General features: G+C 64.2%; 54 protein-coding genes, 2 tRNA genes and 1 riboswitch (2 of these 57 cut by a window edge). Of the genes, 29 read left to right on the top strand and 27 right to left on the bottom strand.

Annotated elements, in window-relative coordinates; translation table 11 throughout:
• From BGP02_RS06325 to BGP02_RS06310, 4 genes are all read left to right on the top strand, one after another.
• Nucleotides 1-2135: the 3' portion of an FAD-binding and (Fe-S)-binding domain-containing protein gene (locus tag BGP02_RS06325; RefSeq protein ID WP_286798267.1), read on the top strand. It extends 862 nt beyond the left edge of the window; the window shows 2135 of its 2997 coding nt (coding positions 863-2997); its start codon lies beyond the left edge, outside the window; its stop codon occupies nt 2133-2135.
• A 154-nt stretch (nt 2136-2289) separates the two neighbouring features.
• The gene (locus tag BGP02_RS06320; RefSeq protein WP_502688467.1) at nt 2290-3375 is read left to right on the top strand and encodes a DSD1 family PLP-dependent enzyme; all 1086 of its coding nucleotides are present in this window, start codon (nt 2290-2292) and stop codon (nt 3373-3375) included.
• A 121-nt stretch (nt 3376-3496) separates the two neighbouring features.
• Nucleotides 3497-3572: transfer RNA gene (locus tag BGP02_RS06315), tRNA-Ala, on the top strand.
• A gap of 16 nt (nt 3573-3588) precedes the next feature.
• A tRNA-Glu gene (locus BGP02_RS06310) sits at nt 3589-3664 on the top strand.
• A 175-nt stretch (nt 3665-3839) separates the two neighbouring features.
• Here the strand turns inward: BGP02_RS06310 and BGP02_RS06305 are convergent.
• From BGP02_RS06305 to BGP02_RS06290, 4 genes are all read right to left on the bottom strand, one after another.
• Nucleotides 3840-4136 (bottom strand): YciI-like protein, encoded by a 297-nt coding sequence (locus BGP02_RS06305; protein WP_026132214.1) that lies wholly within the window; start codon nt 4134-4136, stop codon nt 3840-3842.
• A 72-nt stretch (nt 4137-4208) separates the two neighbouring features.
• Nucleotides 4209-4526 carry a VOC family protein gene (locus tag BGP02_RS06300; protein WP_017235239.1) on the bottom strand — a complete coding sequence of 106 codons (318 nt, stop codon included), beginning with the start codon at nt 4524-4526 and terminating at the stop codon, nt 4209-4211.
• 213 nt (nt 4527-4739) lie between these two features.
• The gene (locus BGP02_RS06295; RefSeq protein ID WP_017235240.1) at nt 4740-5252 is read right to left on the bottom strand and encodes a hypothetical protein; all 513 of its coding nucleotides are present in this window, start codon (nt 5250-5252) and stop codon (nt 4740-4742) included.
• 150 nt (nt 5253-5402) lie between these two features.
• Nucleotides 5403-6137 carry a YoaK family protein gene (locus BGP02_RS06290; protein WP_017235241.1) on the bottom strand — a complete coding sequence of 245 codons (735 nt, stop codon included), beginning with the start codon at nt 6135-6137 and terminating at the stop codon, nt 5403-5405.
• 275 nt (nt 6138-6412) lie between these two features.
• Between BGP02_RS06290 and BGP02_RS06285 the strand changes: the two genes are divergently transcribed.
• Nucleotides 6413-6934 (top strand): DUF1993 domain-containing protein, encoded by a 522-nt coding sequence (locus BGP02_RS06285; RefSeq protein ID WP_017235242.1) that lies wholly within the window; start codon nt 6413-6415, stop codon nt 6932-6934.
• A 107-nt stretch (nt 6935-7041) separates the two neighbouring features.
• On the opposite strand, the gene BGP02_RS06280 is transcribed toward BGP02_RS06285, so the two are convergent.
• The gene (locus BGP02_RS06280; protein WP_017235243.1) at nt 7042-7752 is read right to left on the bottom strand and encodes a type 1 glutamine amidotransferase domain-containing protein; all 711 of its coding nucleotides are present in this window, start codon (nt 7750-7752) and stop codon (nt 7042-7044) included.
• A gap of 239 nt (nt 7753-7991) precedes the next feature.
• Between BGP02_RS06280 and BGP02_RS06275 the strand changes: the two genes are divergently transcribed.
• On the top strand, nt 7992-8606 hold the full coding sequence (locus tag BGP02_RS06275; protein ID WP_017235244.1) for a glutathione S-transferase family protein: 615 nt from the start codon (nt 7992-7994) through the stop codon (nt 8604-8606).
• Between the two features lie 57 nt (nt 8607-8663).
• Here BGP02_RS06275 and BGP02_RS06270 read toward each other — a convergent pair whose 3' ends face one another.
• The 4 genes from BGP02_RS06270 to BGP02_RS06255 form a co-directional block, all read right to left on the bottom strand.
• Entirely contained in the window at nt 8664-9425 is a 762-nt protein-coding gene (locus BGP02_RS06270) for an ABC transporter permease (protein WP_026132215.1), read from the bottom strand.
• Between the two features lie 8 nt (nt 9426-9433).
• Nucleotides 9434-10363, bottom strand: a complete 930-nt coding sequence (locus BGP02_RS06265) for an ABC transporter ATP-binding protein (protein ID WP_039830619.1) — start codon at nt 10361-10363, stop codon at nt 9434-9436.
• A 147-nt stretch (nt 10364-10510) separates the two neighbouring features.
• Nucleotides 10511-10939 (bottom strand): VOC family protein, encoded by a 429-nt coding sequence (locus BGP02_RS06260; RefSeq protein ID WP_017235247.1) that lies wholly within the window; start codon nt 10937-10939, stop codon nt 10511-10513.
• Between the two features lie 60 nt (nt 10940-10999).
• Nucleotides 11000-11419, bottom strand: a complete 420-nt coding sequence (locus BGP02_RS06255) for a YybH family protein (RefSeq protein ID WP_017235248.1) — start codon at nt 11417-11419, stop codon at nt 11000-11002.
• Between the two features lie 165 nt (nt 11420-11584).
• On the opposite strand from BGP02_RS06255, the gene BGP02_RS06250 reads away from it, so the two are divergent.
• On the top strand, nt 11585-12256 hold the full coding sequence (locus BGP02_RS06250; protein ID WP_286798219.1) for a TetR/AcrR family transcriptional regulator: 672 nt from the start codon (nt 11585-11587) through the stop codon (nt 12254-12256).
• Between the two features lie 70 nt (nt 12257-12326).
• On the opposite strand, the gene BGP02_RS06245 is transcribed toward BGP02_RS06250, so the two are convergent.
• The gene (locus tag BGP02_RS06245; protein WP_017235250.1) at nt 12327-13232 is read right to left on the bottom strand and encodes a LysR family transcriptional regulator; all 906 of its coding nucleotides are present in this window, start codon (nt 13230-13232) and stop codon (nt 12327-12329) included.
• Nucleotides 13233-13450: 218 nt separating this feature from the next.
• Between BGP02_RS06245 and BGP02_RS06240 the strand changes: the two genes are divergently transcribed.
• The gene (locus BGP02_RS06240; RefSeq protein ID WP_268566725.1) at nt 13451-14209 is read left to right on the top strand and encodes an SDR family NAD(P)-dependent oxidoreductase; all 759 of its coding nucleotides are present in this window, start codon (nt 13451-13453) and stop codon (nt 14207-14209) included.
• Between the two features lie 45 nt (nt 14210-14254).
• Here the strand turns inward: BGP02_RS06240 and BGP02_RS06235 are convergent, their stop codons facing one another.
• Nucleotides 14255-15211, bottom strand: coding sequence for a DMT family transporter (locus BGP02_RS06235; RefSeq protein ID WP_261938170.1), 957 nt, complete (start codon nt 15209-15211; stop codon nt 14255-14257).
• On the bottom strand, nt 15204-15683 hold the full coding sequence (locus BGP02_RS06230; protein WP_017234283.1) for an Lrp/AsnC family transcriptional regulator: 480 nt from the start codon (nt 15681-15683) through the stop codon (nt 15204-15206). Before BGP02_RS06230 ends, BGP02_RS06235 begins: the two co-directional genes overlap by 8 nt.
• 341 nt (nt 15684-16024) lie before the next feature.
• On the opposite strand from BGP02_RS06230, the gene BGP02_RS06225 reads away from it, so the two are divergent.
• The 3 genes from BGP02_RS06225 (at nt 16025) to BGP02_RS06215 (ending at nt 19588) form a co-directional block, all read left to right on the top strand.
• A complete protein-coding gene (locus BGP02_RS06225; RefSeq protein WP_286798218.1) occupies nt 16025-18253 on the top strand; it encodes a TonB-dependent siderophore receptor in 2229 nt (742 codons plus the stop codon).
• 189 nt (nt 18254-18442) lie between these two features.
• Nucleotides 18443-19027 carry a TetR/AcrR family transcriptional regulator gene (locus BGP02_RS06220; protein WP_286798217.1) on the top strand — a complete coding sequence of 195 codons (585 nt, stop codon included), beginning with the start codon at nt 18443-18445 and terminating at the stop codon, nt 19025-19027.
• A gap of 135 nt (nt 19028-19162) precedes the next feature.
• Nucleotides 19163-19588: an organic hydroperoxide resistance protein gene (locus tag BGP02_RS06215; RefSeq protein ID WP_017234280.1), complete on the top strand. Its 426-nt coding sequence runs from the start codon at nt 19163-19165 to the stop codon at nt 19586-19588.
• Nucleotides 19589-19702: 114 nt separating this feature from the next.
• On the opposite strand, the gene BGP02_RS06210 is transcribed toward BGP02_RS06215, so the two are convergent.
• Both BGP02_RS06210 and BGP02_RS06205 read right to left on the bottom strand, forming a co-directional pair.
• A complete protein-coding gene (locus tag BGP02_RS06210) occupies nt 19703-20281 on the bottom strand; it encodes a DUF1439 domain-containing protein (protein WP_017234279.1) in 579 nt (192 codons plus the stop codon).
• 252 nt (nt 20282-20533) lie between these two features.
• Nucleotides 20534-20746 (bottom strand): SlyX family protein, encoded by a 213-nt coding sequence (locus tag BGP02_RS06205; protein WP_017234278.1) that lies wholly within the window; start codon nt 20744-20746, stop codon nt 20534-20536.
• Nucleotides 20747-20848: 102 nt separating this feature from the next.
• Between BGP02_RS06205 and BGP02_RS06200 the strand changes: the two genes are divergently transcribed.
• A complete protein-coding gene (locus BGP02_RS06200) occupies nt 20849-21166 on the top strand; it encodes a YnfA family protein (RefSeq protein ID WP_026132006.1) in 318 nt (105 codons plus the stop codon).
• 5 nt (nt 21167-21171) lie between these two features.
• Here the strand turns inward: BGP02_RS06200 and BGP02_RS06195 are convergent, their stop codons facing one another.
• A complete protein-coding gene (locus BGP02_RS06195; RefSeq protein ID WP_017234276.1) occupies nt 21172-22737 on the bottom strand; it encodes a sensor domain-containing diguanylate cyclase in 1566 nt (521 codons plus the stop codon).
• 77 nt (nt 22738-22814) lie between these two features.
• The gene (locus BGP02_RS06190; protein WP_017234275.1) at nt 22815-23279 is read right to left on the bottom strand and encodes an Lrp/AsnC family transcriptional regulator; all 465 of its coding nucleotides are present in this window, start codon (nt 23277-23279) and stop codon (nt 22815-22817) included.
• Nucleotides 23280-23546: 267 nt separating this feature from the next.
• Between BGP02_RS06190 and BGP02_RS06185 the strand changes: the two genes are divergently transcribed.
• The 5 genes from BGP02_RS06185 to BGP02_RS06165 all read left to right on the top strand — a co-directional run bounded on the left by BGP02_RS06185 (nt 23547) and on the right by BGP02_RS06165 (nt 28714).
• Nucleotides 23547-24176, top strand: a complete 630-nt coding sequence (locus BGP02_RS06185; protein WP_017234274.1) for a LysE family translocator — start codon at nt 23547-23549, stop codon at nt 24174-24176.
• Between the two features lie 510 nt (nt 24177-24686).
• The gene (gene cyoA, locus BGP02_RS06180) at nt 24687-25724 is read left to right on the top strand and encodes a ubiquinol oxidase subunit II (protein ID WP_083902321.1); all 1038 of its coding nucleotides are present in this window, start codon (nt 24687-24689) and stop codon (nt 25722-25724) included.
• 15 nt (nt 25725-25739) lie between these two features.
• Nucleotides 25740-27719, top strand: coding sequence for a cytochrome o ubiquinol oxidase subunit I (gene cyoB, locus BGP02_RS06175; RefSeq protein ID WP_026132005.1), 1980 nt, complete (start codon nt 25740-25742; stop codon nt 27717-27719).
• 2 nt (nt 27720-27721) lie between these two features.
• Nucleotides 27722-28348, top strand: coding sequence for a cytochrome o ubiquinol oxidase subunit III (locus BGP02_RS06170; protein WP_017234270.1), 627 nt, complete (start codon nt 27722-27724; stop codon nt 28346-28348).
• Nucleotides 28349-28714, top strand: a complete 366-nt coding sequence (locus tag BGP02_RS06165) for a cytochrome o ubiquinol oxidase subunit IV (RefSeq protein WP_017234269.1) — start codon at nt 28349-28351, stop codon at nt 28712-28714.
• A 739-nt stretch (nt 28715-29453) separates the two neighbouring features.
• Here BGP02_RS06165 and BGP02_RS06160 read toward each other — a convergent pair.
• Complete coding sequence (locus BGP02_RS06160; protein WP_017234268.1) at nt 29454-31241, bottom strand: peptidoglycan D,D-transpeptidase FtsI family protein; 1788 nt, start codon at nt 31239-31241, stop codon at nt 29454-29456.
• A 243-nt stretch (nt 31242-31484) separates the two neighbouring features.
• Nucleotides 31485-32192, bottom strand: a complete 708-nt coding sequence (locus tag BGP02_RS06155; RefSeq protein ID WP_261938173.1) for a DUF3047 domain-containing protein — start codon at nt 32190-32192, stop codon at nt 31485-31487.
• 295 nt (nt 32193-32487) lie between these two features.
• Between BGP02_RS06155 and BGP02_RS06150 the strand changes: the two genes are divergently transcribed.
• On the top strand, nt 32488-33828 hold the full coding sequence (locus BGP02_RS06150) for a hypothetical protein (protein WP_286798216.1): 1341 nt from the start codon (nt 32488-32490) through the stop codon (nt 33826-33828).
• 27 nt (nt 33829-33855) lie between these two features.
• Here the strand turns inward: BGP02_RS06150 and BGP02_RS06145 are convergent, their stop codons facing one another.
• Complete coding sequence (locus BGP02_RS06145; RefSeq protein ID WP_286798215.1) at nt 33856-34386, bottom strand: chromate transporter; 531 nt, start codon at nt 34384-34386, stop codon at nt 33856-33858.
• Complete coding sequence (locus BGP02_RS06140; protein WP_017234265.1) at nt 34383-34985, bottom strand: chromate transporter; 603 nt, start codon at nt 34983-34985, stop codon at nt 34383-34385. The genes BGP02_RS06145 and BGP02_RS06140 overlap by 4 nt, the downstream gene beginning before the upstream one ends.
• A 158-nt stretch (nt 34986-35143) precedes the next feature.
• Here BGP02_RS06140 and BGP02_RS06135 point away from each other — a divergent pair, with 158 nt between their 5' ends.
• Nucleotides 35144-36067: a LysR family transcriptional regulator gene (locus tag BGP02_RS06135; protein WP_017234264.1), complete on the top strand. Its 924-nt coding sequence runs from the start codon at nt 35144-35146 to the stop codon at nt 36065-36067.
• A 55-nt stretch (nt 36068-36122) separates the two neighbouring features.
• Here the strand turns inward: BGP02_RS06135 and BGP02_RS06130 are convergent, their stop codons facing one another.
• Both BGP02_RS06130 and BGP02_RS06125 read right to left on the bottom strand, forming a co-directional pair.
• A complete protein-coding gene (locus BGP02_RS06130) occupies nt 36123-36722 on the bottom strand; it encodes a TlpA family protein disulfide reductase (protein WP_017234263.1) in 600 nt (199 codons plus the stop codon).
• A 26-nt stretch (nt 36723-36748) separates the two neighbouring features.
• Nucleotides 36749-37906 (bottom strand): transglutaminase-like domain-containing protein, encoded by a 1158-nt coding sequence (locus tag BGP02_RS06125; RefSeq protein WP_017234262.1) that lies wholly within the window; start codon nt 37904-37906, stop codon nt 36749-36751.
• 294 nt (nt 37907-38200) lie between these two features.
• Here BGP02_RS06125 and selD point away from each other — a divergent pair, with 294 nt between their 5' ends.
• Nucleotides 38201-39280 carry a selenide, water dikinase SelD gene (selD, locus tag BGP02_RS06120; protein ID WP_017234261.1) on the top strand — a complete coding sequence of 360 codons (1080 nt, stop codon included), beginning with the start codon at nt 38201-38203 and terminating at the stop codon, nt 39278-39280.
• Nucleotides 39281-39334: 54 nt separating this feature from the next.
• Here the strand turns inward: selD and BGP02_RS06115 are convergent, their stop codons facing one another.
• The 4 genes from BGP02_RS06115 to BGP02_RS06100 all read right to left on the bottom strand — a co-directional run bounded on the left by BGP02_RS06115 (nt 39335) and on the right by BGP02_RS06100 (nt 43980).
• A complete protein-coding gene (locus tag BGP02_RS06115; RefSeq protein ID WP_268566720.1) occupies nt 39335-40165 on the bottom strand; it encodes an alpha/beta fold hydrolase in 831 nt (276 codons plus the stop codon).
• A gap of 14 nt (nt 40166-40179) precedes the next feature.
• The gene (locus BGP02_RS06110; RefSeq protein ID WP_017234259.1) at nt 40180-41751 is read right to left on the bottom strand and encodes a benzoate-CoA ligase family protein; all 1572 of its coding nucleotides are present in this window, start codon (nt 41749-41751) and stop codon (nt 40180-40182) included.
• Nucleotides 41752-41887: 136 nt separating this feature from the next.
• A complete protein-coding gene (locus BGP02_RS06105) occupies nt 41888-43474 on the bottom strand; it encodes a 3,4-dehydroadipyl-CoA semialdehyde dehydrogenase (protein WP_261938177.1) in 1587 nt (528 codons plus the stop codon).
• Between the two features lie 35 nt (nt 43475-43509).
• Nucleotides 43510-43980, bottom strand: a complete 471-nt coding sequence (locus BGP02_RS06100) for a DUF4863 family protein (protein WP_017234257.1) — start codon at nt 43978-43980, stop codon at nt 43510-43512.
• Nucleotides 43981-44140: 160 nt separating this feature from the next.
• Here BGP02_RS06100 and BGP02_RS06095 point away from each other — a divergent pair, with 160 nt between their 5' ends.
• The 8 genes from BGP02_RS06095 (at nt 44141) to nrdR (ending at nt 54041) form a co-directional block, all read left to right on the top strand.
• Complete coding sequence (locus tag BGP02_RS06095; protein ID WP_017234256.1) at nt 44141-45055, top strand: helix-turn-helix transcriptional regulator; 915 nt, start codon at nt 44141-44143, stop codon at nt 45053-45055.
• A gap of 112 nt (nt 45056-45167) precedes the next feature.
• Nucleotides 45168-46823, top strand: coding sequence for a 2,3-epoxybenzoyl-CoA dihydrolase (gene boxC, locus BGP02_RS06090; protein WP_261938178.1), 1656 nt, complete (start codon nt 45168-45170; stop codon nt 46821-46823).
• A gap of 99 nt (nt 46824-46922) precedes the next feature.
• Nucleotides 46923-48350: a benzoyl-CoA 2,3-epoxidase subunit BoxB gene (boxB, locus tag BGP02_RS06085; protein ID WP_017234254.1), complete on the top strand. Its 1428-nt coding sequence runs from the start codon at nt 46923-46925 to the stop codon at nt 48348-48350.
• Nucleotides 48351-48397: 47 nt separating this feature from the next.
• On the top strand, nt 48398-49654 hold the full coding sequence (boxA, locus tag BGP02_RS06080) for a benzoyl-CoA 2,3-epoxidase subunit BoxA (protein ID WP_017234253.1): 1257 nt from the start codon (nt 48398-48400) through the stop codon (nt 49652-49654).
• Between the two features lie 234 nt (nt 49655-49888).
• Entirely contained in the window at nt 49889-50470 is a 582-nt protein-coding gene (locus tag BGP02_RS06075) for a DJ-1/PfpI family protein (RefSeq protein ID WP_017234252.1), read from the top strand.
• A gap of 336 nt (nt 50471-50806) precedes the next feature.
• Entirely contained in the window at nt 50807-51952 is a 1146-nt protein-coding gene (locus tag BGP02_RS06070; RefSeq protein ID WP_261938179.1) for a hypothetical protein, read from the top strand.
• A 134-nt stretch (nt 51953-52086) separates the two neighbouring features.
• Nucleotides 52087-52194: riboswitch (ZMP/ZTP riboswitch) on the top strand.
• Between the two features lie 98 nt (nt 52195-52292).
• Nucleotides 52293-53540 (top strand): serine hydroxymethyltransferase, encoded by a 1248-nt coding sequence (glyA, locus tag BGP02_RS06065; RefSeq protein WP_017234250.1) that lies wholly within the window; start codon nt 52293-52295, stop codon nt 53538-53540.
• Between the two features lie 18 nt (nt 53541-53558).
• Nucleotides 53559-54041, top strand: a complete 483-nt coding sequence (nrdR, locus tag BGP02_RS06060; RefSeq protein ID WP_286798214.1) for a transcriptional regulator NrdR — start codon at nt 53559-53561, stop codon at nt 54039-54041.
• A 443-nt stretch (nt 54042-54484) separates the two neighbouring features.
• Here nrdR and BGP02_RS06055 read toward each other — a convergent pair whose 3' ends face one another.
• Entirely contained in the window at nt 54485-54937 is a 453-nt protein-coding gene (locus BGP02_RS06055) for a hypothetical protein (RefSeq protein ID WP_286798213.1), read from the bottom strand.
• Here BGP02_RS06055 and BGP02_RS06050 point away from each other — a divergent pair.
• Nucleotides 54911-55946, top strand: partial view of an autotransporter family protein gene (locus tag BGP02_RS06050; protein ID WP_286798212.1) — the start only. The gene runs 2402 nt beyond the window's last position; 1036 of the gene's 3438 nt are visible here — the first part of the coding sequence; its start codon is at nt 54911-54913; the stop codon falls past the right edge of the window. The genes BGP02_RS06055 and BGP02_RS06050 overlap by 27 nt on opposite strands.

The following is a 55946-nucleotide window of genomic DNA, read 5'->3' as shown; positions in this document are numbered from 1 at the left end:
AGGCGATGGATCTCACACAGCACATCGTCAAGCTGGGGCCGGTGGCGGTGGAACTGGTCGACCGCACGATGATCGACCTGGCGATGGACAACCCCGCGTTCCGTCCCGTGATCGAGACGGCGCTCGTCGGCGATCCGCAAGCGATTCTGCTGGTGGAATTCGCGGGAGACGACGCCGGCGCGCTTCGCGCCAGGCTCGACGATCTCGCCACGCTCATGGCGGATCTCGGGTTGCCGGGCGTCGTGGTGAAGATGCCCGACGCGGGGCCGCAGAAAGCGCTCTGGGAAGTGCGCAAAGCGGGCCTGAACATCATGATGAGCATGAAGGGCGATGGCAAGCCGGTGTCGTTCATCGAAGATTGCGCGGTGCCGCTGGAACACCTTGCCGAATACACGCGGCGTCTGACCGAAGTGTTCCATCGTAACGGCACCGAGGGCACATGGTATGCGCATGCGAGCGTGGGCACGCTGCACGTGCGGCCGATCCTGGACATGCGTCGCGACGGCGCCGTGAAGATGCGTGCTATCGCCGAGGAGGCGGCGGCGCTCGTGCGCGAATACAAGGGCGCCTATTCAGGCGAGCACGGCGACGGGCTGTGCCGCGGCGAGTGGGTGGCGTGGCAATATGGTCCGCGGCTGAACGCGGCGTTCGGCGAAATCAAGCAACTGTTCGATCCGGACAATCGCTTCAACCCGGACAAGATGGTTCGTCCACCGAAGATGGACGCGCGCGAGTTGTTTCGCTTCGCACCCGGCTACGCCGCCCAACCGATCGCGCCCGCGCTCGACTGGACGGCGTGGAACGTACAGCGCAACGCGCTGACCGGCGAGCAGACGGCGCCCGACACCGGCACCGATGCCACACACGGACTCGCGTCGGCCGTCGAGATGTGCAACAACAACGGGCACTGTCGCAAGTTCGACGCGGGCACGATGTGTCCGAGCTACCGCGTCACGCGCGATGAACAGCACGTCACGCGCGGACGTGCGAATACATTGCGTCTGGCCGTGTCGGGGCAATTGGGCGAGGCGGGGCTCGCCAGCGACGACGTCAAGGCGGCGCTCGATCTGTGCGTGTCGTGCAAGGGCTGCAAGCGCGATTGCCCGACAGGCATCGACATGGCGCGCTTCAAGATCGAGGCGCGTCACGCGCGGGCCAAGCGTCACGGCGTGTCGCTGCGCGACAAGTTGATCGCCTATCTTCCGCGCTACGCCCCATGGGCCAGCCGCGTGGGCGGTCTGCTTGATGCGGCGCAGCGGCTGCCGGGCAGCAACGTGGCGAAGCGCTGGCTCGGCCTGGCGCCGGAGCGCTCGCTGCCGGCGCTGAAGGCTTCGTTCCTGGACCATCAGGTGCCACTGGCGGACCCGAGCGCGGGAGATTCGGCGGGGCTGCGCCAGGTGCTGCTGTTCGTCGACACGTTCAACAATTACATGGAGCCGGAGAACGCGCGCGCCGCGAAGCGCGTGCTCGAAGCCGCCGGGTATACCGTTCACGTGAATCGGCGGGCGGGCGAGCGGCCGTTGTGCTGCGGTCGCACGTTCCTCGCGGCGGGGCTCGTGGATGAGGCGAAGGCGGAGGCGCGGCGCCTGCTCGACGCGCTGATGCCGTTCGTCGAGCGCGGCGTGCCGATCGTGGGCCTGGAGCCGTCGTGCCTGCTGTCGCTGCGCGACGAGGTGCTGAGCTACGGTTTTGGCGATGCGGCCCGCAAGTTGGCCGACAACGCGTTTCTCTTTGAGGAATTTCTGGTTCGTGAGAAGACGGCGGGGCGCTTCGACGTCGCCTGGCGCGCGCTGCCCGACGGTGTGGGCGAAGCCCTGGTGCACGGGCACTGCCATCAGAAGGCGTTCGACGCGTTCTCGCCCGTCACGGCGGTGCTTGGATGGGTGCCGGGGCTGAAGGTATCATCGATCGAATCGTCATGCTGCGGCATGGCGGGCAGTTTCGGATACGAGGCCGAGCACTATGACACGTCGCGAGCGATGTCCGAATTGACGCTATTGCCGGCGGTCAGACAGCGCGGCGAGAATGCCATTGTGGTTGCCGACGGCACCAGTTGCCGGCATCAGATCCACGATGGCGCGCAGACGCAAGCGCTTCATGTGGCATGTGTGCTGGACCGCGCGCTGCCCGCGTGAATGCCGTTTTTTTGCAAATGCCTTTCAAAGGATTGTGATGCCCGATTCGGACAATACGGCTTCGGCCTCTTCGGACTCTTCGGACTCTTCGAGCGCCTCCTCCGGGCGTCTTGCGGTGCCGCCGGTCGCCCGTGTGGGAGATTCGCTTGCCCAGGTGGCCACGCCGTCCTTGCTGCTCGATCTCGACGCCTTCGACGCGAACGTCGCGCGCATGGCGAGCGCGGCGGCCGCGCGCGGGGTAGCGGTGCGTCCGCATGCCAAGGCGCACAAGTGCGCCACGATTGCCCGGGCGCAGATGGCGGCGGGCGCGGTGGGCATCTGCTGTCAGAAGCTCACCGAGGCGATTCCGTTCGTCAACGCGGGCATCGGCAGCATCCACATCAGCAACGAGTTCGTTGGCGAAGCCCGTGTGGCGCTGGCCGTGGCGATGGCCGCGCGCGTGACGCTGTCCGTGTGCGTGGACGACGTGCGTCAGGTGGCGCCGCTCGGCAAGGCGGCACAGCGCGCCGGTGTGCGCATCGCGGTGTTGCCCGAGGTCGATGTGGGGCAGGGGCGTTGCGGTGTCGATTCGACGCAGGCCGTGGGCAAGCTGATCGACGCGATCGATCATTACGAAGGGCTGCGCTTCGGCGGGTTGCAGGCGTATCACGGCAGTGCGCAGCATGTCGATGGCTGGCTCGCGCGACGCGACACGGCACGGCTTGCCGCCGATCGTGCGGCGGACTATGTGCGCTTTCTGGAGGCGCGCGGCATCATCTGTCCTGTGGTGACCGGCGGCGGGACCGGCACGGCCGAGTTCGACATCGAGAGCGGCGTTTATACGGAGGTTCAGCCTGGCTCGTATGTGTTTATCGACGGTCATTATGGCTCGCTGGAATGGCGCGGCGACTGGCGCTTTCGTCATGGGCTCTTTCTCGCGTCGACGGTCATGAGCACGGCGCGCGCGGGCATCATCGTTTGCGACGCGGGACTCAAGAGTGTGGCGACCGATTCCGGGTTGCCTCGCTTCTGGTCGTCGCAACAGGCGGGCCAGCCGCAATATCGCACGGCGTCGGACGAGCATGGCGTGCTCGAACTGGCGTCGCCCGACGAGGACGGCGCTCCCTGGCTCGGCGAGCCGATCCTGCTTGTGCCGGGACATTGCGATCCGACGGTCAATCTCTACGACCGATACGTCGCGGTGCGACACGGACGAGTCGAAGGGCTATGGCCTATCGAGGCGCGCGGACTCAGTCAGTGAGCGCGAGCGCGGCATGGCCGATCGGGATGGACGCCGATACGTCGCGTCCGCGCCAAATATTTTGGGGTGGGGGCTTCCCAACCTTCGAAAACCGCGCTATAGTCTCACTTCTTCGCCGTACGGGGGTATAGCTCAGCTGGGAGAGCGCTTGCATGGCATGCAAGAGGTCAGCGGTTCGATCCCGCTTACCTCCACCAAAACGGAAGACTTTATGTCCCCTTCGTCTAGAGGCCTAGGACATCACCCTTTCACGGTGAGTACAGGGGTTCGAATCCCCTAGGGGACGCCAGATTTACCGGCGTGACTCTCGGAGCTTTCCGAAAGCACGACGCTCAATCGGTTGTCGACAAACGCGCTTGGCTTCATCGCCAAGCGCGTTTTGTTTTTCTGCGGTGGATTGCGCGTGCATCCACGGCATGCGATGCGGCAATCGCAGACGCGAACGCACGCAATGGCCGTCGCGCTTAACGCACCGGCGAACTCGCCCGCTTCCCCACCACCGTTTTCCACGGGCGCACGCGCCACGACTTCACCAGTCCATGGGCTACGTAGGGATCGGCGTTCGCAAACGCTTCCGCCGCAGCCGGCGAGTCGCCTTCGAAGAGTAGGGCGGCCGTGTCGACGGGGGATTCCAGGGCGCCGGCCAGGAGCAGTTCGCCGCGTTCGGCCGCTTGCCATGCGAGCGCCAGATGCGCGTCGCGGTACTGACCTCGCCGTTCGAGATAATCGTCGACGAGGTCGTAGGTGAGCAGGTAATGCATGGTCATGCCTCCGTTGAGTTCGCTGCCGTACCGCGTTCATTATCCGCAAAACGCCGACGGCAGGGCAGAGGGCTACGCGTGACGCACCGCTACCCCGTAAGTGCTCACTATGCGTTGGTCCTGCTCCCTCGCGGAAAACGCTTCCCACATCAAGCCGTTGCAATCGGTGCTGCTCGAGTATTCCGGGGCGGCGTCGTCCTCGAAGCCGACGTGTCGCAGTTCTCCGGCGCGTGACGGCGATTGATTGATCGAGAAGTTCAGCAGATCGGTGCGCCACATGGCGTACGCACCCGACACGACAGCCGTTGGCGGCTGACCGAGACGGACCGAATAGTCCTGGATGGACTCGTCGAGATCGCGCACGGCGAGTGCGATGTGGAAGCGCTTCATAGGGTCTCCTGACGGTGAGCATAGCGATGCATCGACGCGGGGCAGTGTGAGTGCCCGCTCGCGTGGCAAGCGGAGCGTCGATGAAGCCCATCATAGAGCGCGTTGGAAGGCCCAGCCAGACGAGCCGCTATCCCGGTATTCAACGTAATGGGGTATGTCGCCGCTCCCGATAGAGCGCCCGACGACAACGCCGGGCGTTACGTGAGCGGGCGCTTACTGGGGCCGCTGGAAATCGTTCTCGATCCACGCGCGGGCGCTGTGGCGCGAGAGCTTGAACGTAGGCGGCACCTTGACCGACGCGACGGTTTCGCCGAAACGGTCGACAGCGCTCAGCACAGCGTGGGGGTCGTAGTCGTCGGGCACGATGTCGAGCGTGACGTCGATGTCGCCGTCGGGGCCGTCGACGCTCACGCGCTTGTGCAACTGGGCGCGCAACTGCTGTTCGTGACGGCGCAGCACTTCGTCGGCCGTTTTCACCAGCGTGTGGAAAGCGCCAACATCGAGCGGCTTCGGATTCTTCTTGTCACGCCCCATGGTCCAGGGACCGACGAGCGCCGGCTCGGATTCGCCGTCCTTGTACATGGCGACCGCCCAGCCGTCGTCGTCCTCGTTCTTGACGACCTTGGCCGTCCATCCGTCGTCGCGCCAAAGGCGGGCGTCGTGGATGGCATCGCCGCTATCGGCGGAGTTCTCGGTCGGAAGAAGGTTGGCGGGGGTGGCAGTCACTGGCGAAGATCGGTGCGTGGGGATGGGCGGATGATGGTGCGAGGCGCGTCGAAGCGCACGGCTGAAGGATGCGATTTTACCGCGTCCGGCCAAAGCGCGGACGCATTCGCTGCGCTGCGTAGGCAAACGCGTGATGCCAGCGTCAACCGCTCACTCGTTGGCGATCGCCAGCGCCACGAGCAGCAGCACTGGCAGCACCACGCACCAGAACCCCGTGCCGTGATACGCGAAGCCGCCGAAAACGGCCCCGACAGCGAACGCCGCCAAGGCGGGAATCATCTTGCGCAGACGCGCTCGCACGGCGTTGTCGTCGCTGCAATGACCGCTCGCCAACTCGACGATATCGATCACGATTTGCGTAGTGTTGCCGGTCATGATCGTGGTGGGGGCCAGATCGGCGAGCACCAGGCGCCCGACGGCATTCTGGATCGCGAGGGCAGCCACGCCGAACATGCCCGACAGAATCGCCAGCGGCGCATCGGCCGAGATGATGGGTTGTGCCGCCATGCCAACGATCATGAAGCCGAGCAGCAGCAACGTTTGCACCACGAGCAGCCGCCGCAGCGGCCGTCGTTCCGTTCGCGAGAAGCGCTGCACCACGAGTTTCACCAGCGCGACGACGATGACGAACACGGGCAGTGCCAACAGTTTGGCCAGCACGCCGACATGGGTGCTCGCGACCAACTGCACGCCGATCATCACGAAGTTGCCGGTCACGTGCGCGGTGAACAGTCCGAACAACGCGATGAAGCCTACGACGTCGATATAGCCCGCCACGAAGGCGAGTGTCATGCCGATGGCCGTGGGTTTGGCAAAGTGGCTCACCCACGTGCGCGCAACGGTGGCGGCCTCGGTCGGCGTGGGGATGTGGCGGGGGGCACCCATGGCAGCTCCTCTGTCGACTTGCATGGCAGGTTTTGCGCATCCGGTTCGGCATGCGAGGCAAGCGCAGGCAGGCACGGTGTGCGAGTGAAGCATATCACCGCCGTATGCGGGACGATCGCGCGGTGACACCGCGCAGCGTCGATCCCGCAGGCGATCGCGTCACCGTTTCCGTGAGGCGTCGGCGTGCCCGGCGAGAATGTTTCGGGGCTGATAGCATGTCTTATCGCACGTTTCGAGTGCGCTCACCGTCATGCCAAACTTCGAGGAGCCTTCCGATGTCGATCTCTCTTTATCGCGCCACCGTCCCGGTCTATCTGCGTGGCCTGACCGTCATGGCCGACTACCTGCAGAAGGCGCGCGCGCATTGCGAAGCGAACGCGCTCGACCCGGCGACGATTCTCAAGGCGAAGCTCGCCCCCGATATGCTCGACTTCGTGGCGCAAGTGCAGCGCGTGAGCGACACGGCCAAGTTCGCGGTCGCGCGAATCACGGGCGTGGAGTCGCCGAAGTTCGACGACAACGAGACGACGTTCGACCAACTGCGCGATCGCGTCGCGAACACCGAGGCGTTTATCGCCGGTATTCTCGAAGATCGATTCGATGGGGCCGAGTCGCGACAGATCACCCTGAAGTTCAAGGACCATCAGACGACGATGGACGCGGTCGACTATCTGTTGAAGTTCGCATTGCCGAACTTCTATTTTCATGTCACGACCACGCACGACATTCTGCGCGCGCAAGGCGTGGCGGTCGGCAAGGCGGATTATCTCGGCCCGTACGAGACGCAGAAAATCTGACCGGCGCGTGCCGATTGGCAGCGCCGGCGGGAAACGCGCCGATGCGGGCTGACTAAAGCCGCCGCGTCAGCGCGTGGAGCCGGCACGATGCAAGCGCCTCTCGTGCATCAGGGAAGGGACGACGGCAGAGACGGCAGACGCGGTTCCATCATGGCGAGCACCGTGCGCGCGGCTTCGTCCGACGAGGCCGGATTCTGGCCCGTGACCAGCCGGCCGTCGCCGACCACATGCGATTGCCAGTTGTCGGCCTTCTCATACAACCCGCCCAGCCGTTTGAGTTCGTCTTCAACCAGGAACGGCACCACGTCGGTGAGACCGACGGCGGCCTCCTCCTCGTTGGTGAAGCCTGTGACGTGGCGCCCCCGTACGAGCGGCTCACCGTTCGCGCTGCGCACCTGACGCAGCACCCCCGGCGCATGGCAGACGAAGCCGATGGGCTTGCCGGCGCGCTCGAAAGCTTCGATCAGACGGATGGAGTTCGGGTCTTGCGCGAGATCCCATAGCGGGCCGTGGCCGCCGGGGTAAAAGACGGCGTCGTAGTCGGTGACCTTGACGTCGGCGAGCCGGAGGGTGTTCGCCAGCGCCTGCTGCGCGACCGAGTCTTCACGGAAGCGTCGCGTGGCATCGGTCTGGGCATCGGGCTCGTCGCTTTTCGGATCGAGCGGCGGCTGGCCGCCTGCGGGGGACGCCAGCGTGACCGCCAGTCCCTCGTCGATGAACACGTAGTACGGTGAGGCGAATTCTTCGAGCCAGAAACCGGTCTTCTTGCCCGTGTCGCCGAGGCGGTCGTGCGAGGTCAGCACCATCAGGATGTTCATGAATCGTCTCCTTGTCGAGTCGGCCATTCGGGCAATTCTACCCGTCATCGGGCACGCTCGCCCGCGACGGGCTCGCGCGCGTCTCTTGTGAGCAAAATTCGCAGAAAGCGGTGATCGAATTCGATTTGCGGAGCATCGGACGTCCGCTATGCTTGTGCGGATGCCGGCACCGCCCGCCGCCATTCAGCCCACGCAAGACCCTACGACCCGGCGGCGACTGCCGTCCTCAGGAGCAAGACATGCAATTGATCGGAATGCTCGATTCCCCCTACGTGCGCCGCACGGCGATTTGCCTGAAGTTGCTGGGCCTACCGTATGCGCATCACGCGCTCTCCGTGTTTCGAACGTTTGACGAGTTTGCCGAGATCAATCCGGTCGTGAAGGCCCCGACGCTCGTGACCGACGACGGCACGGTGCTCATGGACTCCACGCTGATCCTGCAATACCTGGAGACGCTGGTCGATCCGGCGCAGCGGCTTGTACCGAGCGATCCTGCCGAGCGTTTGCGCGCATTGCGCCTGACGGGCCTGGCCTTGGCGGCGTGCGAAAAGTCGGTGCAACTGGTGTACGAGCGCGAACTGCGTCCGAGCGAGAAGCGGCACGTCCCGTGGACCGATCGCGTGCGCAAACAGGTGCATGCAGCCTTTCACGCGCTGGAGGTCGAACTGGCGCAAGTGCCTATCGTGGCAACGCCGGACCGGATCGGCGAGCACGGCGTGACGATCGCCGTGGCATGGCGGTTCCATCACCTGTTGGTGCCGGAACTCGACTTCACGGCCGAGTTTCCGGAAGTCGCCAGCTTTTCCGTGCAGGCGGAAGCGCTCCCGGCGTTTCTCGAAACACCGCCGACCTGACCGACACGGCGGCGGCACACGCCCGGCGCCGGACGGCTTGCCGTCCGGCAGGCGGGGTCAGCTCTTGAGCCGGTAACCGGTCTTGAACATCCAGGCGACGATGCTCAGGAAGACGGCGAGGAAAACGAGCGTCATGCCCAGACTCACCCCGACGCTCACGTCCGCCAGCCCGTAGAAGCTCCAGCGAAAACCGCTGATGAGATACACAACCGGATTGAACAGCGTGACGGTACGCCAGAACGGCGGCAGGATGTGCGTCGAGTAGAAGCTACCGCCGAGAAAGGTGAGCGGCGTGATGATGAGCAGCGGCACGAGTTGCAGTTTCTCGAAGCCGTCGGCCCAGATGCCGATGATGAAACCGAGCAGGCTGAACGTCACGGCCGTGAGCACCAGGAACAACACCATCCATATCGGATGTTCGATGCGCAGCGGCACGAACAACGCGGCCGTGCCGAGCATGATCACCCCGAGCACGATCGACTTGGTGGCTGCCGCGCCCACGTAGGCAATCACGATCTCCATATACGACACCGGCGCGGAGAGGAGTTCGTAGATCGTGCCGGTGAAGCGCGGGAAATAGATGCCGAACGACGCGTTCGTGACGCTCTGCGTGAGCAGCGAGAGCATGATGAGGCCCGGCACGATGAACGCGCCGTAAGGCACGCCCTCGATTTCGGGAATGCGCGAGCCGATGGCCGCACCGAACACCACGAAGTACAGCGAGGTCGAGATGACCGGCGAGATGATGCTCTGCATCAGCGTGCGACGCGTGCGCGCCATCTCGAAGTTGTAGATCGCCCTGACGGCGTAGAAATTCATGGCGCGGCTCATCCTTCTTTCCTGTGCACGAGCGAGACGAAGATATCTTCGAGCGAGCTTTGCGTCGTATGCAGATCCTTCACCGAGATACCGGCGCGTTCCATGTCGCGCAGCAGGGTGGCGATGGACGTCTGCTCGATGTTGGCGTCATAGGTGAAGACGAGTTCGGTGCCGTTGGCGTCGAGCGTGAGGCCGTAGGCAGCCAGCGCCTCGGGCACGGCGCTGAGCGGCTCGGTCAGTTGCAACGTGAGTTGCTTGCTGCCCATGTGCCGCATCAGCTCGGTCTTCTCCTGCACGAGCGTGATCTGCCCGCCGGTGATGATGCCCACGCGATCGGCCATCTCCTCGGCTTCTTCGATGTAGTGCGTGGTGAGGATCACGGTCACACCGGTCTCGCGCAACGAGTTCACGAGACGCCACATGTCGCGACGCAACTCCACGTCGACCCCGGCGGTGGGCTCGTCGAGGAACAGCACGCGCGGCTCGTGCGAGAGCGCCTTGGCGATCAGCACGCGCCGCTTCATGCCGCCCGAGAGCTGCATGATGCGACTGTCCTTCTTTTCCCACAGCGAGAGCGAGCGCAGCACCTTTTCGATGTGCGCCGGATTTGCGGGCTTGCCGAACAGGCCGCGCGAGAACGAGACAGTGGCCCACACCGACTCGAACGAGTCCGTGGTCAGCTCCTGCGGAACCAGCCCGATGGCCTCACGCGCGGCACGGTAGTCCGTGACGATATCGTGACCGTCGACGGTGACCGTGCCCGAGGTCGGACGCACGATGCCGCAAATGGTGCTGATGAGGGTCGTTTTGCCGGCGCCGTTCGGGCCGAGCAGGGCGAAGATCTCGCCGCGCTGGATTTCCAGATTGATGTTCTTGAGCGCCTGGAAACCGGTCGCGTACGTCTTCGACAGATTCTGGATTGAGATCACGGATGGCATGGCGGCGACGATAGCACAGGCGTGAAGAACTTGTTGGGCACGCCGCGCGGGCGCAAAAAAGCGGGCAGCGGGGCCGTCGTCGGCGCCGATACCCGCCCACAGCAACGAAGCGAGCGGCCGGACAAGTGCCCGGCGCGCGCCGATACCTCAGCCCTTCGGCATTTCTTTCGGCACGATCACCATCCAGTTCATGCCGAAGCGGTCCTTGACCATGCCAAACGTCTTCGCGAAGAAGGTCTCGCCGAGCGGCATGTTGACCTCGCCGCCGTCGGCGAGCGCGTGGAAAGCCTTCTCGGCCGCGGCCACTTCAGCGAAGTCGACCGACAGCGAGAAGCCGTCGAACTTGGGCTTGCCGCTCACCATGCCGTCCGAGGCCATCACCATCGAATCGCCGAGGGTGAATTCGCCATGCATGATCTTGTTCTCACTTCCGGGCGGCAGCATCCCCGACGGGCACGGCTCAGGGCTCTCGCCGTAGCGCATGAGCATGCCGCGCTTCGCGCCCAGCACTTTCTCGTAGAACGCAATGGCTTCTTCGCAACGACCTTCAAAAAACAAATAGGAATGGACTTGCATGGAACGCTCCTCTCGATTCGGATAAAGGGGGGGGCGTGGCGACACCCCGGCAGACAAGGATTACGGTGCGAACGTCATGGGTACCGACGCGTGCTCGTGCACCACGCGCCAGCGACCTTGCGTCTTGCGATAGCCCACGGTCGCGCGCACGGTGGCGCCGTGCGTCTGTCCGTCGGGGCCGGTGTTGCGAACCACATTCACACTGTGGCTGAACGCCAGATCGCCGGCGTGCACGAGATGCCACTGCGTGACTTCGAAATGGATTGGCCCGACCGTGTGGCCGAACCAACCCTCGAGCAGACGGCGATACGCCTCGGTGCCGCGATGCTCGATGGGCGGCATCACGTCGAACACGACGACGTCAGGGTCGTAATGATCGAGCAGCGTGCCGACCGACTTGCTGCGCACGGCGTCGAGCCATGCCGAATGAATCGCCCGAATGGCGGCTTCGTCGCCGTGTGCAGGATACGTCTCAACCATAGTGCCTCCTGATGTAAAGCGAGTGACTTCTGGTGGGGAACGGCAACGGCGACGATACGCCCCTGCCGCCCGGTACATCGAGACATGATGCACCGCAACTTGTCTTTGTGGACAGTGTACACAAACAATAGCAGACATAATGGACACTGTCCACAAGGGGTTGTAATGACTGAACAGGTAACAACGGCCGGCCCGGCGCGCACGACATATCGACATGGCGACCTGCGCCGGGCGTTGCTCGAGGCCGGGATTGCGCTGGCACGCGAGGGCGGGCCGGATGCGGTTGTCTTGCGCGAGGCGACGCGCCGCGCCGGGGTCGTGCCGAATGCGGCGTACCGGCACTTCGCGAATCGTCAGGATTTGCTCGACGCCGTGCGCTCGGCGGCCCTGGCCGAATTGGCGGTGGCCATCGAACTTGAGTTGGCGGCACGGGAGACCTCGGCGCTCGACAGGGTTGCGCGCGCCCGCGCCGGGCTGCGTGCTGTCGGCATCGGTTATCTGCACTTCGCTCGCGCGCATCCGGGGCTGTTTCGAACGGCCTTTTCTCCGTCGGAGAATGTGCGTTCGGCGGCCGATCCGGCCAAGGCGGGGGCGAGCGGTCTCAACCCGTTCGAACTGCTGGGGGCGGCGCTCGACGGTATGGTCGCGGCCAAGCTCATCGACGCGGCACAGCGACCCGGCGCGGAGTATCTGGCCTGGGCGGCCGTGCATGGATTGTCCGTGCTGGTCATCGACGGCCCGCTGCGCGATCTGCCCGACGATCAGGTCGACGGGTTGGGGCAGCGCCTCGTCGCAATGGTCGAGCGGGGGCTATCGCAAGGGGGGGAGTGTCAGTGAGGCGCAGACAGCCGCAATGGTCGTCGCGTGGGGCATTTGCCCACCGACTTCAACAGATGGCAACGCAACATTAAATCGCCGTCAGACGTGGTGTCAGTAAGTCGGCGAGCCAGTTCATGAACACCTGGGCGCGCCGGGGCAGGTGACGGCGGTTCGCATACAGCAAGGTGACCGCCAGCGGCTGCGCTTGAAACTCCGGCAGCACGGCTTGCAGCGTGCCGTCGGCCAACAGCCCTCGCACGCCGCTCTCGGGCGCCTGAATCAGCCCGAGTCCGGCGAGGCACGCCGCTTGATAGGCGTCGGCATTGTTCACGGTCAGTACGCCTTCCATTGGCCACTGCGCATAGCGTTCGCCGTCGAAGTATTCCCAGCCCACGGGGCGAGCGCCCAGCGTCGTCGCGTAATGGATCAGTCGATGCGAGCGCAGGTCGTCGAGCGAGCGCGGTATGCCGTAGCGGGCGAGATACGCCGGGCTCGCGACGTTGATCTGCCGCATGTGGCCGAGCGGTCGCGCGATCAGCGTCGAATCGGCGACGGCGCCCACGCGCAGCACGCAGTCGAATCCTTCGCGCACGAGATCGACACGCCGATCGGTGCTCGACAGTTCAAGGCGCAGGGCCGGATGTTGCGCCAAGAAGGCGGGCAGTTGCGGAATGACGGTCGTACGCGCGAGCGTGGCAGGCAAATCGACGCGCAGACGGCCTGTCAGCGCTTCGTCGCGCGCGACGAACATCGTCTCCCACTCTTCCATGTCGGCGAGCAAATCCTGGCATCGCTCAAGGCACGCTTGGCCATCTTGCGTGAGTTGCACGCGTCGTGTGGTCCGATGCAGCAGGCGCGTGCCCAGCTTGGCCTCCAGTTGCTTGATGGCATTGGAGACGCTGGCGCGAGGCAGGCCAAGACTGTCGGCGGCCTGCGTGAAGCTGCCGGTCTGCGTAACACGCACGAAGATGCGCATGGCGTCGAGCTGATGCATGGTAAGCGACGGTCGATCCAATCGTTGATTGTTATGGAAATTTGATCAGTGTAATCAATTATTGCGGGTTTATTGGTGAAATTCGTTGCAATAACCTGTTGAACATACCGCCGCACCTCAACCTGCCGTCTGTCACCGACATCGAACGGCACGGGTGTCGATGGGGTTCAACAGGGCGTTGCCAACCGGCAAGGCCCAACGCCTTCAGGAGAAATACCATGACTCGCAAAATCGTTCTCATCACCGGTGGCAGCCGCGGCCTGGGCCGCGCGTCGGCGCTCGCAGCGGCACGTCGCGGAATCGACGTCATCCTCACCTATCGCAGCCAGCGCGCGGAAGCCGACGCGGTGGTGGCTGAGATCGTCGCGCTGGGTGCGAAAGCCGTGGCCTTGCCGCTCGACGTGTCGGATGCCTCGCAGTTCGGCCCGTTCGCCGCGCAAATCGGGCGCGTGTTGGGCGATGTCTGGCAGCGCGATACGTTCGATTTCCTCGTCAACAACGCCGGAACGGGCTTGCACGCGCCATTCGTCGAGACGACCGAAGCGCAGTTCGACGAGCTCGTGCGGCTGCACCTGAAGGGACCGTATTTCCTCACGCAGACGTTGCTGCCGCTGATCTCGGACGGCGGACGCATCCTGAACGTCTCGAGCGGTCTGGCGCGATTCTCGCTGCCGGGCGCGTCGGCCTACGCGATGATGAAGGGCGGTATCGAGGTGTTTTCGCGCTACCTGGCGAAGGAGTTGGGCGCGCGCGGTATTCGAGCCAATACGGTGGCGCCGGGCGCCATCGCGACGGACTTCAACGGCGGCACGGTGCGTGACAATCAGGGCGTCAATCAGATGGTGGCCGCGAACACGGCGCTGGGCCGCGTGGGCGAGGCCGACGACATCGGCGGCATTGTGGCGGCGCTGCTGGCCGACGAGACCGGCTGGATCAATGCCCAGCGCATCGAGGCGTCGGGCGGGATGTTCGTCTGACGGCCGACGGCCTCATGGGAGCCTCAGTGAGGGGGCGGTGAGGCATCAGTGAGCGGGACGGCGTGAGCGCATCGAACCGGACCAGGCCACGGCGCCGACGATGCACACACCGCCCGCGGCCATCTTGAGCGTGGGCGAGGTGCCGAACAGCGCCCATGCGAAGGCGATGGCGTAGACCGGCTCGAGGGCGATGACGACCGCGGCCTGGCTGGCTTTGACGGTGCGCAGCGCATGGATGAACAGCGTGTAGGCGAGGGCGGTGCACACGACGCCGAGGCATGCGAGCCACCCCCATTGCGTCGCGGGGAGCGACAGTGCCTCGCGCCAGGTGAACGGGCCGAGCACGAGCAGGATGCCGAAGCATTGCCACCAACTGGCCTGCAGCGGCGAGACCTGCGCGCCCAGCACGCGATTGGACAGGGCGATAACGGCGTAGAGGGCGCCGGAGAACACTCCCCACGCGAGACCGACGGTTGCCCCGGCGCGCCAGTCGAACGCCGGGGTGACGAGCGCCAGTCCGACGCACACGAGTGCGATGACGCCCGCGTCGCCCAAGGTGGGGCGCTCGCGACGCAATGGCCATTCAAGCAGGATCACGAACGCCGGGAAGCAGGCGAAGCCGAGCGTGCCGACGGCAACGCCGCCCGCTTTGATCGCCAGGAAGAACGCGAGCCAATGCGCGCCGAGGAGCCCGCCGGCGAGGATGAGTCGCAACGCCGAGGCGGGCGAGAGCCCGCGCCACGGCGCGCCGCCCGCGACCCGCGCGGCACTGCGCATGCCCGCCAGACCTGCGAGGGCAATGACGCTCAGCGCAAGCCACGAAAAGAGGCCGCGACCGAAGACGATCATCGCGCTGCTCGCGGCAATGTGCTCGCCGAACAGTGCCGAAGCGCCGAACAACATGGCCGCGACGTGCAAGGCGATCTGCTGGCCGGCCCCGCCGTGCGGGGGCTGGCCGGCGTCGGACGTCGCGAACGTAGCGGGGGACGCGGCCTCAGGCATCGCCGGAGCGGTCGGGCACCGGGACGGCCGTGGTGTACAAGACCTGCTTGAGCGCGAAACTGGAGCGAATGTTGCGGATGCCCGGGATGCGGGAGAGCCGATCGGTGATGAGCGTCTCGTAGGCACTCATGTCGCTGACCATAACGCGCAGGAGGTAATCGGCGTCGCCCGACATCAGGTAGCACTCCATGACGTTGGGCAATGCGGTGACGGCCGTTTCGAACGCATCCAGACCGTCGCGATTCTGGTTTTCGAGCGTGACGTGGATGAAAACGTTGATGTGCAACCCGAGCCGGGACGGATCGAGCAGCGTGACGCGCTGGCGAATGTAGCCCGCCGCTTCGAGCGCTTTCACGCGCGCCAGGCAAGGCGACGGCGAGAGGTTCACGCGCGAGGCGAGTTCTACGTTGGTGAGGCGGGCGTCCGCTTGCAGCTCCCGCAAAATCTTCAGATCAATGGCGTCGAGGTCCATACCACATTGCACGCGCGCCCCGGATGAGGGTCGGCGGTCCAGTCAATTAGCCGCTCGGTCGGCGACAGTGCCGCAATACTAGCCTATTTGACACGGTTTCCGATGCGCCGGTCAGACCACCGCCCCGAAACCACCGCCGCGGCAACTGTCCGGCAGCGTCGTTTGCCAACATTCCCTTCCTGTATGGGATGGAAATGTTGTATTTCCGTGTTGTCCCGCGACGCCGATCTTCAACACTTGTTGACGATACGTGAACGTTTGTTAATATTCCGATTTTTGAATGAGAATGTTAACGATTCGCATTCAATAAATATTTCAAATCGTCACTCGGGATTTGCAGCATGACCTTCGCTTACCATCACGGCGCCTCGGGGGAGGCTGGCCGCACCGCTACGGGCAACGTCGTCGTTCCCCGAAGCCGTCTGGCGCCGCTCGCGCTGGCCGCACTCCTGGCCTTTGTCGCCGCACCGGCCATCGCCCAGTCGATGGCGGCCACGTCCACGGATGGAACGACAACCGACGCCGATGCCCAAGCCACGCTCCAGGCCACAACGGTGACCGGCTCGGCCCTGCGTGAAACGCCGCAGAACCTCAAGCAGCCAGTGCAATCCGGCGCGCTTGGCTCGCGCAGCCAGCTCGATACGCCGTTCTCCACAACGGTAGTCAGCCAGGAGCAGCTCGAACAACGCCAACCCGCGAAGCTTGGCGACGTGTTCTCGACCGACGCCTCGGTGACCGACGGCAGCAACGCCTTCGACGCCTGGGCCGGTTACATCTATGTGCGCGGCATGCCGATCGACTGGCAATCCGGCTTCAAGCTCGACGGGATGCCCGTGATGACCTACGGTGTGACGATGCCGTACGAGCAGTTCGACCGCGTGGAACTGCTCAAGGGGTTGTCCGGTTTCATGTACGGTTTCGTTGCCCCGGGCGGTGTCGTCAACTATGTGACGAAAAAGCCGACGGACGAGCGCATCGCCAGCGTCGATGTCGGTTTCCATTCGAACGGCATCTGGCGCGAGCATGTCGATCTCGGGGGGCGTGCCGGGCCGAACGACATGTTCGGCGCCCGGCTGAATTACACGCACGAGGAAGGCCGCACCTATTCGGACGGCAATCTGAATCGCGACACGGTGTCGCTCGCGCTCGACGCACGTTTGACGCCCGACCTGACGTGGAACTTCGGCGCGATGTACCAGGATCGCCGGGCGACAGGCACCACGCCCTCGCTCTCGACGGCGTCCTTCCAGGGCCATCAGTTGCCGGGGCCGATCAATGTGTCGAACGCGAATCTTCAGACGCAGGCCACGCATCTGAACACCATCACGCAGTTCTACACGACCGGCCTGCAATATCAGTTGAATCCGGACTGGAAGGTGTCGGCCAACTTCGCCTACAACAAGTCGACGCGCGACCGTAACGAAGCCACGCTCTATTTGCTCAACGGCGCAGGCGACTTCCGTGGCCTGAACGATCTGGGCGACGAAATCAATACGTTCCACGCGTGGCAGGTGGCGGCCGAGGGCAAGGTTCGTACGGGGCCGCTCGCGCACCAGCTCACGTTCGGCTACGCATCGCAGTATCAGACGAACGACTACGCGTATCTGTACAGCCCGGTCACCGCGAACGCGTATGTTCCCTTCTCGACATACTCGGGCAATCTGTACCAGGGGGCGTCGTATCAGTTCTTTGGCGACGGCTCGACGCTCCAGGCGCAACGCGCCAGCGCCATTGAACAGCGCTCGGTCTTCGCCTCCGACACGGTACAGATCACGGATCGACTGTCGGTGCTCGGTGGCGCGCGCTTCACGAACTACGATCAGACGAACGCGCAGGGGATCTCGACCTACTCGACGAACGGTGTGTTCACGCCGACGCTCGCCGTCATGTACAAGCTCGCGCCGAACACGACGGCGTACGCCAGCTATGTGGAAGCGCTGGAGGCTGGCGAAGTGGTGGGGGCGACCTACGCCAACGCGGGCGCGGTGCTCAACCCGTTCAAGAGCCGTCAGTACGAGGTTGGCGTGAAGACGGAACAGGCCACATGGAGCACGACGGCGGCGCTCTTCCGCATTGAACGGGGTGCGGTATACACGAACAGCGCCAACGCGCGCGTCTCGGATGGCCAGTCGATCTACCAGGGGATCGAGTTGGCCGGGGCGGTGAAGCTGGGGCCACGGTGGACGCTCGGCGCCAGCGCCATGGCGCTCGATAGTTGGTACGCCCGTACGAACGGTTTCGACGGCAACCGGGTGGGCGGCGCGCCGCGCTTCGTGCTCTCGGGCAACGTCGAGTACAAGGTGCCTTACGTGCCGGGTCTGTCGGTCGGGGGCGATATTCGCTACAACGGTCGCACGGCACTCAATCCGCAGAACTCGCTGACCGTCTCGGGCTATACGTTGATCAACCTCGGCGCAACCTACCGCACGCGCGTCGCAGGTAAGGACGTGACGCTGCGCGCGGCGGTGAGCAACCTGACCAACCGCAAGTATTGGGAATATCAGTACGACAACTACATCAAGCCGGCCGACCCGCGCATGGTCAGCCTGAACGCGAAGATCGACTTCTGAGCAACGTCGGACACCTGGCGAGATTTGGCCATTCATGGAGCAGCGGCTCGCAAGATTCGCTGTTTGTCTTCTTGGGCGCCGTACATGGCAGGGGGGGGCGCCCCGGCTATGGCCTTCATTGAAAAAATCCATCGATCGATCCGATAAAACGGCTTGACTATCTATCTACTGATAGATAAAGTTCGTTTCATGAATCGCACAAACACATCGCCAGCCACACCGACCGTCAAGGAACAACTGCTGGAGCATGCGCAGCGGTTCCTGATGACGCGGGGCTACAACGGCTTCAGCTATCGGGATCTTGCTGAGCAAGTCGGGGTCAAGACGTCGAGCATCCACTATTACTTCCCGGCCAAGGAAGATCTCGTACTCGAAGCCATCAAGGCTTACGACGCGTCGATCAACGAAGGGCTGGCGAGCATCGACGAGGCGCTGCCGCCTGCGCAGAAGCTGGCGTTGTATGCGCGAGGATTCGGGCGCATCGCGGCCGACGGGCATCGGATCTGTCTGTGCGGCATGCTGGCGGCCGACATCGAAACGCTGCCGGAGACGGTTCGCGAAGCGGTGCAGCGATTCTTCGCGTATCACGAAGCGTGGTTGGCACGTGTGCTGGCCCAGGGCGTGGCAGACGGTTCGCTCACGCTGACGTCGTCGCCCGATGGCACTGCGCGTGCGCTGTTTGCCGGGTTTCAGGGGAGCGTGATGGCTTCCCGTTTGTTCCGGGCGCCGTCGCGCCTGGAGGATGTGGTGGCGTCGGTGTGCGGCGTCGCTTGAGTTGACGCCGGCTCGCACGAGCCGGCCAGCGGATGTCAGAGGGGTCGTCGGGCCGGAAGGCAACGCCGGGAAGGTGTGCCGGGCTGGGGCGATCGAAGTTTGGAAGTGAAATTCTCTACTCACCAGGAGTTCGTTATGTCGATCGAAAAAGTGCTGTACACCGCCCATGCCACCGCGACCGGAGGCCGTGATGGCCGTGCCGTGTCGTCCGACGGCGTGCTTGACGTCAAGCTGGTCGTACCCAAGGAAATGGGCGGCGCGGGCGTTGGCGGCACGAATCCGGAACAACTGTTTGCCGCCGGTTACTCGGCCTGCTTCCTGGGCGCGCTGAAGTTCGTGGCGGGCAAGGAAAAGATTGCGCTGCCCGCCGACACGAAGATCGACGGAAGCGTCGGAATCGGTCAGATCCCGACGGGCTTCGGCATTCAGGCGGAACTGAAGATCAGCGTGCCGGGCGTGGATCGCGCGACGGTCGAAGCGCTGGTGCAGAAGGCACACATCGTGTGCCCGTACTCGAACGCCACGCGTGGCAACATCGACGTGACGCTGACGGTGGTCTGAGTTCGTGGCGTTCCCGGTCTCACGCGCAAGCGCGACGCCGGAGAACCCTGCGGCATAAGGCAAGGGCAGCCCGCGGGCTGCCCTTGTTCTTTTGCGACACGGCGCGCGATCCTGTCACTTCGTTTTGACTTCGACCTTGATGCCGTCGGACAGCACGGTGATGGCGCCCGGCTCGACATCGCGTCCGCCATAACGCAATTGCTCGGGTTTGAATGTATAGATCGGATACTGATTGAGTACTTGCTGGGCGAGAGAGCCGCCAATGGCCGTCAATTGTTGGTCGTATGCCGGGGGCATGCCGTTCACATCCACACGCTCGACGTTCGGGTTGTCGAGCAACACGGCGCGTTTGACCGGGTCGTATTTCAGCGCGCTCGACAGGCTCAGCACGCCAGCGAGCGGCTGGCCTTGCAGCAAGACGTTCTGCAATTGCGCGTCGATCTGCGTGATGACGCGATTGGCCTGCGGGTTGAAGCCGATTTTCGGATGCGTCAGTTCGACGGACAGCAGTTGGCCGTAGTTGAGCGTGGTCGGGAAGCGCTTGCCGACGGCCGCCTCGATGTCCTGACGTGTCATCGTGTACTCGCCGGTCCAGATGTTGTACGCGGCATTGGCCGGGCGCATGAGCGGGGCGAGCGCAAGGCCGAGGAGCCCCGCCGCCGTCAGGCGCAGCGCGTCGCGGCGCGAGGTCACGGAAGTGTCCGAGGTGTCGGTGGGGAGGAGGCGACGAGGCGGGCGGTAAGCGGTCATGTTACGAAGGTCCGAGGGACGGGCACGGCACGGCGCGGCCATGCCTGAATCGTCGATGATGATGTGACCCGGACGACGCAGAATCGTTCTGCGTGCGGCAATTGCCCGTGCGAACCGTGTCAATCCGTGCCCACGCACGTTCGTCTTCGCGCAACGGCGCTACCGGCTCGCCAGTTCGATCCGGTTCGATCCAGTTCAATAATGCGGCGGGACTTCATGACGTGGATTGCCATCGTTTCCCCCCTGTCCCTGCGACTGCATCTGCTGGTACAGCGCCTTGATCTGCTTTTGCAGCAAATCGAGCTGCTGCTCCTGACGCGTGACGATGTCGTTGAGGGTTTCGAGCAAATCCTCCTGAAACGCCGCCTTGACTTCGAGTTCGACGACGCGTGCTTCCAACGATTCCATGAGCTTCTCCGGTAGACGCGGCATTGTAGGCCACCCGGCGCTTCGCCAGTCGATGCTGCCTGCGATATGACGCATTCGATTCGCGCCGGGCATAATCGCACGATGAAAACCTTCCTGCTTTATGTCGTCACGGCGGTGGCGGAGATCGTCGGCTGCTATTTGCCCTGGCTGTGGCTCAAGCACGATCGCAGCGCATGGCTGCTTGTGCCGGGGGCGATGTCGCTCGCGCTTTTCGCGTGGCTGCTGACGCTGCATCCGTCGGCGGCCGGTCGTGTTTATGCGGCGTACGGCGGCGTTTATATCAGCGTGGCGATCGTGTGGCTATGGCTCGTGGACGGGGTGCGCCCAACGCCGTGGGACATGGCCGGTGTGGCCATTGCGTTAGCGGGCATGAGCCTGATCGCGTTCCAGCCGCGCTAGTCGCTTCAGTCGCGACTGCCGCCACCGCTCATCTCGCCGGTGCCGGACGGCAGTCCATCGAGCACACGCCGTTCGTTCATGGTGCCGGCGTAGTGATTGCGCTTTTCTTCGTACATCAGCAAATCGGCCCGTTGGGTCGTGGCTTCGAGCCGCTCTCCAGCCTCGCACGTCGCCATCCCCATCGAGAAGGAGAGCGCCGTGCCAGGGTAGAACGAGTTGTTCAACTCCACGAGTTGGCGAATGCTCTCGATCAGCGTCGCGCCACTCGTCGCATCGGTGGAGGGCAGCAGCAACGCGAATTCGTCACCGCCGATGCGCGCCGCGATCTGCGGGGCGGTGACCGCTTTGCCCAACACCTCGCCCGCACGGCGTAGCAGCGCGTCGCCTGCGGCGTGCCCTAGCTGATCGTTCACGGTCTTCAGGCCGTTCAGGTCGGCGACGATCACCGTCACCGGATAGGGCCCCTTGCGCTCCAGCCGATTGAGTTCGTCGACATAGAACGAGCGGTTGCGCAGCTTGGTCAGCACGTCGTGCTTGCCGAGGAATTCGAGATACGACTCGGCCTTCTTGCGCGCGGTGATGTCAGTGAGCGCCACGAGCACCAGGTCCCAGCGCGCCTCGTGACCGGGCAGCACCGCGAATTGCAGATGAACGTTGATCTCGTTGCCATCGAGCGCGTAGTTGACGACTTCGCGCTGCTGGAACAGCTTGTTCTCCCACAGGTCGACCAACTGCTCGCGGAAATTGTGTCGCATGTCGTCGCGGAACACTTCGGGCAGGCGGGCGAGCAGCGAGGCCTTGTCGGGCGCGACGAACATCGCGAGCGTATGGCGATTCACGTCGAGCACGTGGATCTCGGTCATGCACCGTTCCACGAATTCGGGGTGAACGTCGGTAAACGTGCGGAAGTCCGTGATGCCACGCGCACGGGCGTCGTCGAGCAACAACTTGATGGCGCTGAAATCCTCGACCCAAAGCGAGACTGGCGAGTATTCGAACAGCCCGCGTGCGTATTGCTCGCCCATCGTCACGCGCTCGCGGGCGTGTTCGAGTTCGGTCACGTTTTCCAGCGAGATCAGCACGCGTCCCAGCGTGGCTTCGTGCCCGGGCAGGACCGAGCCGTTCAGGAGCACATCGAGACGCCGGCCATCGAGCGTGTAGTTGACCGTCTTGCTCGTGAAGTGTGTACGGCCGTCCCACAACTGGCAAAGCTCTTCGATGTGGGTCTTGAGCATGTCGTCGCGGAAGATGCGCGGCAGGCCGGCCACGAGCGCGTCGAGCGATGGGGCGTTGAACATCGACAACGTTCGTCGATTGACCTTGATGACACGAATGCGCCGCGAGCAAGCGGCGACGTGCGCCGGGTCGATCCTGAAGTGGGCGCGCAGGTCGGTGACCCCTTGCGCGCGCCATTCGTCGAACAGTTGCCTCACACCGCTGAAGTCCTCGAGCCAGAGCGAAACGGGCGCGAGATCGAACATCAGGGCGTCATCGTTGGCGGCGCTGGCCCCGAGCGCATTGCGCGGCAGGGAGGTCGGCTGGGAGGGTACGACGGGCGTGGCGTCCGGCATGAGGCACCTGAGGTCTGCTAAGTCGAGTCAGTCCGCCATTCTACGGGCAAATGCGCGCCACGCCGCCGAGAGTCGGATTAGAGCAACGGCGCACCGGTATCGCGTTTGACTTCTCGCAGCGACAGCATCGATTCGATTGACGAGACGCCGGGCAGGGCGCGCAGCACGTCGCGCGTAAACATGCCGTAATCGTCGAGATCCGTGGCAACCACCTCCAGCAGGTAATCGGCGCTGCCGGAGATGTTGTGGCACGACACGATGCGCTCGATGGCCTGGACTTCGCGCTCGAACTGCTCGGACAGCGCGCGGTCATGCACGGCGAAGCGCACATGCACGAATGCCGTCACGCCCAGCCCCAGCGCGCGGTTCGAAAGTTCTGCCCGATAGCTGGTGATATAGCCCTCGGCTTCGAGCCGTTTCAGACGTCGCGCACAGGGTGTTTCGGACAGCGACACACGTTCGGCGAGCCGGGCGTTGGAAATGCGGCCATCGCGCTGGACGATGGAGAGAATCGCCCGATCGATGGCGTCGAGTTCGTTCATGATGAGTATCCCGCTACGAAAGCTACTACAAAGATGGCATTCCACCACGATCTGCAATTTCCGGAAAGTGTTGCCCTCATCCTTCCGGATTAGGTTGATTGTCGCGGGTGTGACCTCTAACTTGGTGAGACTCCAATGTGAAATGCACTTTATTGGTGAAATAAGCTAAATTATTAAAGAATTGTGAGTGAAAAACGCTGTGTATCGCTCGTTGAATAGCGAGATCATGAGGTTCGTTTCCGCCATTGCGGCCGTCAGGGGAAAATCATGGTTTCGCTGCAGTTGCTCACCGTCTTCGTCGGTGCGTTGATCGTCGTCTACGCGTTGCCGGGCCCGGATATGGCGCTCGTCATGCAGACGAGCATGACGCGAGGGGTGCGGCACGGATTGGCGACGGCGGCCGGCTTGGCGCTGGCGCGTGCCGGGCACGTAACGCTCTCGGCCTGCGGCGTGGCGGCGTTGTTGCGTTCGGCGCCGTGGCTCTTCGAGACGGTGCGCATCGCGGGCGCGATCTATCTGGCGTGGGTGGCGATCCAGATCTGGCGTTCTCCGGCGTTCGGCATCGAGGCCGCGGCCGCGCCGACCGACGCTGCACCGCCGCTCGCGCATGCCGTGCGGCGCGGTGTGCTCTCCAGCGTGCTCAATCCGAAGGCGCTGCTGTTCTGTTCGGTGCTGCTGCCCCAGTTTGTCCGCGCCGAAGCCGGGCCCATGTGGTCGCAGGTGCTCGAACTGGGTGTACTGCTGCTGGTCGTGGGTGCGATCTTCGACGTGACGCTCGCCTTCGGTGCCGCCCGCATCGCCCGCTGGCTGCGCACCCGTCCGCTGGCACAAAAAGTCCAACGCTGGTCGTTCGGCGCGGCGCTCCTGGCGTTCGCCGTGCGCCTGTCGCTGGATTGAAACGCCGGGCCAACGTCCTCAGCTGCCTTCCCTTCCTCTCGATGCACCAATTCGGTGCGTTTCGCTGCGACACGGCAAATGGAGGTGCGACACAACGTCGCACCTCTTGAAATCTAAGAACCTTCCCGAATTGCTGCATTGCACAGCGTTTACCGCCAAACACGTGCCGATCTGCTTTGAAAACGTCGCGCGCGTATGCGTGAGGGCTGCGCGACACATTGTCGCGCCGGTGTGTGTGCGATGTCCGGCCTAATTAAACTTCGGCATAATGCCGCACCGTGATGGAAGTAAAAGACAAGAAGTCGGGCAGTGACTTGAGGTCTTCGGGGCGGCAACCCGCCCCGGTTCCCGTCTTTTCGATGACACAGTCGTCGTAGTTCGGCCGGTGCAATATCGGCGCGGCGACTGCTCCCGTCTCACCTTAACCCTTGCCAACCTCCTGCGACCCTGCATCAGGCCGGTAAGCCCGTGTTGCGCCGTTCGTTGGCCAACTCAACCCTGTCGTGTGACATGAAGAAACACAGAAACCCGCGATTGCTAAGGCTCCTCGCCCTGTGCTCGCCGCTGCTTTTGGCTGGCTGCGACATGGCCGTTCTCAACCCCAAGGGGCAGATCGGAGAAGAGACCAAATCCCTGATTCTCACGGCCACCTGGCTGATGCTGATCGTCGTGATTCCGGTCATCTTGATGACGCTGTGGTTTGCGTGGAAATATCGCGCGAGCAACAAGGCGGCCCGCTACGAACCGAACTGGTCGCACTCCACGGCCATCGAGGTCGTGGTCTGGCTCGTGCCGATCATCATCATTGCGATCCTCGCGCGCATCACCTGGGTCTCCACCCACGAACTCGATCCTTACAAGCCGCTGCAAAGCGATGTGAAGCCGATCACGGTCGAAGTGGTGTCGATGAACTACAAGTGGTTGTTCATCTACCCGGAGCAAGGGATTGCGTCGATCAACGAGTTGGCCGTTCCGGTCGATACCCCCGTGAATTTCAAGATCACGTCGGAATCGATCATGAACTCGTTCTTCATTCCGCAATTGGGTAGCCAGGTCTACTCGATGGCCGGTATGCAGACGAAGCTGCACTTGATCGCCAACCACGTCGGTGCGTACGACGGCATTTCGGCGAACTACAGCGGCGGCGGCTTCTCGGGCATGCGTTTCAAGACGTTGGCGATGACCGACAACGACTTCGAGCAATGGGTGACAAAGGTGCGCGAGTCGAAGAAGGTGCTCGACCGCGACGCCTACGCATCGCTCGTGCCGATGAGCGAGAACACGCCGGTCACGTACTACAGCTCGGTCGACGCGAACCTGTTCCAGTCGATCGTGCACGCCCCCATGGCATCCGGCATGGCCCAGCAGCAGGACGGCCATGAGAACCACGGTGCCATGGACATGAAGGGCATGGACATGAAGATGGACATGAAGGGTGCGGCCAACGACACCGCGACGGCACCGGCCGCCGCGATGACCATGGCCATGGACAATGCCGGCGCGCATGCGATGCACGCCGGTGCGTCTGCGCACGCGCACAAGGAGTAAACAACAATGTCAACGCTGTTTGGCAAACTGACTCTCGAAGCCATCCCGTACCACGAGCCGATCATCGTCGGCGCGGTCGGCATGATGGTGCTGGGGGGGCTGGGCATCATTGGGCTGCTCACCTACTTCGGCAAGTGGAAGTACCTGTGGAACGAATGGGTCACGTCGGTCGATCACAAGAAGATCGGCATCATGTACGTGCTCGTCGCGCTCGTTATGCTGCTGCGCGGCTTTGCCGACGCCTTGATGATGCGTACGCAGCTCATGCTCGCGCACAACTCGCCGGGCATTCTCCCGCCGGAGCACTACGACCAGATCTTCACCGCCCACGGCGTGATCATGATCTTCTTCGTGGCGATGCCGTTCATGACGGGTCTCGTCAACCTCGTGGTGCCGCTGCAGATCGGCGCCCGCGACGTGGCATTCCCGTTCCTGAACACGCTCTCGTTCTGGCTGTTCGTGGCCGGCGCAGCGCTGGTGAACCTGTCGCTGGGCGTGGGTGAATTCGCGCGCACGGGCTGGCTGGCTTACCCGCCGCTCTCGGGCATTCAATACAGTCCGGGCGTGGGGGTGGATTACTACATCTGGGCCTTGCAGATCTCGGGTCTGGGGACGTTGCTCACGGGTGTGAACTTCGTCGTCACGATTCTGAAGATGCGTGCGCCGGGCATGAACCTGATGAAGATGCCGGTCTTCACGTGGACCTCGCTGTGCACGATGGTGCTGGTGTGCGCCGCGTTCCCGGTGCTGACGGTGACGCTGGCGCTGCTATCGCTCGACCGCTACCTCGACTTCCATTTCTTTACGAATGAGTTGGGCGGCAATCCGATGATGTACATCAACCTGATCTGGATCTGGGGTCACCCGGAGGTGTACATCCTGATTCTGCCGGCGTTCGGTATGTTCTCGGAGATCATCTCGACGTTTTCGGGCAAGAAGCTGTTCGGCTACAAGTCGATGGTGTACGCCACGGCTGCGATCATGGTGCTGTCGTTCCTCGTGTGGGCGCACCACTTCTTCACGATGGGCTCGGGTGCCAACGTGAACGCGTTCTTCGGTATCGCGACGATGATCATCTCGATCCCGACCGGCGTGAAGATCTTCAACTGGCTTTTCACGATGTACCGCGGTCGCGTACAAATGACCGTGCCGGTGCTGTGGACGCTGGGCTTCATCGTCACGTTCGTGATCGGTGGCATGACGGGGGTGCTGCTGGCCGTGCCGGGCGCCGACTTCGTGCTGCACAACTCGCTGTTCCTGATTGCTCACTTCCACAACGTGATCATCGGTGGCGTGCTGTTCGGTTACATCGCCGGGATGAACTACTGGTTCCCGAAGGCCTTCGGCTTCAAGCTCGACGAGCGTCTGGGCAAGGCAAGCTTCTGGTGCTGGCTGATCGGCTTCTACCTCGCGTTCATGCCGCTGTACGTGCTGGGCTTGATGGGCATGACCCGTCGCCTGAACCACTACGAAAACGCTGCGTGGCAGCCGTGGCTGATCGCCGCGTGGGTGGGGGCACTGTTCATCGCCGCCGGTATCGGTTTCCAGGTGCTGCAACTGGTCGTCTCGATCAAGAACCGCAAGGCGCTGGCCGACACGACGGGCGATCCCTGGAACGGCCGTACGCTGGAATGGATGACGTCGTCGCCGCCGCAGTTCTACAACTTTGCCGAAGAGCCGCGCGTGCATGACATCGACGAGCTGGCCTATCGCAAGGCCCACGGCATCAAGGGCGATCTGAAGACGAGCTACGCACCGATCCACATGCCGAAGAATACCGGCGCCGGTTTCATCATCAGTGCGTTCTCGCTGGTGTTCGGTTTCGCGGCCATCTGGCACATCTGGTGGCTGGCCATCGTCGGCTTCGTCGGCATGATCGTGACCTTCATCTGCCGCAGCAACGACGATTCGATCGACTACTACGTGCAGTCGCCGGAAGTGGTGGCCATTGAAACGGCTCACCATCAGGCACTGGCCGCAGCAGCAAAGGCTTAATCATGACGAGCGAAGTTCTCAAACACTCTGGCGCGCATGCCGATGCGCATGCGCACGACCACGCGCACCACGACACCGGTGGCAACACGATCTTCGGTTTCTGGGTGTACCTGATGACCGACCTGGTGCTGTTCGCCGGCCTGTTCGCCACCTTTGCGGTGTTGCGTGACTCGTCTGCGGGCGGCCCGACGGGCAAGGAACTGTTCGACCTGAAGTTCGTGCTGGTCGAAACGTTCATCCTGTTGTTCTCGTCGATCACCTATGGCTTTGCCATGGTGGGGCTGCACAACGGCAAGAAGAGCACGGTACTGGGCTGGCTGGCGGTGACCTGGTTGCTGGGTGCCGGGTTTATCGCGATGGAACTGTATGAGTTCCACCATCTGATTCTGGAAGGTGCGGGCCCGAACCGTAGCGGTTTCCTGTCGTCGTTCTTTGCCCTGGTGGGCACCCACGGTCTGCACGTGGCCTCGGGCCTGCTGTGGATGGCCGTGCTGATGTTCCAGATCGGCAAGAAGGGTCTGAACTCGACCACCACCACGCGCCTGCAATGCCTGTCGCTGTTCTGGCACTTCTTGGACGTGGTGTGGATTGGCGTGTTCACGGTCGTGTACCTGATGGGAGCGATGTAAATGAGCAATACGAAATCGGTGCAATCGCACGGCCACGACGCTGGCCACAATGCGGCCGGGGGTAGCCACGGCAGCGTGAAGTCGTACCTGATCGGCTTCGTGCTCGCGGTGATCCTCACGGTCGTGCCGTTCAAGCTGGTGATGGATGGCACGATGCCGCCGTCGACGGTGCTGCCGCTGATTCTCGGCGCGGCCCTCGTGCAGATCATCGTCCATCTGATCTACTTCCTGCACATGGACCGTTCGTCGGAACAGCGCTGGAACGTGATGGCCTTCGCGTTCACGATCCTGATCGTGTCCATCGTGCTGGTCGGCTCGCTGTGGATCATGCACAACGCCAACACACTGATGATGCCGGGGATGTAAGGCTTCTTCAGAACTTGTCTGCGTTTCTTCGGACAAGTGAGAGAAAGGCGGCGCCGGTTTCGGGGCCGCCTTTTTCTTTTTGGGGCGCTTTCGAGGGGCGGCCTTCCAGCCGATTTCCGAGCCGACTCGCTAACCGGTTTCGGTGAATGATTCGACGCGTTGCCGGGGGGGGCACGGGCTTGTGCGTGCCGTTTGGCGCCTCAGTACGCAAAAAAGGCAGTTCGAGTCATCGAACCGCCTTTTTTGCTCACACCTTCCCGATCCGTCGACACCGCCCGCTCATTCACCCCCAACGCCCCCGCAATCCCCCATACCCGCGACGCTTGCCGGTACCCTGACTGCGCTCCACTTTAAAGTCGCTCCGTCAGGGCACCGGCAAGCGTCGCTCACGCATCTTGTCTCACCACCCGCCTTGGTTGTCCCATGGGGGCGTCGCATCGCAATCGTTGACGGATCGGGGGCGGCGGCACGGTTCGCTCACGCGTCCTGTTTTACCAGCCACCTCGGTCGCCCGACGGGGGGCGTCGCATCGTGTGCATTGACGTATCGGGTTGGGGGCCGCCCGCGGTGCGACTTAACAGGCATTGGAGTGCCGCGGGCGGCCCCCAACCCGATTTACCGCTGGCGTTGGAAGCGACCGGGCGCATCAGGACATACGGGCGCATCAAGACATACGGGCGCAACACGGAGCTACGAGGCACTACAAGACGCTACGAACCGATATCAAGCCCACGAAGCCCTATCCGTGCGACGCCGCCTTGTCATCCGGCGGCGTATCCGACGTCGGCGCGGCGAGGATGACCCCGGGCCGCACCGGCAGATCCGGACGAATCCCCAGCAGCGGCAACGCCTGCGATGCAATCTCCGCAAACGCCGGTCCCGCCGCCTGACCGCCAAAGTGCTGCGACGCCTTCGGCTCATCCACCGATACCGCAATCACCAGGCGCGGTGCCGACAACGGCGCGATCCCCACGAACGATGCCCGATACTTCGAGTGATCGTATCCGTGCGCGCCCGCCTTGTAAGCCGTACCGGTCTTGCCGCCAATGCTGTAACCGGCGACCTGCGCCGTCGTGGCCGTCCCGCCCGTATCGACCACGCCCGCCAGCATCTGACGCATTTCAGCCGCCGTGTGCGCGTCGATCACCCGCACGCCCTCGGGCTGCACCGGCGTATCCGGCTTGATGATGGTGATGGGCACGAGCACCCCATCGTTGGCAAAGATCGTGTACGCGCGCGCCAACTGGAACAGCGACGCCGAGATCCCGTAACCGTACGCCATCGTGGCCTGCTCAATCCGCCGCCACGATTTGTACGGACGCAAACGCCCCGATACCGCCCCCGGGAACCCCAGCTTCGGCTGCTGACCCAGTCCGATCTCGGTGAACATGTCCCACATTTCCTCCGCCCGCAACATCGTCGACACCTTGGTCATGCCGATGTTGCTCGACTTCTGAATGACACCCGCCGCCGTCAACACGCCATTCGCGCTGTCGTCGCTGATGGTCGCGCCTTCGAAGACGTATCGCCCGGGCCCCGTGTCAATGAGCGTGGTCGGCGTGAGCCGATGCAGGTCCAACGCCAGCGCCATGGTGAACGGCTTGAGAATCGAGCCCGGTTCGAAGACATCCGTGAACACGCGGTTGCGCAATTGCTCGCCCGTCAAATGCGCTCGGTCGTTCGGGTTGTAGGTCGGCAAGTTGGCCAGCGCCAGCACCTGACCGGACTTGGCATCGATGACGACCGCCATCGCCGCTTTCGCCCCCGTGCGTTCCAGTGCATTCTTCAACGCCTCGTAGGCGATGTACTGCACACGTGTATCCAGCGTCAGGCGAATGTCCTTGCCGTCTCGCGGCGGGCTGGAGTCGTCGAGGTCCTGAATGGTCCGGCCGATGCGGTCCTTGATGACGCGTCGCACGCCCGCCTTGCCCTCGAGCAAGGGCTCCTCGCCCAGCTCCATGCCCTCCTGACCCTTGTCTTCGACATTGGTGAAGCCCACCACATGTGCCGCGACTTCGCCTTCGGGGTAGAAGCGCTTGTATTCGCTGCTTTCGTACACGCCGGGGATGCCCAGGACTTCCATCTGTTTGCCGATCTCCGGCGAGACCTGACGCTTCACATAGACGAACTTCTTCTCGCCGATGAGCTTGGCGCGCAGTTCCTTCGCGGGAATGTCGAGCAGTTTGCTGGCCTTCTGCAGGGCACTGTCGGACAAGTCGTCCGGCACCTCGGCCGGTACCGCCCAGATGGTGCGCATCGGCAGGCTGGTCGCGAGTACGCGGCCGTCGCGATCCTCGATCTTGCCGCGCACCGCAGGCATGACAATGGTGTGCTCGTATCGCTTTTCGCCCTGCGCGATATAGAAACTATTGCCCGGGCCGGCAATCCAGAACGCTCGTGCGACCAGTCCGATGAACGCGAGGGTGATCGTGATGACGACGAACTTGGAGCGCCACATCGACATGCGCGACTGCAATACCGGACTGGAAGCGAACGTAACGTCCTTGGGCTGGCGATTCTTTTGCATGGCGCTCGCGGGGCGGTGAGAGGCGTGAACAGCAATGAGCCCGTCGACAAACTCTGGCTCAGATTCTAGGCGAGATAGCGTAGCACGCAAGTGACTGTTGTAATAGCGCAAAGGCCCCGTCAGACGGGGCGTTCCGGGATTTTTTCGACGGCATGGTCGCCGTCTCTCGAACCGGTGTCGGCAGATAAAACCGGACGCGGAATGTCTCGCGACATCGCCCTGCGCGCGGCGCACGCCGTGGCGTCACTTTCCCGCGCCGAACCGAACGTCGCCGTACCAGGCGTGCGCGCTGGCGTGCGTGTTGTCGCTGTCGGTAAAGATGCCATAGCCGAGCAGCTTGCCCGGCTTCTCCCGGTAGATGCGTTCGTAGTCCGCCGCCACGTTGCGCGAGAACGTTTGCCACTTGCCGAGCGACGCATTGCCGCCCGCCACCACGAGCATCTGCACCCGATCGGTGTGCGGGTTCTGGATGACGCCGCCCGGCGCGGCATCGTTGGACCAGATATACATCAGCGTGGCATAGGGCAGGTCTTTGCCCCCCGCCTTGGCCAGCGCCATGGCCGCCCGATCGCCGAACGGCAGCGACGATGTGTTGCCGTCGAAGAAAAACACCAGCCGCGCCGGCGAATCCTCCTTGTCGCCCACCCGGTTGTCGGCGCCCGGGATCGCCTGGTCGACTCTCCAGCGCCATGACACGACGGGCGTCACGCTCAGGTCGACGCCGTCGCCCTGAGCCATGAGCGCCGAGGCAGAGTCGACCGAAGTGGCCTCGATGACGTTGCGCCCGCCATCGACGACGACGGCGTAGGTGGTGAGTTTCTTCCCGCTCACGACCGGCAGGTTTCGCCATCCGGATGGCAAGGCACTGCCCGGCACGGCTTTTGAGAAGAGAAGGGCCTCCGGGGCAGGATCGGCCGCCCGTGCCACCGCCGCGCTCAGGCCGACGGCCACGACTGTCAGCGCGCCCACGAGCACACGCGTCCCCGCGCGCAGGGGGCCATCACGTCGACACGTCGGGACCCACGAGCGCGCGAGTCGCCCAAGCGGCCCAAGCAAAGCAGAGTGGGATGCGGCCAACTCGGGGACGATCGACATGGAGCCTCCAACGGATTCGGTGGCAACGCAATGCGTCCATCATCCCAGATTCTGCGTGAGGCGGTCCGACAGAAGGGCGGGCGAATCCTGAAGCGTCTTGCGCCGCAACGGTGGACGATGCTCGCTTTTCCGACATCCAGGAGGCGCCGACATGCCATTCGTTTCCCATGCAGCATCCCACCCGGTGAATCCGTTCATGCGCTTGGCCAACGAGGCAGTGAACTGCCTGCATGACGGGGTCCGCGGCGATTTCGCAGGCGCATCCGCGTGTTTGCGAGACAGCGGACTGCACCACCTGCTCAACGACGCATGGCAGAGCGCGTGCCTGGGGTATCAGCGACACGGCGCAGCACTCACCGGGGCCGCTGAGGTGACGTTCGCCTGTGCGCTAAGCGCCGTCACGGTGGGCGCCACGTGCCGATATCTTTGGCCCGAGCTGCGCGCGCTGGAGCGCGCCTGCACTGCGGGCGAGGGCGCGCTGCGCGAGTGGGCGCTCGACACCGATGCGCAACTGCGGCGTCGGACCGTGGAGGAAGTCACGGCCATGCGCCAGTGTCTGGCGGCATTCGACGCAACGCAGACCGCCGCCCATCCCCTGCCACCCACTGCGGTTTCGCAACGCGCCAGCGCAACGACGCGCCGCAAGTTCGCGGAACTGCGCATCGCGGAATCGCTGATTCTGCATCTCGCCGACGCGCCGCAAGCGAGCTTGGCGCAAAGCGACCGAGTCATCGGGCTTTGCCAGTTACTGGCCCATGGCCTGGGTTTCCGGCTGCCCGGCGCCGTCCGGCGCGCGCTCAACCTGAGCGACGACCGTCCCTCGCTGATCCGTGACGATGCTGCCTTCGCGCTGCTGCGCGAACGTCTCGAACCCGATTGGCGACACGATGCCGAGGGCTCGCCGACCTTCAGCGTGCATCCGGTCGACGTGCAACTGTTCGATCCGTTGGAGACGACTGACGATCTCTCGGACGACACGCGAGACGCCCGCGCGATGCTGACCCATCCGGAGGCCCTGCGACGCGTTCGATCCCGCGTCGTCGCGTTGATCGCCGCCAGCGTGCGCGAGGACTGCGGCGGCGACGGCGACTGGCGAAATCTCGCCGTCCGCGCGCTGAATACCGCCGCGCAGCGCGGGCTGACCTGTGAGCGCGTACTTGACGCCATCGGCGTCGCGACACGCGCGAGTATCAGCGCGCGCTTCGCTTGGCGCTGGACCGACGAACCGGTGCTGCAGGCGGGAGAGGTCGTCGTTCCGGCGATCCCGATAGACGTTGCCCCCTGGATTGCCCGCTTGATGATGGTGGCCGGAACACCCGAGCGGCGTTCCCCATGCCCACCCCGGCTTGCGGCGCTGGCACGCGGCGATACGCCCGCGTCGCTGGTGATCGGGTCCACCGACTGGATGCATCTGGTCGACGGGATCGGCACGTTGGGCCGTGATCACTGGCACGCGTCGTACGCGCACGTGCGCGAGGCGGGCAGGGGGTGACGTAAGCGGCGGGCGCGACCGCTGCCGCTACAGGTACGCCCCACCGAGCAAACCCGCGATGCTGCCCGCAGCGAGCCACCACAGCGGATGCACGCGCGTGCGGATGGCGAGCACCGCCACGGCCGCCGTGATCCCGCCGAGCCACCACGATGTCGCCGACGCTTCGACGATCAAGGCCGCACTCGCGGCAACGAGTCCCGCCGTCATCGGCACCAGACCAACCTGCACAAGGCGACGCCATGGCCGGTCCTTGAAGCGCTCCCACAGGTGCAACACGCCGATCGTGATGAGCGATGACGGCCCGAACTTCGCGAGCGATGTCACGAGCATGCCCTGCCAGCCGGCCACGTGCCATCCGACGAGCGGCACGATCATGAGGTTCGGGCCGGGCGCCGCCTGCCCCAGCGCAAACAGTGCGCTGAATTGTTCCGACGTCATCCAGTGATGCAGATCGACGACCTGACGCTCCATCTCCGGCAGGATGGTGTTGCCACCACCGAAGGCCAGCACGGACAACTGCGAGAAGATGAGCGCGAGCGAGACGAGGGTGCCGGTCATTGCGACACCCGCCACGTGGCGTAAAGGGAGATCGGTGTCATCACCACCATGGTGAGCACGAGCGGCACGCGCAGCACCGCGATGGCGATGAAACACGCCGCCGCCACCGCGGCAAGCACCACGGACTTGCGCAGCGGCCACGAGACTTTCCAGGCGATCTGGATCAACAGCCCGGCAGCGGCCGCTGCGAGTCCGGCGAAGAGATGCCGCACGTGCGGGTCGTGCTGAAAATGCTGATAGATCGTGCCCAGTGCGATCACCACCGCCGACGGCACGGCGATCAGGCCGAGGATCGATGCGAGCGCGCCGCGCCATCCATGAAAGCGCATGCCGAGCGCGACGGACAGATTGATGATGTTGCCGCCGGGCAGAAATTGGCACAGCCCGAGCAAGTCGGTGAATTCGGCGGGCGTGATCCATCGATGCTTCTCGACGATCATCCGACGCGCCAACGGCAGCGCTCCGCCGAACGCGGTCATGCCAAGGCCAAGGAAGCCCAGGAACAAGGCGCGAATGCTTGGGGCGTCGGCAACTGGCGGCGCCGGCGTCGTGGCGGGCAGGCCGGAGTCTGCAGGTGCGGAGGGGGCCGGAAGGCTCATGGCGGGTTCGATCTGAAAACGGGACTGCGGTGGGGGACGCAAGACAGGGGGCCATCGAAGGACGGACAGCACCGATGCCGCGCGCAACCCCTTGAGCGTAGGCGGATTGCGCTATATTGTCCAATATATGGAAGTGACTTGAATCATATCGAATCAATATGGCAAATATCGACGTGCGGTTATTGCGCTACTTCATTGCGGTGGCTGAAACGGGGCACATGACGCGCGCGGCCGAGCGTCTGGGCATCGGACAACCGCCGCTCTCGCAGCAGATCCGGGTGCTGGAAAGCCAGCTGGGCGTGACGCTCTTCGAGCGCCTGCCGCGCGGCATGGCGCTCACCGACGCCGGCCAGGCGTTTCTTGGCGACGCGTACGAGGTCGTGCGCAAACTCGATCAGGCGGTCGACGACGTGCGCCGCGTCGCGGCCGGCATCAAGGGACGGCTGTCGGTAGGCCTGACCAGTTCCGCAGCACTGCACCCGTTCGTGCCGACGGTGATTCGTACCTTCCGAAGCGATGCGCCAGCCGTCTCGCTGATGCTCGACGAGAGCAGTACAAGCGAGCTGCTCGACGGCCTGCGCGACGGGCAACTGGACGTTGCATTCGTACGCCAGCCGCAGGGGGATACCGCGCAGATTGTCTTCGTACCGGTGCTCGAAGAGCCGATGGTGCTCGCGGTCCCGTCGGCGCATCCGCTGGCCCTGACGGGGCGGGCGGGCAAAGCCGCCGTGCCGATGACGGCCATTGCCACGCAGAAGCTGATTTTGTATCGGCGCCGCACCGGGCAGGGGCTGTACGACGCCATCATCGCGGCGTGCCATGGCGCAGGCTTCAGTCCGAACATCGAGCAGGAAGCACCGCGTCTGCTGACGACGCTCTCGCTCGTCGCGGCCGGGTTGGGCGTGTCGGTCGTGCCCGCATCGCTCATGCGCATGCAGGTGGAAGGTATCGTCTACCGGCCGCTTGCGCCCGCGCCACGTGCACCGTTGTTTTGCGCCCACCGCGAAGGCGTGCTCGCCGGGCCGGCGGCGCGACTGCTCTATCACGTGCGCGAGGCCGCGCAGTCGATCGCAGCCGGATGAGGGGGGAAGTCGGAAGAGGCTTGATGCCGTGGGGGGGGGCAGCAACGACGCACACTCAGGCCGTCGTGCCCCCCTTTTGCGTGAGCAACGCCTCGATATGCCCGTGCAGTCCCACGTCGCTCCATTCCAGTTCGCCCATGCGCCAGAAGCGCGCGTTGCCCGCGCGATCGACGAGATAGGTGGCCGGCAGGCCGAGCGATCCGAAACGCTTGTAGACGGCACCGTCGGCGTCGAGCAGCACGGTGCCGTCGATGGGAAGTTTGTCGAGGAACGGCTTGACTGTCGCCAGGGGTTCCTTGTAATTCACGGCGACCAGCGCGAGGCCGCGCTGACGGTATCGACGTGCCACCTCGCCCATCGCCGGAATCTCCTCGCGGCAGGGGCCGCACCACGTGGCCCAGAAGTTGAGGATGACCACGCGTCCACGCCATTCGGACAAGGCGTGCGGCCGGCCGTCGAGTCCATCGAGCGTAAAGGCGGGCGTGGCCCCACGCCACGCCGAGAGCGTGCCGCCGGACGTGCCCGCGAGCGCGCTGTCATCGACTTCCGCCGCCCCATTGACCGGCCCGGCGGCCCGCGCCGGTGCGCCGACGCCCCCCAGCGCACCGGCCGTGCCGAGGGCGCCGAGGGTGTGAAGAAAATGACGGCGATGCATGGCGGTGCGCTCCTTCGTGCGTGACGTCAGGCGGTGATTTCGCGGGCGTTCATGCGATAGCGGAAGGTGTCTGGATCGAGGCTGTCAAGTCGGGCGTGCGCCACCTCGCCATTCGGATACATGAGGAACGGCACGGTGCTCTGGCGCGCCGCCAGTGCGCCCGGGGCCTCCGGCAACGCAATGTCCGCGCCGTGATTGAACGCGACCCAGTTCATTTCCCATTGGCCGAAGAGCATCGCACGCGCGGCCCGCACGCGCAGGTCGTCGATCGGCAGACCGCCGGCCACTTCTTCGAGCATGACCTTGCGCACGTCCGCCGGGTCGACCGGCACCCACCCGTAGCCGGCCGCGTAGAACTCGGCGCGGCAATGCTGCGCCCGCGTGACGTCACCTGCCTTGCCCAGACTGTTGAAGCCCCGCCGCGACGTCGCGACGCGCACGCCGTAGGCATCGCGGGCGGGGATGCCGACCGAGCGCGCGAGTGCGGTGAAGAGGGCGTTGATGTCGGCACATTTGCCCGCAAGGTTGCCGGTGGTGAGCATGTAGCGCACGTCGCCCGTGCCACAGCCGCGCACAGTGCCTTCGCGCCGGCAGTTTTCCACGATCCACTGATAGATGGCGCGCGCCTTTGCCACATCGCCCGTCTCGCCGCGCGTGATCTTCTCGGCCGTCTCGCGCACGAGGCCGTCGGTCGGCTGGAGCGCTGTCGGCTGGAGATACTGACGCAACACCTCCGGCGATTCGCGCGGGGCGTTGGCCGAGGGCGGCTGCGACAAGTCAACGGATCGATCGCGCGTGGTAAAGGTATTCACCAGCGTGACGGTGCGCGTGTCCTGGGCCGCCCCCTCGGGCCATGCCACCGCGAGCATCGGCACACCGATGCCCGATGCGCCATGCACCATGCGCAACGCGGCATTCGCGCCCGGGGCCTCCCAGCGCGTGCCAAGGGCATGCTGGTAGGTACCGGACGGCGATATCGCCACCGGCAGCCAGACATTCGCCGGGCCTCTCGTGGCGGGCAAGTCGACGCGCGTGGTCAGCTCGAACGTACGCCAGCCGTCGGCCGGGCCCGGCGACGGCGAGTCCGTCGACGCGGCCTGGGCCGCGGTGGGAACGAGTGAAGTGGACAGAACGGAAGCGGGCAGGGCGAAGGCGCCCAGCGAGAGGAAGCGGCGGCGTTGCATGGTGGGGTCCCCTTAGGCGTCAGCGCTCACGGCGCGTAGTGGTTAGGGTGTTGCGATGCTGCGGCAATGGCGTCCCCCCGATGGCGGGACGCGGTGAATCGGTCGCCTCATGCCGTCGACCGCCATTTCGAGACAAATCGACATGCAAAAGCTGCTTCATAATACGTCGACTTTTGGCAAACTGTCGTCATTCCGGGCGCAGCGAGTGCGAATTTCTCGCCGGCGACGCGCCGATCGAGGCTGCCGCACGCCTTGTGACGGGTTCCCGGCCATTCGCAACGCACACCAACGACCATGACCGCAATCGATGCAACCCAAGCGGGCGCCACACCGGCCGCTCCGCGTCTCACTTCGCTCTCGCACGGCGGCGGCTGCGGCTGCAAGATCGCGCCGGGCGTGCTCTCCGAACTGCTCGCCCGCAACGACACGCCGCTGCCGGCACCCGCCGCGCTGCTCGTGGGCACGGAAACCTCCGACGACGCCGCGGTCTACCAGCTCAACGACGAGCAGGCCATCATCGCGACGACGGACTTCTTCATGCCGATTGTCGACGACCCGTTCGACTTCGGCCGCATCGCCGCGACCAACGCCCTGTCCGACATCTATGCGATGGGCGGCAAGCCGATTTTTGCGCTGGCGATCGTCGGCATGCCGATCAACGTGCTGCCACGCGAGACGATTCGCGAGATTCTGCGCGGCGGCGAATCTGTCTGCACCGAGGCGGGCATTCCGATTGCCGGCGGGCACAGCATCGATTCGGTCGAGCCGATCTACGGTCTCGCCGCGCTCGGGGTGGTGCATCCGAAGCGGCTCAAGCGCAACGCCGATGCACAGGCGGGCGACGTACTCGTGCTCGGCAAGCCGCTGGGCGTGGGCGTGATGTCGGCGGCGCTCAAGAAGAACCAACTGGATGCGGCGGGCTATCGCCGCATGATCGACGCCACGACGCGCCTGAACCGTGTCGGCCCGGCGCTCGCGGCATTGCCCGGCGTGCATGCCCTCACGGATGTGACGGGTTTCGGTTTGCTCGGTCACACGCTCGAAATGTGCCGCGGCGCGAATCTGGCGGCGTATCTGCGCATGTCCGACGTGCCGTTGTTCGACGGCGTGCGCGAACTGGCCGACCAGGGATGTATTACTGGCGCGTCTGGCCGGAATTGGGCGTCCTACGGGGCATCGGTCGAGCTGGGGGAGCGGCTGACGACGCGTGATCGCGATCTGTTGTGCGATCCGCAGACGGCGGGCGGCTTGCTGGTGTCGTGCGCGCCCGGCGCGGTCGACGATGTGCTCGCGGTCTTCCGCGCCGACGGCTTCCATGAAGCCGGCATCATTGGCGCCATGCGTCCGGGCACGCCCGGGGTGCGAGTGATCTGACGACGGGCATCGTCGCAACGCGCGCCCTCCCTCGGTGGGCGCGCGCCCGCCACGTCATGCCGCCTGACGGTTTGCCGCCGCGTGATGGCGGCCAATGAACGCGATGATGGCCTCGGCCAGTGGCTGGGGCGCGTCGCGGTGCGGTGAGTGTCCGCACGCCGGCAGCTTCACGACGCTCGCGTGCGGCACATGCGCGGCAATGCTGTCCATCTGCGCCATCGTGCCGTACTCGTCGTCCTCGCCCTGGATCGCGAGCAGCGGCTTCGAGATACTCGCCACCGCGCCGACCAGATTCCACTCGCGAAACGCCGGGTCCAGCCAGATATCGTTCCAACCCCAAAACGCCGAATCGACGTCGTCGTGATAGCGACCAAGCTTCGCGCGCAGGTCGGTCGTCTCGTACACCGTCTTCGTCTTCGCGATGCTCTGCACCGACAGATCCTCGACGAACAGATGGGGGGCGAGCACGACCGCACCGGCGAGCCGGTCGGGGAATGCCGCGCTGAACAGCAGCGCGATCGAGCCGCCGTCGCTATGGCCGACAAGCCACACGTGCCCGGCCTGCTCGGGGCCGACGCCCACCGCGTCGAGAAAGGCGGGCAACACTTCCCGCGCCTGACGGTGCATGAAGTCGACCGGCCATTTCTCGTCGGGCTCACGCGGGGTGGAGCGGCCATAGCCGTTGCGCGAATAGACGAGCCCGCGAAAGCCGCCCGCGTCGCACAACTGCTGCGGCCAGTCTTTCCACATCGCAACAGAGCCCAGCCCCTCGTGCAGGAAGACCAGCAGCGGGGCATCGGCAAGCTCACGGTTGAGCCATCGGTATTCCAGCGAGAGCGGGCCGTGCGAGGCCGTCTCGATCCGGGCGAACTGTACGTCCGACATCGTCTTGTCGTCTCCTAAAGCAACTCGCGCAGCTTGAAGCGCTGCACCTTGCCCGTCGCCGTCTTCGGCAGATCGTCGACGAACACCAACTCACGCGGGTATTTGTGCGGGGCGAGGCGCGCCTTGACGAAGGCCTTCAACTCGGTGGCCATCTCGTCGGTGGCTGCGATGCCGGGCTTGAGCACGACAAAGGCCTGTGTCTTGGTCAGGCCGCCGTCGTCGCGTCCCACGACGCCTGCCTCGAGCACTGCGTCATGCTGCATGAGCACCATCTCGACTTCGATGGGCGAGACGTACTGGCCGCTGACCTTGAGCATATCGTCACTGCGCCCGGCATAGACGTAATACCCATTGGGCAGACGCTGGTACTTGTCGCCGCTCTTGAGCCAGTCGCCGAGGAACGTCGCGCGCGTCTTGTCGCGATTGCACCAATACATGAGCGCTGCGCTCGGGCCCTTGATGTACAGATCGCCGATCTCGCCGTCGGGCACGGGATGACCGTCTTCGTCGCGCAATGCCACGGCGTAGCCCGGCACCGGTTCGCCCGTCGTCCCGTAGGCGACCTGGCCGGCACGATTGGACAGGAAGATGTGCAACATTTCGGTCGAGCCGATGCCGTCGAGAATCTCCGCCCCGAAATGCGCCGTGAACCGTTCGCCGATTTCGCGCGGCAACGCCTCGCCCGCCGACGTGCACAGCCGCAGCGCCACGTCTTCACGGGCCGGCAGGTGCGGCGAGGCGAGAAGGTTGGCGTAGAGCGTCGGCACGCCGTAGAAAATCGTCGGGCGATGCTCGCGAAGCCGTTGTGCCACGGCTTGCGCGGTCGGTCGCTCGGCCATCAGCACGACGCTCGCGCCGACCGAGAGTGGGAACGTCAGCGCATTGCCCAACCCGTAAGCGAAGAAGAGCTTCGCCGCGGAGAAGGCGATGTCATCTTCGCGAATGCCGAGCACGTGGCGGCCATAGGTCTCGGCCGTCCAGTACAGGTTGGCGTGCGTGTGCACGGTGCCCTTGGGCTTGCCGGTCGAACCTGACGAATATAGCCAGAAGGCGATGTCGTCGCCGTCGGTGTCGGCGGGCAGTGCGCTCGGGGGGCCGTCGACCAGGGCGTCGAAGGTCGGCAGGGCGCGCGCGTTGCCCGCCTCGGTCGCGATCGGTTGCGAGACGACGCACGGCGGCGGCGCCGCGCTCTCGGCCACCTTGTCGAGCGCGGCCTGCACGGTCGGCAGGAGCGCGCCGGACGCAATCACGAGCTGCGCCTTGCTGTGCGAGATCATGTAGGCGTAATCGTCGGCCGTGAGCAAGGTGTTGACGACGACAGGCACCACACCGGCGTACAGGGCGCCGAGAAAGGCGACCGGCAGGTCGATGGTGTCGAGCATGATGAGCAGAATGCGCTCTTCACGATGAATCCCCGCGCGCGCGAGCCCGGTCGCGAAACGTCGGCTTTGCTCGGCCAGCTCGCCATAGGTGAGCGCGCGCGTGTCGTCGAGATAAGCAGTCTTGGCAGCGCGCCCGCGGTTGAGCGCCTCCAGATGCGCGGCGAAGTTGAAGTTCGCCGGCGGTGGGGTAAGTACGGCTTCCATGGTGTCTCCGGTGGATCACCGCACGGCGCACTCGTTGGAGGCGTGCACGCGCGGCGTGAGGACTTGTCGGCGCTCTGGCGGCGCCTGAATGAATCACCTTGACTGCGACGGTTTGCGACGGCCGCTGAAGAACAGATTACGCCTTCGGGAGTTCGACAGCATCCTGCGTGATCGCTTCGATCAGCGCGGCGGGACCCTGAACGGCCGAGCGCACGTGATAGAAGCGCAACGCGCGCAAACCGCCCAGTTCCTCGCCGCCGCCGGCGCGGCCCGGGCCGCCATGCAGCGATTGCGGCATGACGTTGCCGTGGCCCGTCTGTGTCTTCACGACGGATGGGTCGACCGCGTGCACACGGCCGTGTGCGTCGGCCAGCGCGAGGGCGGGCGCGCGCATGGCCACGGCGTCGTTGCTGTACAGCGAGACGACGAGGGAGCCCTGCCCACGTTTGGCCAGCGCGACCGCTTCGTCGAGATCGCGATAGCCGACGAGCGTGGCGACCGGGCCGAAGACTTCGGTGTCGTGCACGCGCTGTCCGCGCGCACCATCGCGCAGGCCGAGCAGCACGGGGGCCACGCATGCGCTGTCGGTACCGGCGTCGACGAAGGCAGTCTCGCGATTGCCGTCGTAGAGGGTTTCGGCTTCCGCCTGCAGATAGGCGATGCCGTCGAGCACGGCGCGCTTTTGCGCCAGAGCGACGAGCGAGCCCATCTTGACGGCCTCGTTGCGCGGATTGCCGACGACCGTCTTGGCCAGACGCTCGGCAATGGCGGCGGCCGCGGCATCGAAGTGCGCGACGGGAACCATCGCGCGCCGAATGGCCGTGCATTTCTGGCCAGCCTTGACGGTCATCTCGCGCGCCACCTCGCGCACGAACTGGTCGAACGCGGCGGTGCCGGGCGCCGCGTCGGGCAGCAGCACGGCGCTGTTCAGGCTATCGGCCTCCACGTTGATGCGCGCCGAGCGTTCGGTAAACGCCGGATGCGCGCGCAGCGTGGCAGCGGTGTCGGCCGAGCCGGTGAAGGAGACCACGTCGAACGGGCCGATCCGGTCGAGCAGACCGGCGGCGCTGCCGCAAATCACCGACAGGCTGCCCGGCGGCAGCAGACCGGCGGCGACCACATCGGCCACCATGCGTTGCGTGAGCCAGGCGGTCGATGTCGCCGGTTTGACGATGACCGGCACGCCCGCGAGCAACGCGCCCGCGGCCTTCTCCCAAAGTCCCCACGCGGGGAAGTTGAACGCGTTGATGAACAGCGCCACCCCCGGTGTCGGACGGAACACGTGACGCACGGCGAACGACGCATCCTTGGCCAACGGCACCGCCGCGCCGTCGAGCAGCGTGTGCGCGTCGCCCAGCGTTGCGCCGAGCTTGGCATACGTCGACAGGGTGTAGATAGCGCCATCGATGTCGACGGCGGAGTCGGTGGCGACCGTTCCTGAATTGGCTGTGGCGATGGCGTAGTAGTCGTCGCGGTTCGCCTGCAAGGTGGCGACAATCTGTGAGAGTCGCTGCGCGCGTTCGCCATACGACAAGGCGCGCAGCGCCGGGCCGGCGACGTCTCGCGCGAAGGCGAACGCGGCGTCGAGATCCAGACCGGCGCTCGATACGAAGGCGAGTGTCTCGCCTGTCACGGGATCGGTGAGCGCGGTGGGCGCGCCACTACCGGCCACCCAATGGCCGGCGACATAGTTTTCCAGCAAGGCAGGGGAGTGCATGAGCATGAACCGGGGGAATCAGGAAGGGGGCAGGCGCCGGATCAGGCACTGCGCGTGAATTCAATGGCGCCGTCTGGCAACAGATACAGCACGAGGGCGCGTCCGTGGGCGACTGTTGGTCGATGGGCTGTGCCGGGACCGTAAACGCACCAGCCCGCCGGGTGTCCGTCGAACGTTGCGCCGGGAGTGAGCGGCATGATCAGATCGATTTCGCCATTCGGATGCGCATGGTGCGGTCCGGCCAGATCGGCCATGTCCACCACGTCGACGGAAAATCCGTGCGTGTCGGGCGTGGGCTTGATGACGCGTCCGTAGCGAATGCCACCGCCTTCGCGGTTGCACAGCCAGCCGTCGGCAACGCCGGTGCGACAGGCGTCGGCAAGTGCTTCGTAACCGGCGGAGCCGGCGCCGTAATGCGCGTTGAGCCAATCGGCGAGGGAGGCGTCGAGGGCGCGGCCATCGAGTTGTCGCGTCAGGTCGGCGATCAACGCCTGAAATTGAGGCACATCCATCCATGTCTCCTGGGGACGTCGATATGACGCCGATCAATGGCGGGACTCGGGATGTCCGGTCCGCGTTTGCTTTTTTATCGGCGCATGGTGAAAATTAGAGCATGCAATTTTGGCTGTCAAGCAATATATTACATGTTACCTGCATTGAGGATCTTGTCTGATGAATAAGAGTGCGCAAGCCGATGGGGTGCCGACGGCGCGAGGCGCCGGTGAGAAAGACCCGTTTCTGGTCGCGCTGGGTGAGCGGGTGCGCACGCTGCGCGCCCGGCGTGGCTTGACGCGCAAGGCGCTTGCGCTGGACGCCGGTGTTTCCGAGCGTCACGTGGCCAATCTGGAGTCGGGTGTCGGTAACGCGTCCGTGCTGTTCCTGCGTCAGCTTGCACAGGCACTAAATTGCACATTGGCCGAAATCGTGGGCGACGAGACGACGTCGTCAGCGGAATGGTTGCTCATTCGGGAAATTCTGCACGGGCGCGACGGCGAGGCGCTCACGCGTGCGCGTCAGGCGCTCAGCGAGCTGTTTGCCGGGAGCGAGCGCGACCCGGATCGGCGTGGCCGCATCGCGTTGATCGGGTTGCGGGGTGCGGGCAAGTCGACGCTGGGCCGCATGCTCGCCGACGACATGCATGTCCCGTTCGTCGAACTCAATCGCGTGATCGAACAACTGGCGGGGTGCCCGCCGTCGGAGATCTACTCGCTTTATGGCGCGAGCGCCTATCGCCGCTATGAGTTGCGTGCGCTCGAAGCCGTCGTGGCCGAGCATCCGCGTGCCGTGATCGCCTCGCCGGGCGGTATCGTGAGCGACGCGGCGACCTTCAACTTCCTGCTCACGCACTGCTATACGGTATGGCTGCAGGCGTCGCCCGAAGAGCATATGAAGCGGGTGGTGGCGCAGGGCGATCTGCGTCCAATGTCGGGCAATGCGGAAGCGATGGACGACCTCAAGCGTATTCTGGCCGGCCGCCAAGACTTCTATGCCAAGGCGGATATGAGCTTCGACACCGGCGGGCGGGTGCTGGCCGACGCCTATCTGCAACTGCGCGGCCGCCTCGCCGTGCAATTGTCGTCAGATTGACCTTCATGGTAATGCAAGATAATTCATTTTTGTTTGGAAAATTAGTTGACGGTGTAGTTGTGCTGCACTATATTGCAATCCAACAAGATCATTATTCGTGTTGGAGGCAATCATGTTCGGCAAACCCCACGTCGACTATCGTACGGATCCCACGCAGTACAAGCACTGGAAACTGAGCTTCGAAGGCCCGGTGGCGACGCTCGCCATCGATATCTCGGAAGACGGCGGCATTCGCGAAGGCTACAAGCTCAAGCTCAATTCGTACGATCTCGGTGTGGACATCGAACTGCACGATGCCGTTCAGCGCATCCGCTTCGAGCACCCGGAAGTGAAGACGGTGGTCGTCACGAGCGCCAAGGACCGCGTGTTCTGCTCCGGTGCGAATATCTTCATGCTCGGCCTGTCCACGCATGCGTGGAAGGTCAATTTCTGCAAGTTCACCAACGAAACGCGCAACGGTCTGGAGGATTCCAGCCGCCATTCCGGTCTGAAGTTCCTCGCCGCCGTGAACGGCGCGTGTGCGGGCGGCGGCTACGAGCTGGCGCTGGCCTGTGACGAGATCTATCTGGTCGACGACCGTTCGTCGTCGGTCTCGCTGCCGGAAGTGCCGCTGCTGGGTGTGCTGCCGGGCACCGGCGGCCTGACTCGCTTGACCGACAAGCGTCACGTGCGCAACGACCGCGCCGACATCTTCTGCACCGTCGTCGAGGGCATTCGCGGCGAGCGTGCCAAGCAATGGCGCCTGGTCGACGAAGTCGTCAAGCCCGCGCAATTCGCACAAACGGTGTCGGCGCGTGCGCTGGAACTCGCTCAAGGCAGCGACCGTCCGGGCGGCAAGGGTGTGACGCTCACGCGCCTGGAGCGCACCGACGAGCCGGACGCGATCCGCTATGAATTCGTCGACGTGGAAATCGACCGCGCCAACCGCACCGCCAGCCTCACCGTGAAGGCGCCGAAGTCCACGCCGCCGGCCGACATCGCCGGTATCGAGGCCGCCGGCGTGAACTGGTGGCCGCTGAAAATGGCGCGCGAACTCGACGACGCCATTCTCAATCTGCGCACGAACGAACTCGATATCGGCACGTGGCTGTTGCGCACCGAGGGCGAGGCGAAACACGTGCTGGCGGCTGATGCATCGCTGCTGGCCCATCAGGATCACTGGTTGGTGCGCGAGACCATCGGCATGCTGCGCCGCACGTTTGCGCGTATCGACGTGTCCTCACGCTCGCTCTTCGCGCTGATCGAACCGGATTCGTGCTTCACCGGCACGCTGGCCGAATTCGCCTTCGCGGCCGACCGCACGTACATGGCGGCGCTGCCCGCCAGCGAGGAAGACGAACCGGCAATCACGCTCACCGAAGTCAACTTCGGCCTGTTGCCGATGGTCACCGATCAATCGCGTCTGGCACGGCGCTTCTATGAAGACGCGGCGGAACTCGACGCCGTGCGCGCCACGATTGGCCGCCAGGTGCGCCCCGATGAGGCGGAACGCCTCGGGCTGGTCACGGCCGCCGTCGACGATCTCGACTGGCCGGACGAAATCCGCATCGCGATCGAGGAGCGCGCGGCCATGTCGCCCGACGCGCTCACCGGCCTCGAAGCGAACCTGCGCTTCAACGGCAAGGAGACGATGAACACCCGCATCTTCGGCCGTTTGTCGGCGTGGCAGAACTGGATCTTCATCCGTCCGAACGCCGTGGGCGAGAAGGGCGCGCTCAAGGTCTACGGCAAGGGCAACAAGGCGCAGTTCGATCCGAACCGCGTCTGACGAATGGGCTGCAACGTCGCCGGTGACGAACGCCGGGCGGTGGCAGGACCGAACAAGTCGTTTTACACAGAATACGTACGAGACACGAGGATTCCCACGATGGCTTCGATCAACTACAGCGAGAAGATCCCCAACAACGTCAACCTGTCGGACGATCGCACGCTGCAACGTGCGCTTGAACAGTGGCAGCCGAATTTCCTGTCCTGGTGGGGCGACATGGGGCCGGAAGGCTCGCACGGCTTCGACGTCTATCTGCGCACGGCGGTAAGCGTGGATCCGGGCGGCTGGGCGCACTTCGATCACGTGAAGATGCCGGACTATCGCTGGGGCATCTTCCTCACGCCGGGAGAAGCCGATCGCAAGATCCACTTCGGCGAGCACAAGGGCGAAGCTGCGTGGCAGGACGTGCCGGGCGAACACCGCGCGAACCTGCGTCGCATCATCGTCACGCAGGGCGACACGGAACCCGCGTCGGTCGAGCAACAGCGCCACCTCGGACTGACGGCGCCGTCGATGTACGACTTGCGCAACCTGTTCCAGGTGAACGTGGAAGAAGGCCGCCATCTGTGGGCAATGGTCTACCTGCTGCATCGCTACTTCGGCCGCGACGGCCGTGAAGAAGCCGAAGCGCTGCTCGGCCGCCGCTCGGGCGACGAAGACAATCCGCGAATTCTCGGTGCGTTCAACGAGAAGACGCCGGACTGGCTGGCGTTCTACATGTTCACGTACTTCACCGATCGCGACGGCAAGTTCCAGCTCTCGGCACTGGCCGAGTCGGGGTTCGACCCGCTCGCGCGCACCACGAAGTTCATGCTGACCGAAGAGGCGCACCACATGTTCGTGGGCGAGTCGGGCGTCTCGCGCGTGATCGCTCGCACGGCGCAAGTGATGAACGAATTGAAGACCGATGACGTCGCGAAGCTGCGGGCAGCGGGCGTGATTGATCTGCCGACGATTCAGCGCTACGTCAACTTCCACTACTCCGTGACGATCGACCTGTTCGGTGCGGATCAGTCGTCGAACGCGGCCATCTTCTACAGCTCGGGCCTGAAGGGCCGCTACGAAGAGGGCAAGCGCGACGACGACCATCAGCTCAACGGTCAAATGTATCGGCTGCTGGACGTGGACAACGGCAAGCTCGTCGAGCGCGAGGTGCCGATGCTCAACGCGATGAACGAAGTGCTGCGCGACGATTACATCAAGGACTCGGTCGCGGGGGTGAATCGCTGGAACAAGGTGCTGGAGAAGGCCGGTATCGACTTCCGCCTTAGCGTCCCGCACAAGGCATTCAATCGTCAGATCGGCACATTCGCGGGCGTGCGTGTGTCGCCGGACGGCCGTGTGGTGAGCGAGGCCGAATGGGCTGCGCATGAGCGTGAGTGGCTGCCGTCGGCGGAAGATCGCGCGTATGTGGCGTCGCTCATGGGCCGCGTGACCGAGCCGGGCAAGTTTGCCAACTGGATCGCGCCGCCCCCGCTCGGCATCAACCGCCAGCCGATCGACTTCGAGTACGTGCGCTTCAACTAAGGCCAACGAGAGCCCAGGCGCGAGCCATCCCACAAGGAGACAGCATCATGAACGGCCCCGTTCCGGTCGAAGTTCTGAAGCAGCATCTGATCGATCCGGAGATCTGCATTCGCTGCAACACCTGCGAGGAGACGTGTCCGGTCGACGCGATCACGCACGACGAGAACAACTACGTGGTGCGCGCGGACACGTGCAATGGGTGTATGGCGTGTATCTCGCCGTGCCCGACGGGGGCCATCGACAACTGGCGCGATGTGCTCAAGGCCGACGCGTATGCTGTCGACGACCAGCTCACGTGGGACGAGTTGCCCGTGCAGGACGATGCGCTCGCCGGTCAGGGCACGATCGGCGAGGCGGCGCCGGGCGTGGCTGGCGGTGCGTCGGCCGACGTCCCCGAGCCCGTCATCGCCGGCTCGGATTTCGTGCGCGGCTCTGTCGTGCCGCCGTGGTCCGCCGCCAAGCCCTATGTCAATCTGTACAACCACAAGGCGCCGGTACAGGCGACCGTGGTCGGCAACTATCGCCTGACCGACGCCAGCACCGAGAGCGACATCCACCATATCGTGCTCGACTTCGGCAAGCAGCCGTTCCCGGTGCTCGAAGGACAGTCGATCGGCATCATTCCGCCGGGCACGTCGGGCGACGGGCGGGCGCACCATGCGCGACAGTACTCGATTGCGTCGCCGCGCGACGGCGAGCGGCCCGGTTACAACAACCTGGCGCTCACGGTCAAACGCGTGACGAAGGATCACCAGGAGCAGGCGGTTGGCGGGGTGTGTTCGAACTACCTGTGCGATCTGAAGAAGGGCGACGTGGTGAACGTGATGGGCCCGTTCGGCAGTACGTTCCTGATGCCGAACCACGCCGATTCGCACCTGCTGATGATCTGCACCGGCACGGGGGCGGCCCCGATGCGGGCGATGACCGAGTATCGTCGTCGTCGCCGTCTGAAGGGCGCGACCGGCAAGCTCATGCTGTTCTTCGGCGCGCGCACGCAGGGCGAGCTGCCGTACTTCGGCCCCCTGCTCAACCTGCCGAAGGACTTCATCGACACGAATCTGGCCTTCTCGCGTACACCAGGACAGGCCAAGCGCTACGTGCAGGACGCCATGCGCGAGCGCGCGGCCGATGTGGCGGCGCTGCTGCGTCACGACCACACCTACATTTATGTGTGCGGGCTCAAGGGCATGGAGGACGGCGTGCTGCAAGTGCTGCAGACCATCGCGGGCGACGCCGGGCTCGACTGGCAGGCCCTCTGGCAACGGATGAAGACGGAAGGGCGTCTGCATCTGGAAACCTACTGATTGACTGACGACTGACGATATCGGCTCGCGCAGCACCCGGCAGAGGGTGTGGCGCGAACCTCGGCTTGACCGACGGCGTTTTGCGCCGGCTTGACACCGCGTGCTTCGGCACGCGGTTTTTTTTCGTTCGTCGATGACGGTCGGGGTATCGAAGGCTGTCGCGGCGACGTCACCGGAATTGAGTAACATGGAGGAGCGGTTTCCCTTCCATCTTTTCTCTGAACGGAGAGTCATATGGGCAAGAAGCGGATTCTGGTACTGGCAGGCGACTATGTCGAAGACTACGAGCTGATGGTGCCCGTGCAGGCACTCATGGCCGTGGGTCACCGGGTGGAAGTGGTCTGCCCCGGCAAGAAGGCGGGCGACAAGGTGCGCACTGCGATTCACGACTTCGAAGGCGATCAGACGTACAGCGAGAAGCGCGGTCACGACTTCACGCTCAATGCGACATTCGACGGACTGTCTCCCGCCGACTTCGACGCGCTGGTGATTCCCGGTGGCCGCGCGCCGGAATATCTGCGGTTGAATGATGAGGTCGTCGAGATCGTCAGACATTTTGCCGAGAGCGACAAACCGATTGCCGCGATCTGTCACGGGGCGCAGTTGCTGGCGGCGGCCGGTGTGATCGAAGGGCGCGAGTGTTCGGCGTATCCGGCCTGTGCGCCGGAGGTGCGGCTGGCCGGCGGGAAGTACATGGAGATCGGGATCGACGAGGCGCATACCGACGGCAAGCTGGTGACCGCCCCCGCCTGGCCCGCGCATCCGGCGTGGATCGCGCAGTTCCTCGCCGTGCTGGGAACGAAGATCGAGCTCTGACGCGCGGCGGATTTGTCCGAACTTGCCTCGTTTTCGAAAGCTTGACGTCCGGTGGCGCAGCAAGATCGGCCGATATCAACCAGGTCGGTCGGCAGGCGCTGCGCGCGCCGGAGCCCCGGCATACGACGAAGGAGGGTCGTGATGGACGTCAATGCTTATCCCTTCAGGGGCCATGCCGCAGGCTCCCCTGCCAGTCCCACGGCCGCTGGGCCGACGCGTGCCGGATTATTGCCGGAAGCCGGACCACTTGGAACGTTCGGGGCAGTCACCGGACATGACGGTAGCGGCACGCCGCTGCCGCCCATCGGACCTTACGATTTTTCTACCGCGCGGCGCGTGCACGAGGTCCTTCCGGCAGGGGCCCCCAGTGCGGCTGTTCGACTATCGTTCGAAGCGCACGCGCAAGCACCGCAATACGTGGTGACGGCGTTCCCGAGCGCTGGGCATGCCACGCGAGCGTGGCTTGCCTCTCGCCTGTTCGGCGCGTTGGGCCTGGCGACACCGACGGCCGTGTTGGTGCGGGGATGTTCGCTGGCATTCGATGGAACCCAGGCGCCTGAGCGGATCTACCTGGCGACGACGTATCTTCCCGTGTACCGGCCATTGGGGGAATGGTTGGAGGGGGAGGCCGCGCTGCGCGCGATCGACGCGGCAGATGGCGCGCAAAGCTCGCCGAGTGCGCGCGGCGGTGGGGGCGATGCGTGTGAGCGTGCTCGAGACGGCGCCCGCGCGGCCGGACGGCAAATGGCGCAAGTACTTGCGCAGTCCGGCGGTGCACCACTGCATGCGCTCGCTGGCGCGCCGGCACAGGCGTATGCCGACGCCACACGCACACGCGACGAAATGCGCGGCGTGCTCTGCGCTTGGCTCCCCGAAGTCTATCGATGCGCATTGGAGCGTCAGTACGTCGCCGCGCTGTGGCTGGGCAATCGGAATCTTTTCCACGCCGTCATGGAAAACGTCGGTGTCTGGCGAGACAAGAACGACTTGCCCTACATGATGACGGTCGATTTCCGGGCCTGCCTCGATGCGGGCTTTCAGGGCGCGCTGTCGGATTTGATGCCGTATCGCCTTGGCGAACCTTCCACGGCATTCGTGCGGCGGTTGGCCGGGCTGACACAGACCGTCGACAGCAAGACGGTGCTCGACGAACTGAAGAATCCGACGGGGGTTCGGGCACTGGCGGCCGAGATGGCCTTCCGCCTCGGGCGAATTTCGGCGCACCACATCGCGCCTTGGGTGGACGATGCCCAGGACTTGGTCCGCGCGACATCGGTCGCTGCCAAGGTGGCCGCGGCGGCCGAGGACTGGAGCGGAATCGTGCCCCACCTCCTGGCGCGACGCGACCGTCTCGTGACCCGGCTGGGTGGCGCCTGGGCCGCACAGGCGTGGACACAACTGTACCCGACGCGCGCCCGCGCCATCGAGGCGCATCAGGCGCCCTTTTTGCGTTCGGCCGCAGCCGAACGCGATCGTGTGTGAGCCCGTCGGATCGGGCCGTCCGACCCATTGTCAAGCCGCCTCGGCGAATGGCACCAATTTGGTGCGCGGCGCCGATTGACGTGCGTTTGCCCCGGTTGCCTAACGTCGCAAGCTCGCATAAACTATCGACGCCACAAACCCCGCGTGACTGGCGATTAGGGTGCACAGCCTTGTGTGCCCGAGGTGGAGCAACCCACCGGGAAGCGCCGGGGTCTTATTTGCCGTTCGCCTGGGCAGCCGTGATGGTTGGTGCTGCCCTGTCTATCGTCTTCCGAAGCACAAAGGAAGATGCGCTGCGCCATCCCCTCCCGGAAAATCTGTTCAATTCAACGGAAACGCCATGTTCGACAAATCGAAATCCACCGTTGCCTCCGTCGATCCCGACGTTTGGGCTGCGATTCAGAAAGAAAATCAGCGTCAGGAAGACCACATCGAGCTGATCGCATCGGAAAACTACACCAGCCCGGCCGTGATGGAAGCGCAGGGCTCGCAACTGACCAACAAGTATGCGGAAGGTTATCCGGGCAAGCGCTACTACGGTGGTTGCGAGTATGTCGACATCGTGGAACAACTGGCCATTGATCGCGTGAAGGCGCTATTCGGTGCCGAAGCCGCGAACGTGCAGCCGAACTCGGGCTCGCAGGCTAACCAGGGCGTGTACTTCGCCATGCTCAAGCCGGGCGACACCATCATGGGCATGAGCCTGGCGCACGGTGGCCACCTCACGCACGGCTCGCCGGTGAACATGTCGGGCAAGTGGTTCAACGTGGTGAGCTACGGCCTGAACGAGAACGAAGACATCGATTACGACGCTGCCGAGAAGCTCGCGCAGCAGCACAAGCCGAAGATGATCGTGGCGGGCGCCTCGGCCTTCGCCTTGAGGATCGACTTCGAGCGTATGTCGCAGATCGCCAAGTCGGTCGGCGCGTACTTCATGGTCGACATGGCGCACTATGCCGGTCTGATCGCCGCCGGTGTGTACCCGAACCCGGTGCCGCATGCCGACTTCGTGACGACGACCACGCACAAGAGCCTGCGCGGCCCGCGCGGCGGCGTGATTCTGATGAAGGCCGAGTTCGAGAAGCCGATCAACTCGGCCATCTTCCCGGGCATCCAGGGCGGCCCGCTCATGCACGTGATCGCCGGCAAGGCCGTCGCGTTCAAGGAAGCCGCGTCGCCGGAATTCAAGGCGTACCAGGAACAAGTCGTGAAGAACGCCCGCGTGATGGCCGAGACGCTGGTCAAGCGCGGCCTGCGTATCGTGTCGGGCAAGACCGAATCGCACGTGATGCTGGTTGACCTGCGCGCCAAGAACATCACCGGCAAGGCCGCGGAAGCGGCGCTGGGCGAAGCGCACATCACTGTGAACAAGAACGCGATTCCGAACGATCCGGAAAAGCCGTTCGTGACGAGCGGCGTGCGTCTGGGCTCGCCGGCCATGACGACGCGCGGTTTCAAGGAAGCTGAAGCCGAACTCGTCGGCAACCTGATCGCCGACGTGCTGGAAAACCCGGAAGACGCCGACAACCTGGCTCGTGTGCGCGCACAAGTGGCTGAGTTGACGAAGCGTTTCCCGGTCTACGGCTAAGCCCCGGACGCCGCCCGCATGCGCTGCCCGTTCTGCCGTCACGACGACACGCAGGTCATCGACTCGCGTGAAGCGGAAGATGGCGCCGCCATCCGGCGGCGCCGGAAATGCCCGGCGTGCGACAAGCGTTTCACCACGTACGAGCGTGTCGAGCTGGCGATGCCGGCGGTCGTCAAAAAAGACGGCAGCCGCGCCGAGTACGACCGCGCGAAGGTGCGCGCCAGCATGCAGTTGGCGATTCGCAAGCGCCCTGTGAGTGCCGAAGCGATGGATGCCGCGATTGCGCGCATCGAATACAAGCTGCTGGCCGGTGCGGAGCGCGAGGTGATGAGTCAGCGCATTGGCGAATTGGTGATGCGCGAGTTGAAGCGGCTCGACAAGATCGCCTACATCCGCTTTGCGTCCGTATATCGCAGCTTCGAGGACATCGCGGAGTTCCGCGACGTGCTCGAGGAGATCGACAGCATCGATATCAAGCCCAAGCGTAAACCAGTGCCCTGAGTCGACGGCGATTCGCGACGCGTAAGACGCGTCTGAGCGTGCGCAGGCGGCTGTCGTCCCGGTTGCTGGAAGATGGACGGAAAACCCGTCGTGCCCGAAAGGGCACGGCGGGTTTTTTATTGGTGCCGGGTATACGAATCCAGCTCGCATTGGGGAGATCTGTCGGAGGGAAATGGCGCAATTCACTCAATTATCCGTTGTTTGCGGGCGTCGTTTTCTGATCGATTGGGATATTGATGACGACGAAAGTGTTTTTATTGGGATTTGTCTTTTATTTAATTTGTGATTATTTGGTATTTATCCCAATTTAGTCGAAAAATAATTTCTTGGGTTAAGTATCAAATTCAAGCGCTTTTGCATCGATTTCGATAATCATGATTTTAGACTTCGTGAGCCTCGACGCAGGTCTTCGTGCCGTGTCTGGAGCGTGATGGAGCGATTCGTCACTTTTCGCGAATTAATTTATGGATTATCGAATGCAAAAGAACCATCCGAAGTCGAGCGCCCTGCGTCAGACGAAGATTTGCATGGCCGTTGCGGCCGTGGTGACGGCGGCAGCGCTGCCCGGCTATGCGGTGGCAAGCGACGCTGTGCCGTCTCAGGTGCCGCATTGGCAGGCGGACAGAAATAACAGCATTAAGGTGCTCGGGGAAAAACGAGGCGCGATTGTGCTGGCGAAGGAAAGCAATTTCCACGCGAATTTGGAATTGAATAATAATCAGGAAATCGCCAATATTGCTTCTGCCATCAGAGTTGCGGTGGAAGCCGAAGGGAGCGATGCGGAGAAATTCTCGGCCTTTCAGGCGGTAATGCCGCGTATTGAAAAGGCTAAGTCGGATTTGGATGGCCGTCGCGGTTTGGATGGCAGCTTGTCTGTATTGGATAAAAGGCACCATGCCGCGCTGACGGATCTGGCGGCCGCTGTGCGTAATATCGACAACGAAAGCAAGCTGACCTCGGGCGCTAAGCGAAACGCTCTGAATCCGCTCATCGACAAGCGCACTCATGACGCGGCTGTCACCACTGCCCAGGACGCTGCCACGAAAGCGCAGCAGAATCTGACACTGCTTAACCATAAGCTCACCGCGCTGTCGGCTGTCGGGAGTGCGGAGGATTCGGCTCGACTGGCTTCCACCTATCTGCTCGACGTCAATGCGGATAGCCCTGACACGAATGCCAAGCAGTTGATGTCGTGGGGGGATGCGAACCTGAAAGCCTTTGCGAATCAGGTGGCCGTGGGCGCCGGTGATGCGCAGACGAAGATCGTCAAAGACGCCACCCTCGAAATCGGCGGTTTCTCCGGCCGGGCATCCGATGCGATTCACGGCGCAACCGAGTTGGACAGCGTTAAAACCCGTGAAATCGGCACCCTTCGCGCACTCGAAGGCGCCGAGCATCAAGTGGGTGTCGTTGGCGGCGCGCTGAACGTCAACCAGGCGATCGAGGGGGCCGGCAAGCTCGCCGTGCTGGTGGGCGCCGACGGCAAGCTCAACTTCTCGGACAAGGGCGTCGGTATTGCCGATGATGCGGCAGATGCGACGCTGATGGCTGGCAAGTTCGGTGCGGGTACCGGCGCTGCCGGTCGGATCGTGTTCGGGAAGGGCACCAGCGCAGGTAGCGCGAAAATTGGTGTTGTCGACGGTGGTGCGTTGACGTTTGACGGCGCCAGTGCGGCAACGGCCGCGATTGAGCTTCGCAATGGGGGGGCGTTGACCTTTGCCGAAGGTTCGACCGCAGACGCGAGCACGATCTTGGTGGGCCGTGCGTTGTCGCAGGACGAGCTTGATGCGTTGCCGGAAGTGACCGGGTTGACGAAGCGCGATCCGTCCATCGCCGCCAAGGCGACGTTTGTCGGCGCTTCGCTGGGAAATGCAACCATCGCTAACGGCGGCACCCTGGCCATTG

Origin of the sequence: Pandoraea sp. 64-18, from assembly GCF_001899225.1 — a bacterium.
GTDB classification, from domain to species: domain Bacteria; phylum Pseudomonadota; class Gammaproteobacteria; order Burkholderiales; family Burkholderiaceae; genus Pandoraea; species Pandoraea cepalis.
The sequence above is the reverse complement of the archived record's forward strand: the minus strand, read 5'-3'. Positions and strand labels throughout refer to the sequence as shown.

Bases quoted from the DNA above. Each gene is read 5' to 3' on its own strand.
- BGP02_RS06305 (WP_026132214.1), bottom strand. From the start codon at position 4,136: ATGCATTACCTGCTCACCTACGACCTCGTCGACGATTATCTCGAACGG.
- BGP02_RS06300 (WP_017235239.1), bottom strand. From the start codon at position 4,526: ATGAAGCGCTTCCACATCGCACTCGCCGTGCGCGATCTCGACGAGTCC.
- BGP02_RS06290 (WP_017235241.1), bottom strand. From the start codon at position 6,137: ATGGGTGCCCCCCGCCACATCCCCACGCCGACCGAGGCCGCCACCGTT.
- BGP02_RS06285 (WP_017235242.1), top strand. From the start codon at position 6,413: ATGTCGATCTCTCTTTATCGCGCCACCGTCCCGGTCTATCTGCGTGGC.
- BGP02_RS06280 (WP_017235243.1), bottom strand. From the start codon at position 7,752: ATGAACATCCTGATGGTGCTGACCTCGCACGACCGCCTCGGCGACACG.
- BGP02_RS06275 (WP_017235244.1), top strand. From the start codon at position 7,992: ATGCAATTGATCGGAATGCTCGATTCCCCCTACGTGCGCCGCACGGCG.
- BGP02_RS06270 (WP_026132215.1), bottom strand. From the start codon at position 9,425: ATGAATTTCTACGCCGTCAGGGCGATCTACAACTTCGAGATGGCGCGC.
- BGP02_RS06265 (WP_039830619.1), bottom strand. From the start codon at position 10,363: ATGCCATCCGTGATCTCAATCCAGAATCTGTCGAAGACGTACGCGACC.
- BGP02_RS06260 (WP_017235247.1), bottom strand. From the start codon at position 10,939: ATGCAAGTCCATTCCTATTTGTTTTTTGAAGGTCGTTGCGAAGAAGCC.
- BGP02_RS06255 (WP_017235248.1), bottom strand. From the start codon at position 11,419: ATGGTTGAGACGTATCCTGCACACGGCGACGAAGCCGCCATTCGGGCG.
- BGP02_RS06250 (WP_286798219.1), top strand. From the start codon at position 11,585: ATGACTGAACAGGTAACAACGGCCGGCCCGGCGCGCACGACATATCGA.
- BGP02_RS06245 (WP_017235250.1), bottom strand. From the start codon at position 13,232: ATGCATCAGCTCGACGCCATGCGCATCTTCGTGCGTGTTACGCAGACC.
- BGP02_RS06240 (WP_268566725.1), top strand. From the start codon at position 13,451: ATGACTCGCAAAATCGTTCTCATCACCGGTGGCAGCCGCGGCCTGGGC.
- BGP02_RS06235 (WP_261938170.1), bottom strand. From the start codon at position 15,211: ATGCCTGAGGCCGCGTCCCCCGCTACGTTCGCGACGTCCGACGCCGGC.
- BGP02_RS06230 (WP_017234283.1), bottom strand. From the start codon at position 15,683: ATGGACCTCGACGCCATTGATCTGAAGATTTTGCGGGAGCTGCAAGCG.
- BGP02_RS06225 (WP_286798218.1), top strand. From the start codon at position 16,025: ATGACCTTCGCTTACCATCACGGCGCCTCGGGGGAGGCTGGCCGCACC.
- BGP02_RS06220 (WP_286798217.1), top strand. From the start codon at position 18,443: ATGAATCGCACAAACACATCGCCAGCCACACCGACCGTCAAGGAACAA.
- BGP02_RS06215 (WP_017234280.1), top strand. From the start codon at position 19,163: ATGTCGATCGAAAAAGTGCTGTACACCGCCCATGCCACCGCGACCGGA.
- BGP02_RS06205 (WP_017234278.1), bottom strand. From the start codon at position 20,746: ATGGAATCGTTGGAAGCACGCGTCGTCGAACTCGAAGTCAAGGCGGCG.
- BGP02_RS06200 (WP_026132006.1), top strand. From the start codon at position 20,849: ATGAAAACCTTCCTGCTTTATGTCGTCACGGCGGTGGCGGAGATCGTC.
- BGP02_RS06195 (WP_017234276.1), bottom strand. From the start codon at position 22,737: ATGCCGGACGCCACGCCCGTCGTACCCTCCCAGCCGACCTCCCTGCCG.
- BGP02_RS06190 (WP_017234275.1), bottom strand. From the start codon at position 23,279: ATGAACGAACTCGACGCCATCGATCGGGCGATTCTCTCCATCGTCCAG.
- BGP02_RS06185 (WP_017234274.1), top strand. From the start codon at position 23,547: ATGGTTTCGCTGCAGTTGCTCACCGTCTTCGTCGGTGCGTTGATCGTC.
- cyoA (WP_083902321.1), top strand. From the start codon at position 24,687: ATGAAGAAACACAGAAACCCGCGATTGCTAAGGCTCCTCGCCCTGTGC.
- BGP02_RS06170 (WP_017234270.1), top strand. From the start codon at position 27,722: ATGACGAGCGAAGTTCTCAAACACTCTGGCGCGCATGCCGATGCGCAT.
- BGP02_RS06165 (WP_017234269.1), top strand. From the start codon at position 28,349: ATGAGCAATACGAAATCGGTGCAATCGCACGGCCACGACGCTGGCCAC.
- BGP02_RS06160 (WP_017234268.1), bottom strand. From the start codon at position 31,241: ATGCAAAAGAATCGCCAGCCCAAGGACGTTACGTTCGCTTCCAGTCCG.
- BGP02_RS06150 (WP_286798216.1), top strand. From the start codon at position 32,488: ATGCCATTCGTTTCCCATGCAGCATCCCACCCGGTGAATCCGTTCATG.
- BGP02_RS06145 (WP_286798215.1), bottom strand. From the start codon at position 34,386: ATGACCGGCACCCTCGTCTCGCTCGCGCTCATCTTCTCGCAGTTGTCC.
- BGP02_RS06140 (WP_017234265.1), bottom strand. From the start codon at position 34,985: ATGAGCCTTCCGGCCCCCTCCGCACCTGCAGACTCCGGCCTGCCCGCC.
- BGP02_RS06135 (WP_017234264.1), top strand. From the start codon at position 35,144: ATGGCAAATATCGACGTGCGGTTATTGCGCTACTTCATTGCGGTGGCT.
- BGP02_RS06130 (WP_017234263.1), bottom strand. From the start codon at position 36,722: ATGCATCGCCGTCATTTTCTTCACACCCTCGGCGCCCTCGGCACGGCC.
- BGP02_RS06125 (WP_017234262.1), bottom strand. From the start codon at position 37,906: ATGCAACGCCGCCGCTTCCTCTCGCTGGGCGCCTTCGCCCTGCCCGCT.
- selD (WP_017234261.1), top strand. From the start codon at position 38,201: ATGACCGCAATCGATGCAACCCAAGCGGGCGCCACACCGGCCGCTCCG.
- BGP02_RS06115 (WP_268566720.1), bottom strand. From the start codon at position 40,165: ATGTCGGACGTACAGTTCGCCCGGATCGAGACGGCCTCGCACGGCCCG.
- BGP02_RS06110 (WP_017234259.1), bottom strand. From the start codon at position 41,751: ATGGAAGCCGTACTTACCCCACCGCCGGCGAACTTCAACTTCGCCGCG.
- BGP02_RS06105 (WP_261938177.1), bottom strand. From the start codon at position 43,474: ATGCTCATGCACTCCCCTGCCTTGCTGGAAAACTATGTCGCCGGCCAT.
- BGP02_RS06100 (WP_017234257.1), bottom strand. From the start codon at position 43,980: ATGGATGTGCCTCAATTTCAGGCGTTGATCGCCGACCTGACGCGACAA.
- BGP02_RS06095 (WP_017234256.1), top strand. From the start codon at position 44,141: ATGAATAAGAGTGCGCAAGCCGATGGGGTGCCGACGGCGCGAGGCGCC.
- boxC (WP_261938178.1), top strand. From the start codon at position 45,168: ATGTTCGGCAAACCCCACGTCGACTATCGTACGGATCCCACGCAGTAC.
- boxB (WP_017234254.1), top strand. From the start codon at position 46,923: ATGGCTTCGATCAACTACAGCGAGAAGATCCCCAACAACGTCAACCTG.
- boxA (WP_017234253.1), top strand. From the start codon at position 48,398: ATGAACGGCCCCGTTCCGGTCGAAGTTCTGAAGCAGCATCTGATCGAT.
- BGP02_RS06075 (WP_017234252.1), top strand. From the start codon at position 49,889: ATGGGCAAGAAGCGGATTCTGGTACTGGCAGGCGACTATGTCGAAGAC.
- glyA (WP_017234250.1), top strand. From the start codon at position 52,293: ATGTTCGACAAATCGAAATCCACCGTTGCCTCCGTCGATCCCGACGTT.
- nrdR (WP_286798214.1), top strand. From the start codon at position 53,559: ATGCGCTGCCCGTTCTGCCGTCACGACGACACGCAGGTCATCGACTCG.
- BGP02_RS06055 (WP_286798213.1), bottom strand. From the start codon at position 54,937: ATGGTGCCTTTTATCCAATACAGACAAGCTGCCATCCAAACCGCGACG.